Source organism: Lysobacter cavernae (genome assembly GCF_042648505.1).
Lineage (GTDB): Bacteria > Pseudomonadota > Gammaproteobacteria > Xanthomonadales > Xanthomonadaceae > Lysobacter_L > Lysobacter_L cavernae.
On record NZ_JBHRXK010000001.1, the window covers coordinates 168,459 to 224,939 of the forward strand.

A 56,481-nucleotide genomic window follows, 5' to 3' on the forward strand; every position below is an offset into this window, starting at 1 on the left:
AGCCCGGTCGTGCCCGATACCAGTGCGGCCCCACGCTCCTCGCACAAGGCAAGAATGCCGTCAAACCCCTGCGGCAGGCTGAAGTCGATCGCCACATCGAACGCCGGCACGCCGGTCAGTTCACTGGCTGCGAAATGCGCCACGCCATCGATCACGCGCTGTGCCGGCTGCGCACGCGCCACCGCGGCGGTCACGACGAGGTCGTCGCGCTCGCCGGCCAGGCGCAGCAGGGCCTGGCCCATGCGGCCGGAAGCGCCATGGATCAGCACGCGGATGGGATTGGGCAGTTCGCTCATGCGCGCAGGCTAATGGCCCGCACGCCATGCGACAAGAGGCGGTCCGGCATCGCTGCCGCGCCGTCACCGATGCGAGGACGCATACTCGGCCCGAGTCGGAACACACACTTGGCGTGGTGCGCGATGCCCCCTACCGTTTCCTGCACGTTGATCGGCGAGTCCTTCTCGCCCTGGACCCAGAAGGCACGTTGGGCGATCGAGTACTGCGGCATCGACTATCGCTACATCGAATACACGCCCACGCTCAGCGAACCGGCGTTGCGCTGGCGCATGCGGCAATGGTCGGGACGCGTCTCGGTCCCGGTGCTGCTGGACCGGCAGGTCGTGCGCGGCTCGTGGGAGATCGCGCGCTACGCGGCCGCACGGGCCAGCGACGACCGGCTCGGCGACTTCGCTGAAGCCGCAGCATGGAATGAGTTGAGCGAAGCCGCGCTGGCTCAGGCGCGAATCCGCGTCGTGCGCTGCGTCCACGACGACCCGCAAGCCCTTGACGAAGCCCTGGCTGGCATCGTGCCACGCGTGCTGCGCAAGCCACTGCGCTTCGTTGCCCGCGATGCCACCAGGTGCCTGGACCGCAAGTACGCCCATCTGGTGGTGCCCGGTGCCTTGCGCCGCGCGCTCGAAGCCACCCGCAATGGCCTGCAAGCGGCAGGCGGCGATTACCTGCTCGGACGCTTCAGCTACGCCGACATGGCGATGGCGGTGGTACTGGAAACGATTGCGCCGAATGCGCGCACCGAACCACCGCTCGGTCCGGCTACGCGGTGTTGCTGGAGCGATCCGGCGCTGGCTGCGGAATTCGCCGATCTGCTGTCCTGGCGTGCCCGCCTGGCGGCCTCGCACCCGTATTCGCAGTACGACAGCCGCACCGGCGCCTGAGCGCGTCAGGACGTCATCCGGTCCCAGAACCCCTTCACGCCATCGAGGAACGTCGACGCGCGCGGCGAATGACGGCGCGCGCCGTCGCCGACGAAGGTGGCCTCGAACTTCTCCAGCAGCTCGCGCTGCTCGGTAGTGAGGTTGATCGGGGTCTCGACCACGGCGCGGCAGTACAGGTCGCCGGGCTTGCGACTGCGCACCGACTTGACGCCCTTGTCGCGCAGGCGGAACAGCTTGCCGGTCTGGGTCTCGGCCGGGATGCGCAGCTCGACCTCGCCGCCCAGCGTCGGCACGCGGATGGTGTCGCCGAGCGCGGCCTGGGAGATGCGGATCGGCACCTCGCAGTGCAGGTCGTCACCGTCGCGCTGGAAGATCTCGTGCTCGCGCACGCGCACTTCCACGTACAGGTCACCGGGCGGCGAACCGGCCGGGCCGGCCTCGCCTTCGCCGGCCAGGCGGATGCGGTCGCCGTTGTCGACGCCGGCCGGAATCTTGACCTGCAAGGTCTTGGTGCGCTCGATGCGGCCCTGGCCGTGGCAGTCGCCACAGGGGTTGGCGACGGTCTTGCCGCGTCCGCCGCAATGCGGGCAGGCCTGCTGCATCGAGAAGATGCCGCGCTGGAAGCGCACCTGGCCACGGCCCTGGCAGGTCTCGCAGGTGTCGAGCTTGCCGTCGGCCGAGCCGCTGCCGTGGCAGGTGTCGCACTCGTCGAGCGTGGGGATCTCGATCTGCCGCTCGACGCCGCCAACGGCTTCCTCCAGCGACAGCTCCATCACGTAGCCGACATCGGCGCCGCGGCGCGGGCCGCGCTGGGCGCCGCCACCGAAGATGTTGCCGAAGATGTCGCCGAAGATGTCGCCCATGTCGGCGTAGCCCGGGCCGGGACCAGCGCCGCCCATGCCGTGCTCGAACGCGGCATGGCCGTGCTGGTCGTAGGCGCGACGGCGGTTGCCGTCGGAGAGGACCTCGTAGGCCTCCTTGCACTCCTTGAACGCGGCTTCGGCAGCGTGGTCGCCGGGGTTGCGGTCCGGGTGGTGCTTCATCGCGCAGCGACGGTAGGCCTTCTTCAGGTCCTCGTCGGAGGCGTCACGGGCCACGCCCAGGACTTCGTAGTAATCGCGTTTGCTCATGGGGCGGTGATTCGTGATTCGTGATTCGTTATTGGTGATTCGATAGAGCAAAGGTCTGCCAGTGATCCAGAGGAAAAAGCGGGGCCGAAGCCCCGCCTCTTCCAATCACGAATCACCAACCGCCAATCACGGCTTCTGATCGTCCTTGACTTCGGTGAACTCGGCGTCCACCACGTCGTCCGACTTCGGCGCGGCGCCGCCGGCGGCCGCGTCCGGGCCGGGTTGCTGGGCCTGAGCGGCAGCAAACAGCGCCTGCGCAGCCTCTTCCAGCGCCTTCGACTTGGCCTCGATCTGGGCCTTGTCATCGCCCTTCATCGCGGCCTCGAGTTCGGCGATCGCACCTTCGGCGCGACCAATCGCCTCACCCGGCAGCTTCTCGCCGTGTTCCTTGATGGTGCTGCGGGCCATGTGGATCAGGCCGTCGGCCTGGTTGCGGGCCTGCACCAGCTCGTGGAACTTCTGGTCCTCCTCGCGGTGGGCCTCGGCGTCGGCGACCATCTTGGCGATCTCGTCCTCGGACAGGCCCGAGCCGGCCTTGATCTCGACCTTCTGCTCCTTGCCGGTCTTCTTGTCCTTGGCGGTCACGTGGACGATGCCGTTGGCGTCGATGTCGAACGACACCTCCACCTGTGGCATGCCGCGCGGCGCCGGCTCGATGCCGGACAGGTCGAAGCGGGCCAGCGACTTGTTGTAACGAGCCTGCTCGCGCTCGCCCTGCAGCACGTGCACGGTCACCGCGGACTGGTTGTCCTCGGCAGTGGAGAATGTCTGCGAGGCCTTGGTCGGCACCGTGGTGTTCTTCTCGATGATCTTGGTCATCACGCCGCCCAGGGTCTCGATGCCCAGGCTCAGCGGGGTGACGTCGAGCAGCAGCACGTCCTTGACGTCGCCCTGCAGCACGCCGCCCTGGATGGCGGCGCCGACGGCGACGGCCTCGTCCGGGTTGACGTCCTTGCGCGGCTCCTTGCCGAAGAAATCGGCCACGGCCTGGCCGACCTTGGGCATGCGGGTCTGGCCGCCGACCAGGATCACTTCGCTGATGTCGCTGGCACGCAGGCCGGCATCATTGAGCGCGATGCGACACGGCTCGATGGTCCTCTTGACCAGGTCCTCGACCAGCGACTCCAGCTTGGCGCGGGTCAGCTTGATGTTGAGGTGCTTCGGGCCCGAGGCGTCGGCGGTCACGTACGGCAGGTTGACCTCGGTCTGCTGCGCGCTGGACAGCTCGATCTTGGCGCGTTCGGCCGCGTCCTTCAGGCGCTGCAGGGCCAGCGGATCCTTGCGCAGGTCGATGCCCTGGTCCTTGAGGAACTCCTCGACCAGATAATCGATGACGCGCTTGTCGAAGTCTTCGCCGCCGAGGAAGGTGTCGCCGTTGGTGGCCAGCACCTCGACCTGCATCTCGCCGTCGACCGAGGCGATCTCGATGATCGACACGTCGAAGGTGCCGCCGCCGAGGTCGTAGACCGCGATCTTGCGGTCGCCGCCCTTCTTGTCCATGCCGTAGGCCAGCGCGGCCGCGGTCGGCTCGTTGATGATGCGCTTGACCTCAAGCCCGGCGATCTTGCCGGCGTCCTTGGTGGCCTGGCGCTGGCTGTCGTTGAAGTAGGCCGGGACGGTGATGACGGCTTCGGTGACCGGCTCGCCCAGGTAGGCTTCGGCGGTCTTCTTCATCTTCGCCAGGACTTCAGCGGACACCTGCTGCGGCGCCATGTTCTTGCCGTCGGCGGTCTGCACCCAGGCATCGCCGTTCTCGTGGGCCACGATGCCGTACGGGACCAGGTCGAGGTCCTTCTTCACTTCGGCGTCGGTGAACTTGCGGCCGATCAGGCGCTTCACCGCGTAGAAGGTGTTCTTTGGGTTGGTGACGGCCTGGCGCTTGGCCGAGGCGCCGACCAGGACTTCGCCGTCCTTGGTGAACGCGACGATCGACGGCGTGGTGCGGTCGCCTTCGGCGTTCTCGATGACCTTGGCCTTGCCGCCTTCCATGATCGCCACGCACGAGTTGGTCGTGCCCAGGTCGATACCGATGATTTTGCCCATGGTTGTTGCTCCCTCTCGAATGCTTTGAATTTGGGGCGGCCGTGCCGCCGATGAGCGCTATTTGGGGGGCTCTGCGCCCCGGTTCAAGGCGTCAGTCGTGCTTGGCGACCACGACCAGCGCCGGGCGCAGCAGGCGTTCGTTCAGCAGCCAGCCCTTCTGGTAGACCTGCACGACCTGCCCCGGCGCGTGCTGTGCGCTGTCGACCATGCTCATGGCCTGGTGGTGCTCCGGGTTGAACGACTGGCCGGCCGGGTCGACCTCCACCAGGCCGTTGTCGTTGGCCACCTTGAGCAGCTGCTTCAGGGTCAGCTCCATGCCTTCGCGCAGGTGCTGGGCGGTGTCGCTGGGCACGGCCAGGCCGGCCTCGAGGCTGTCGATCACCGGCAGCAGGTCGCCGAGCAGGCGCTCGTTGGCGAACTTGCGCGCCATCTCGATATCGCGGGCCATGCGCTTTCGCTGGTTCTCAAGGTCGGCACGCTCGCGCAATGCGTCCTCGCGCAACTGGGCCAGTTCGGCCTGGGCCGTGGCGAGCTGGGCGGCCAGGGCGCCGTTGGCATCGTTTTCGGTGGCCACGTCGGGCGTGCCGTTAGGATCGTTCTGGGTCATGCGTGCTCCATCCCTGCGCCAGCGGCGCCAAGCCTGTGGAAATCTGCGCAACCAATGCGCAACAGGGCAGCAATGGGGCCGCCCCGCGGGGTTTCAAGACAAAGGGCTGACGGCGCGACGGCTCAGCTCTCGGGGTGGATCGCCGCGCCGAGCGCGTCGGCCGCGGCCTGGACCACCGGGATCACCCGCTCGTAGGCCATCCGGGTCGGCCCGATCACGCCGAGCACGCCCAGCACCTGGCTGCCGGCCGCGCCGCCGGCCACGTAGGGCGCCGTCACCAGCGACAGGCCCTCCAGCGGCGCCAGCCCGGTTTCCTCGCCGATGAAGATGCGCACCCCGGGCGCCCGCACGGTGCGTTCGAGCAGCTGCAGGATCTCGCGCTTGCGGGCGAAGGCGTCGAACAGCTCGCGCAGGCGGTCGAGGTCGGCCAGCTCCTGCACGCCCATCAGCCGGGTTTGCCCGGCCAGCACCATGTCGTCGTGCTCGGGCACCAGCACCTGCTCGGCCAGCTCGACCGACTGCGACAGCAGCAGTTGCATCTCGGCTTGCGCCGAGCGCAGTTCACGCAACAGGGTCGCGCGGATGTCGGCGACCGTGCGGCCGGCAAAGTGGGCGTTGAGGTAATTGGCCACCCGCTCCAGTTCACCGCCATCGAACGGGCGACGGGTCTGGATGATCCGGTTCTGCACCTCGTTATCGGCGAACACCACGATCGCCAGCACGCGCGCGCCGTCCAGCGGGACGAAGTCGATGCGGCGGAACGCGAACTGCTCGCGCCGCGGCACGCTGACCACGCCGACGAAGTGGGTCATCGCCGACAGCAGCTCCGAAGCACTGCCGAGCAGCGCCTGGGTGCCCGACCCGGCCGGCAGCTCGCTGCGCAGCCGGACCACGTCGCTGTCCGGCAACGGCCGCACCTGCAGCAACGAGTCGACGAACAGGCGGTAGCCCTGCGCCGTGGGGACCCGCCCAGCCGAACTGTGTGGCGCACTGAGCAGGCCGGCGTCCTCCAGGTCGGCGAGGATGTTGCGGATCGTCGCCGCACTCACGTCCAGACCGGCGTGCCGCGCCAGCGTCTGCGAGCCGACCGGCTCGCCGCTGTGGATGTAGCGGCCGATCAGCGTGCGCAGCAACTGGCGCGCGCGCGGGTCAAGGCTGGGGTCGGCGGGTTTGCGGCTCATCGGCCCGGTATAAGCCCCTGCCCCCGGCGCACGCAAGCGGCACCCGGCGACCGTCGTACCCGAGCGTCCCAGCCGGTGAGACGGTGGACGACTATCAAGCGGCCTCCTTCACAAGGCACAATCGCGCCCCGATGCTCGCGCACCTTTCCCTCAAGCACTTTGCCGTGGTCAGCGCGGCCGAACTCAGCTTCGGCCCAGGCCTGACCGTGATCTCGGGCGAAACCGGCGCCGGCAAGTCGCTGCTGGTCGACGCGCTCGGCCTGATCTGCGGCCTGCGCGCCGACAGCGGCGTGGTCCGCCACGGCGCCGACCGCGCCGAACTGGTCGCCGACTTCGTTCTCGACGATGTGCCGTCCGCACGCGACTGGCTGCGCGAGAACGAGCTGGACGAGGACGAGTCCTGCCAGGTGCGACGGGTGATCCGCGCCGACGGCGGCTCCAAGGCCTGGGTCAACGGCCGCCCGGTGACCCTGAGCCAGCTGGGCGAACTGACCGCACAACTGGTCGAAATCCACGGCCAGCACGAGCACCAGGCCCTGCTGTCCAGGCCGAGCCAGCTCGCCCTGCTCGACGCCTTCGGCCGCACCGAGACCGAGCGCGGCGCAGTCGGAACGGCTACGGCGCACTGGAGCGCGCTGCTGCGCGAACGCGACGAGCTGTCGGCGCAGGGAGACGTCTCCGACCGGATCGCCTGGCTGGAGCACCAGCACGCCGAACTCGACCGCGAAACCCTGGAGCCCGAGGCGATCGCCAAGCTGCAGGGCGACCACCGCCGCCAGGCCCATGCCGCCGGCCTGATCGCCGCCTGCGAGAGCGCTTTCGCCCGCCTCGGCGGTGACGAAGGCCCATCGCTGTCGCGCAGCCTGCAACAGGTGCGCGGCGAGCTGCAGCGCGTCGCCGAGCACGAATCGCGCCTCGATGAGGTCGATGCCATGCTCGACAACGCCGCCATCCAGGTCGACGAGGCCCTGGCCCTGCTCGACCGCGTGCGCAGCGATCTCGACCTCGACCCGGCCGCCTTCGAGACCATCGAACGCCAGCTGGGCCGCCTGCACGAGCTCGCGCGCAAGCACCGCGTGCCGCCCGAGCAGCTCGCCGCGCAGCGCGATGCGATTGCCGAGGAACTCGACACCCTGCGCGGTGCCGGCGAGCGCCTGTCTGGGCTCGATGCCGAGATCGCCGTCGCCCACGCGGCCTGGCGCCAGGCCGCCGATGCGCTGGGACTGGCCCGCCGTGAAGCCGGCGTACGCCTGGCCGCGAGCACGACGGCGCTGATCGCCGAACTGGGCATGGGCGGCGGCCGCTTCGACATCGCGTTCGAGCCGATCGAAGCCGATCGCCCCGACCCACAGGGCGGTGAGCGCGTCGAGTTCCTGGTCGCCGCCAACCCCGGTCAACCGGCGCGGGCGCTGCGCAAGGTCGCCTCAGGCGGTGAGCTGTCGCGCATCTCGCTGGCGATCGAAGTCGCTGCGCTCGGCCTGGACGCGGTGCCGACGATGGTGTTCGACGAGGTCGACTCCGGCATCGGCGGCGCCGTCGCCGAGATCGTCGGACAGAAGTTGCGCGCCCTCGGCGCCAGCCGCCAGGTGCTGTGCGTGACCCATCTGCCACAGGTCGCCGCACAGGGCCATGCCCACTACCGCGTCAGCAAGGCCGCCAGCGAGGGCGTCACCCAGAGCGCCGTGCAGTCACTGAATGCCAAGCAGCGCGAGGAGGAACTGGCGCGGATGCTGGGTGGCGTCGAACTGACCCGCGAGGCGCGCGCGGCCGCGAAACGGTTGCTGGCCGACGTGGGGTGAGGTCGTGATTGGTGATTGGTGATTGGTGATTGGTGATTGGTGATTGGTGATTGGTGATTGGTGATTGGTGAAAAGCATAAAGCCGCTACTTGCGGGCTTTTGCGTGAGGGGGCCCAGCTTTTTCGAATCACCAATCACCAATCACGGCCTCACCGCTTCTTGCGCACGTACAGCACCAGCGCGTGTTCGTCGATCTCGTAGCCGTGCTTGGCCGCGATCTTGCGCTGCAGCTCCTCGATTTCCGGGCTCTCGAACTCGATGATCTTGCCGGTCTCGATGTCGACCATGTGGTCGTGGTGGTGGCCGCGGTCGAGCTCGTACACCGATTGGCCGGCCTCGAAGTTGTGCTTGAGCACCAGGCCGGCGGACTCGAACTGGGTCAGCACCCGGTACACCGTGGCCAGGCCGATGTCCTCGCCATGCTCGAGCAACTTGCGATAGATGTCCTCGGCGGTCATGTGCCGCGGCTTGGCCTGCTCGAGCAGTTCCAGGATCCGCAGGCGCGGGTGGGTGACCTTGAGTCCGGCGTTGCGCAAGTCTTGCGATTCCATACGGGTTCCCTCAAGCAGGCGCGGTCTCGCGGCGTCCCTCGCTGCCGAACGGCGGATGAACATGGCGTCGGTGTCGCCGTCCGCGTCCGCGCTTCGTGGATGCGGGCTTCAGTGTATCATCGGTGCGTTATCCGCCTGTCGCAGACACCGATGCCCAAGCACACGATGCACAAGCTCCTGCTGGTCCTTTCGATCGCCCTGGTCACCAGCGGCTGCGGCATCCTGTACAAGCAACCGATCTACCAGGGCAACCTGCTCGAGAAGGCCAACGTCGATCAGCTGCAGACCGGCATGAGCAAGCAGCAGGTGAACTTGTTGCTGGGTTCGCCGTCGGTCGAGGACCCGTTCCACCACAACCGTTGGGACTACACCTCGACCCAGCGCACCAACCGCCGCGGCAACACCGAAATCAAGAACCTGACGCTGTGGTTCGAGAACGACAGCCTCGCCAAGTGGGAAGGCGATTACTTCCCCGAGCAGGACGAGGCCATCGCCAAGTCCGCGCCGAAGCAGTTCGGTCGCAACCTGGCCAAGGACAAGAGCAAGCGCCGCGGGCGGTAAACCCGGGCATCGCTTCGTCCAGACTACAGTCGGGGTTTCGTCTTCAGATCCGCGCGACGCCGCCGCGCCTCTTTCGGATCGGCCTGTAACGGCCGCAGCAGCTCGACCCGGTCGCCGTCGTGCAACGGCGCCTGCAGCGTCGCGCGCACGCCGAACACCGCGTAGGCCACTGCCTCGGCATCGTGCTCGAAACCGGCCGCGTTGAGCGCATCGGCCACGCAGGTGCCCTCCGCCAGCTCCAGTTCCACGGCCTCGAAACGCCGCGGCCAGGCGCGGACGACCTCGATCTTCACGCCTCTTCCCCGCTGTCGGCGACGCGGACGAAGTCGTCAACCATGCGGTCGGCCAGGCTCTGGAAGCCGATCGCCAGTGCCGGCCCGAGCAGCTTCACCGCCGGCTCGAAGCTGAGCGTCAGCGTGACCTTGCAGGCGGACTCGTCGAGGGCGTGGAACTCCCAGCGCCCACTGAGGCTGCGGAACGGACCATCGATCAGCTTGAGTTCGATGTGGTGCGGCGGCGACAGAGTGTTCTCGGTGGTGAACCAGGTGCGCAGGGCGCCCAGGCCAAGATCGAGCCGCGCCACCATGCGACCGGGGTCGGATTCAAGCACCTGCACGCCATCGCACCAGTCAAATCGGCGCGGATAGGCGGCCACATCATTGACCAGCGCGAACATGCGCGCGGTGGAATGCTCGACGAGGGCGGAACGGCGGATGGTCTGCATGTCGGTATCACCTGTCGGCCCCGCTTTCGAGGACAATAGGCCAGATGGCTAAGAATTCTGTGATCAGAGCGGCAAGCAAGGCCGGCAAGGATAAAGGAAAGGGCGGCGGTGGCGGCACCATCGCGCTGAACAAGCGCGCGCGCCACGACTACCACCTGGAGGAGCGCTTCGAAGCCGGCCTGGAGCTGCAGGGCTGGGAGCTGAAGTCGATCCGCGCCGGCCGCGCCAACATCGCCGACGCCTACGCGGTGGTGCTGCACAGCGAGCTGTTCCTGATCGGCTCGCAGTTCACCCCACTGATTTCGGCCTCGACCCACGTCGTCGCCAACGACCGTCGCACGCGCAAGCTGCTGCTGCACCGCCGCGAGATCGACAACCTGATCGGCCTCATCCAACGTGATGGCTACACCGTGGTGCCCACCGCGCTGTACTGGAAGGGCAACAAGGTCAAGGCCGAGCTGGCGCTGGCCAAGGGCAAGCAGAACCACGACAAGCGCCAGTCCGACAAGGACCGCGACTGGGCGCGCGAGAAGCAGCGCGTGATGCGCCATCGCAACAAGGATGCGTAGTTTCCAGGCTGCGCCCGGAAACCCCAGGATTTGCTGCGCAAACCCCGGGCCCCACGCTGCGCTTCCATCCCCCATTCGCGCCTAAAGCGCGAATCGCCCTCAACCTGGGGGCTGGATAAACCGGGACCGAAATATGCAGGTGCACTGCAGGATGGCCCTCAGTCGCCAAGCTTCTCGCGCGGCAGCGTGAACCAGAACGTCGCGCCCTCGCCTTCCGTGCCCTCGGCGCGGATGACGCCACCATGGCGCTCGACAATGCGCTTGACCGAGGCCAGGCCGATGCCGTGACCGGCAAACTCGTCGTTGTTGTGCAGGCGCTGGAACGGGCGGAACAGCTTGTCGACATACTGCTGGGCAAAGCCGGCGCCGTTGTCGCGGACGAAATACTCCGGGCCCTGCTCCCTGGCTACCGCGCCGAACTCGATGCACGCGTCAGCGCGATCGCGGGTGAACTTCCAGGCATTGCCGAGCAGGTTGCCCAGCAGGTTGCGCAACAACGCCGCGTCGCCGATCACGTACAACTCCGGCTCGATACGCACTTCGGTCGAACGCCTGCCGTTGCCGATGCTCAGTTCGTCGATGATCTCGCTGGCGATGCGGCTGAGATCCACTCGCTCGAGCTTGAGCTCGCTGCGGGTCAGGCGCGACATCTTCAGCAGTGCATCGATCAGTTCGCCCATGCGCGCCGCGGCCTTGCGCACACGCGCCAGGTAGCTCCGCCCGGCCTCGTCCAGACCGGCGCTGTGACGCTCGATCAGGATGCGGCTGAAACCATCGATCGCCCGCAGCGGCGCGCGCAGGTCGTGCGACACGCTGTAGGCGAACGCCTCCAGTTCCTGGTTGGCTTGACTCAACTCGCGCGTGCGCAGGGCCACGCGGGCTTCCAGCGTGCGGTTGAGCGCATGCACCCGCGCTTCGGCCCGCAGGCGCTCGGTGACGTCCTCGACCTGCACCAGGCCGCTCACGTCCTGGCCAACGTGGCCCGGTACCGGCGAATAAGTCAGCTGCGCCTGGCGTGGCTCGCCACCCTCACGGTGCAGGCGGCGGGTAGCCCGATGCACACCGAGCGCATCGGTCGTGCCGGTGGCGCGGGCAATCATCTCCGGCTCATCGCTCTCGAACAGGGCGTCGAAGCGCGTGCCCACCAGATCCGCCGCAGGAATGCCCACGATCGTCGCCAACGACGGATTGGCCTCGACGATGCACCCCTCGCTGTCGAGCAGCGCCTTGCCGATCGCCGAGTACTGCATCGCGCTGCGGAAGCGCTGCTCGCTGCGCCGGTAGTCCTCGGTCATCCGCACTGCGATCTTGTAGGCCTGGGCCTCGGTGCGCGCCAGCATCCACGCGATCGCGTACAACAGCAGCGACGAGAACAGGCCCAGCGCCAGCATGTTCTGCAGACTCTGCAGGCGCGGCGCCGCACCGGCCAAAGGCGGCGACTGGAAATCGACCCGCCAGCGGCGGCCGTACTGCATGAATTCCGTACTCTGACGGAACGCGGGCGACTGCTCCAGCCTCTCGCCTGGCGTGATGTACAGCAGTTGCTCGTGCGCACCGCTGACGTCATAGATCTGGAAACGCATGCCCTGGTGCGCAGCACCGAGCGTATTGCGGACAAAGCCCTCCATCCGCAATGGCACATAGACCCAGCCGCGCATCGACTCGCGCCGCGCCGCGGCCGTGCGCGGGTGGTCTCCGCCCCGGTACACCGGCAGGTAAAGCAGCAGGCCCGTGGTTTTGAGCGGCGCATCCTGGATCAGGTGCACCGGTCCGGACAAGGTCGCCCGACCGGATTCGAGCGCCGCGGTCATGGTCGCCCTACGGACCGGTTCGGAATACATGTCATAACCGATCGCGGCGACGTTGGCGGCCGTCTTCGGCTCAAGGTAGAGGACAGGCCCGTACTCCGGACGCGCACCATGCGGACGCACCTCCAGCAGGCCATAGCCGGAATCGCGCCATTCTGTCTGCAGGTCGTCGAGCATCGCGCTCGACACCTGTCCGCCATAACCGAGCCCCACCATTCCGGGGAAGCGGTTGCCCAGGTCCATGCCTTCGACATAGGCCTTCCACTGCGTCGGCGTCGGTCGCGCCACCGAGGCGAACAGCGACACGCCGCCACGCGCCACCAGCTCGTAATTGACCATGCCCTGGCGCAGCAGATCGGACACTTCATTGGTATTGCCGACAAAGCTGGCCTGGGCGGCACGCAACTCGCGATCACGCGCGACGCGCCAGGTCGCGAACACCAGCACCAGCGAGCCGACCAGCACGATCAGCGCCAGCAGGTAACCACGCCGTGGCGCCAGGTCGGCCAGATCCGGGTTGGGAGCGTCGGGGGCGGCGTCGACGGGCATGACCGGCAGGATACTAGGCGGCCGCGAGCGCGTCGCCGGGTGAACAAAGACCCTTACTTTGGACCGTGCGACTTGAGTCGGCGCCGTGTGCCCCTATACTGATCACGTCAGCGTGAGCTGTCCCCGGGGGTGCACTGGCTTCGACGGGGGTCGCGAAATCGCCTGGCGCATGCCGAGGGGGTAGCTTTCCTCGTAAATCCAGCTGCAAAACTCATAGTTGCCAACGACGACAACTACGCTCTGGCCGCTTAAGGCCTAGCCCCGAAACTGCTTATGTCCGTGTTCGCAGCGTAGGGTCATCATCACGGAATCGCTTGGGGCCGTTGTCTGTCAGCTCCCGGTTAACCCAAAACAGGCTGGTCCCCGGATGCGCTTTGCGCGCCGTGCTGTCCGGGGGCGAGATCTAACGGAGCGCTAAGCATGTAGTGCCGGGGATGGAGTGCCTTCGGACGGGGGTTCAATTCCCCCCACCTCCACCATTTACTAGTCCAGCGACGTCCAAAATAGGCCGAAATCCTCAATAAAATCAAGGGTTTCGGCCTTTTTTGTGTCCTATCACGTCCGATGACAACCCTTGCAATCCCGCGGTAATTGGCGGTAACAATGACGGTAACGGTGCACCCCACCCAGCCTGTTACCGCCATGCCTCTGAGTGACACCGCGATCCGCAAGGCCAAGCCTGCCGACAAACCGCAAAAGCTGCGCGACGGTGGTGGCCTCTATCTGCTGCTGCGCCCGGACAGCGCGCGCTGGTGGCGATGGGATTACCGCCGACCGATCACAGGCAAACGCAACACGTTGAGCTTGGGCACCTATCCCGATGTTGGACTGGCGGACGCGCGCGAACGCCATGCCGAGGTACGCAAGCTGTTGGCTGCAGGTGTCGATCCCGGCGAGCACCGCAAGGCCAGCAAAGCGGCCGGCGAGGAGCGAGCCGCGAACAGCTTTGAAGTAGTCGCCCGCGAATGGCTGGATAAGCGAGATTGGGTAGACGGTTACAAGGTCAAAGTCACGGCTTGGCTAGACAATGATGTGTTTCCGTGGATCGGTGCGCGCCCAGTGTCGGAACTCATCGCTCCTGAGTTTCTCAAGGTGGCCCGCCGCATAGAGGAACGCGGAGCCATCGAGTCGGCGTATCGAATCCTGCAAAACTGCGGGCAGGTCATGCGCTACGCCATCGCTACGGGACGCGCGGAGCGCAACCCTGTAGCCGACCTGAAAGGTGCACTCTCCCCTGCCCCCGAAAGACACCATGCGGCTATCACCGACACGGCAGCGATTGGCGGGCTGCTTCGCGCCTGCGATGGCTACACCGGCAGCTTCGTGACCCGTTGCGCCCTGCGATTGGCACCCTTGGTCTTCGTCCGTCCCGGCGAGTTGCGGCATGCCGAATGGTCGGAGATCGACTTGGATCGCGCCGAGTGGACCATCCCAGCGCACAAGATGAAGATGCGCGAACCGCATCTTGTCCCTCTGTCGGACCAGGCGCTAACTATCCTGCGTGAATTGCACGCACTGACGGGGCGCCGCCGCTATGTGTTCCCCGGTGGTCGCTCGCCAAAGCGGCCTATGAGTAACAACGCCGTGACCGCCGCCTTGCGCCGGATGGGCTACGCCAAGGACGAAATGAGCTGGCACGGCTTCCGCGCGATGGCGCGCACGGTGCTGGACGAAACGCTGGGGTTCCGCCCCGACTTCATCGAGCACCAGCTAGCGCACGCCGTGCGTGATCCGAATGGCCGCGCCTACAACCGCGCGACCCACCTCGCCGAGCGCCGCAAGATGATGCAAGCGTGGGCGGCCTATCTTGATCAACTGCGCGAGAACACCGAGAAAGTGGTTTCGCTCAAGCGGAAGGCCGGATGAGTGCGGTTGGTCACGTCCGTCTGGCCGATTGCCGGCTTCATTAAAGCGGCGGAACCGGGTGCTAGTAACACCCGGCCCGCCTTCCACAACCGCCTGACAAGGAGGCGATCATGGCAATCGAAAGTGTAGACCTGTACAGCAACATTATTCCCATCCACGCCATTTCTAGAGGATGCAGGCCAGAGAATTGCAGTACTGATCAGCAAGCCATTGCGGAAATCGACCGAGCTCAACCGATTCGACTAGGAAACGTCTGGGTGATGGCTGCCACAATTGCCAGCGATCTGTTAGCCGCTCAAGGGATGGCATTAGGCGGCCCGCATGTTGTGACCATCGATACTGGTGGGACAATCGAAGCGATTGGCCCTGATCATCCGGAATATGGAGCGAGGTTGTCAGCGCCAGGTTTTGTGGGCGCCGTCAGCGCGGCGACGACGATAGAACGGCTCGCAGGGAGAATGCGCCAAGCGGCATTGGCGAGCTGATAGCAAACAGCCGCACCCAGCCCGACTAGTAATCCGGCAAACCCTGCCGGTACGGGTGCGGCCCTTCCTCAGGGCACAGGGGGCGGCATGGAGAGCAGTGAAAGAAGGCGACGCGGGGCAATCTTACGGGCTGATCCCGAACTCAAGACCTTGCAAAAGTTGATCGGCGATATAGCGGCACACGCCAGCGACGAAATGCGCAGCACAGCACTGGCAGAGTTGCAGCGGGCCATCACCAGCTTCCGTCAGGGGTACCCGCATGCGGAAGTGAAACTAGAAGACCGGATGTTCGACAGCATTAGTGGAAAGGAGATAAAGGGGGGTCTATGCGGGCGTGGTGGTATCGCCATGAAGCGGGAAGCTTTGGCGGAGTTGAGCGAATCATTGCGGAGGAGCGTCGAGGTGTTGACGCACTTGCCGCCTGATGCACTATCGGCGCTGTGCGCGAAGTGTGGACCGATCGGGAGGCTGGCCCGCTGGGCAAATGCGGCGTTCGACGAGTACGAGAAGGCAAAGATGCAGCCTGATCACGAAGATGACCACTCGCGAGCGTACCTCGCTTATGAAGTTGCGCGTGTACTGCGGGACACGTTGCGGATGAGGCCCACGATGGGCAGCGATCGCAGATATGCGCAATCCCCGCGTGGTGGAGCAGCTTATGCCCGGCTGCTTCGCGGAGCACTGGAAGCAGCGGGAGCGAATGCCCCCGAAGATCTAATCCCTATCATGAAACAGGGAAAGGGGCTGCTCGAAGATCTGGAGGAGTGAAGACAGATGAGCGGATTTACCGGCTCGGTTCTCGAGTGGTGAATCTGTCCATTCGCGGGCGCACCGTGTCATAGCTTGCTTATCCCAAGCCGCCCATTCCGGGCCGGTAGAGGAGAAGGCAATGCAAGCGAGCAGTTCCGCCGCGCTACCCGAGACGGGGTTCCTGCGGCTCCCCGAAGTTCTGCGATTGATCCCGGTCTCCCGCTCCACCTGGTGGGCAGGAGTGCGCTCTGGCCGCTACCCGCAGCCCACACGCTCGCTGGGCTCGCGCATTACGGCATGGCGCGTCGAGGACATCAGGGCCTTGATCGAAGGCGCTGCCGGCGCAAAGGCGGCAGCATGAGCGACCTCGAGCCGATTCAAACCAAGCCGCGGCCGCCTCGCACGCTGCCCACAACCGCCAGCGGAACGTCCGGCGCGCATACCGCCGGCCGTGCCTTGAGCGCTGCACTGCAGACGACACCATTGATGGCTCCAACGCTTGCCGAAGCCACAGGCATCGCACCGGCCTACCGTCGCGCGCGAGGTTCCGTAACGGAAGGTGTGGCGAACTTTGCGCGCGGCCTGACCGGTAAGGATCCGCTTCCGATGCCAGCAACGGCACTCGCGGCGGCGCCTACTGCGCAAAAGTCCACCACGATCTCGCCAACGCCGGCGGCGCCCACCATCGTTGCGCCCAAGCTCGCCGGGGGCGCGGCGGCCAGCGCTTCTGGCACTCCCCCGAATGCGCCTGTTCTGCGCACGTTGACTGGCCACCCGGGCTCTGTGGCGGTCGGCCGGGGTGAGTTCGGCGAGAACGTCTACGACAACAGCAGCATCCAGAAGATGCAGGAGCGCAGCGGGCAAATACCGTCCGCTCCTGTGGGCCCGACGACCAGCGTCGCTACCGTGCCGACGACAGTACCGTCGCCGGTCGCAGTGCATCGTGGGCTAACCGACCGAGTGCACGGCGCTGTCATCGGTATTCTGGGCGAGGCGGAGCGGCGTGCAGAGATTCGCCGCGGTGAGATCCAAAGCGACATCGCGCGCCTAGGTCGCGGCAGCCCGACTATGCGCCGCGCACTCATGGACCAGCTTGCCCAGGAATCCGGCTTTGCGAACGAGGCCATTCGCGACGATGCGCGCGTGAGTGCAGAAATGGCGCTGCAGGGCCAACGGCTCAACGCGCAGACGGCCGAGGCAGTAGTGCAGCGGCAGCTCACCGCGGACCAAGCTAATCAGGACGCGCGATCGAGGAGCCAGGAGCAAACTTCGAAAGGACGGCAGGTTACACGCACCTTGACGGCACGAGACGGCTCCACCCACCTGCTCCGCAACGACGGCACCGTGATGCCAGTGCAAACCGTTGATGGCCAGCCGTTCCGAGAGCAGTTGCCGCCTGATGGACAGGTCACGCCCGCGCTCCGATTCAACGCCTTGAATCAGCAATTGCAGGCGATCAGCGAAAACGTGCTGCTGAAACCCGAGGAGCGCGAGGCAATGGCCGAGCCGATCCGGGAACAGGTGGCGGCCCTGATTGTGCAGGCGCCGCAAGGCAGACCTTCGCTGACCCAGTTCCTCGCGGCCGCACGACAAAAGGGCTCTCGAATGACGGCCCAGGATCTGACCGACTACTACAACAAGACCTATGGCGCCACGCGCTGATAGGAGGACATGTGAACGCTGAAAGCGAAGCGGCCCCGGTCTGCGAGGACCGGGGCCGGGAAAAGGATCGTGCGCTGGCGACGCACAATGATCATGACATCGGTCGTCCGCACGAAGCGGCGAATCTTCGACAGCCCCTTCAGAGTAGGACGACAATCGAAGATGGCGAATTGCTTGCGCCCCTTGTTCCCGCGGAAGTCGACCTGCGCGGGTTCAACTTTATGCCGTTGGATGTTCGGCGGCTGCTCACCTCCAGGACCTGGATCGAGGCCGCGGACAACCCACGCATCGCCCACGCCTCTATGTGCCTATGGGCTGAGTCTTGGCACCAGGTTCCCGCCGCGTCGCTCCCCGATAGTGACAAGGTGCTGGCACGCCTGACGATGGTCGATCTCAAGACCTGGAAGAAGATCAGGTCGCAGGTGTTGGCCGGCTGGATGAAGTGCAACGATGGTCTGCTGTACCACCCTGTGGTGGCTGAGAAGGCACGTGATGCATGGGAGCATAAGGTAAGGCAGCGCGCGCGCACTAAGGCGGCGACGGAAGCACGTCGGAACACGCGGCCAGAACGTTACGTTGAACGTGACGATGTTTGTCACGAGAAGCGCAACAGGCATCGTGACGTTCACCAAGAGACAGGACAGGGACAAGACAGAGACAAGACTAAAAATGCAATTGCTCCAGATGGTCTGCCGCTCGCTGAAAGAGCCCTAATGGCGAGCGCGCAACTGCCCACTGATGTCGATCCCGCTGCATGGGAACTGTTCGATCAACATCACTGCCAGCAAGGTAAGTGGACTACCGCCCGCCGGATGCTCGCATTGGGCCAGCTCCGCACCATCGCCAACAACGGCCACAACCCTAACGAAGTTCTCATCTGGGCCACGGCACGCGGTCTCGCTGACCTCGCCGACGCCGCCCGCCGAATGGTCGCTGATGCGGCCAAGGAGACCCCGAATGCAATCAGCAGCTTCCGTCGCAGCCTCAGTTCTGCCGAGCGTGTCGAGAAAAACGTCCTCGAAGCCCGACACCGTGACGCCAGGTTCATCCTCGACGAAGCCACCCGCCTCCCTCGCTGACTATATCTGGCTGCACATGACCGGGCTCTACGGCAACACCTGGACTAGCAACTACGGCGACCAGCCGCGCAGCCTTGTTGGCGCGGAATGGGCCCGTACGCTCGCCGGGCTGAACCGTGCTCAGATCGATGCAGGCTTTGATGCTTGTCGCACCGAAGGTGCCGAGTTCCCCCCGAGTGCGCCGCGCTTCCGCTCGGTGTGCCTGGGCATCCCTAGCTTCGCGGTAGTCAATGTCGAGTTGCTGACCCGCAGCAATGCGGAGCGTAGCCCCTTCTCGCGTCTGGTCTGGCAGCACATCGACGGCCATGCTCATCGGCATGCCAGCGCGAGCGACGCCAAGCGGACGCGTAAGGAGGCCTACGACGTAACTTGTGAGCTAGTTATGCGTGGTGAGCTGCTACCGGTGACGGTGGCTGGGGAGATCGAGCATGTCCAGCCTGTGGTGAATGTGGCCCGTCCTGAAGTAGCCCGACGCTACATTGCGGAGATCCAGACCTTACTCGCGGGTGCGGCTGGCGCTGGGCGCCGGCACACTCCCCCAGCGGTCATCGTAGGAGGTGACGCGTGAGCCTCCAATTGCCAAGCTCAGAGGAAAAGAAGCGTGCGCTGGAGACCTTCTGCGAGAAGGCTGGTGGCGTCGAAGGCTTGCGACGCCTAGCACAAAAGGAGCTGTCAAAAAAGGGCTGTATCGCGGCACAGAGGCGCGCTCAAGCAATGGCCCGGAGATTGGGCAGGCCCCAGTGCAACGCCAAGACCGAGGTGGGAATGCGTTGTACCCGCATCGCTGCCCCAAATCGTAGCCAGTGCGGCCAGCATCGCGGGGACGCGCCTCGCTTCAAGAAGAGTGATCGCCAGCGTTGCCGCACGCTAGGTCTCGGCTAGGTCGGGTTCCTGATGCGCGCGCGTAAGACTTAGGTGAGTTTATGAAACTGAAGCAGCTAACCGATTGCTTGTCGCTACCTCCCAGATCGGTGGTCACGCCGCGCGCTTCGAAGCCCGGAAGGGTCATCTGCAATGCTCGCCTGGCCAACGGCGGCACGTGCAGTCGCAAGAGCGAGCTGGGTCGCCGCCGTTGTCGGTATCACGGAGGCTGTTCGACGGGACCGCGCACTCGAGATGGCAAAGCACGCGTCACGTTGAACCTACCAAGATGCCGTTCAGTGGCATAGTCATGAAGTCCATGGACATATACCCGGGTGGAGTACGTTCGCCGCCCGGCTCCGGGCCAATGATGCAAGGTGGACCTATGGCTTCAGGGAAGCTCGGCGACCTTAAGACGCCCGCCGCGCGAAGGCCAGCCGAATTCACCCACGCTCTTACAGGCCCACGCACCTCCGGGTGCGCTGGGCATCACTCAAAGCTCTCTTCCTGATCGCGGTCCATGTCTCCAGCGCTGTCAATCCAGCGATTGAGGTCCGGCAGTCCTTGGTTAACCCAGTCGGCAACCTCCCCAGACATCTCCTTGGCCAACCGCACCAGTTCGGCCCGCCGGCTTTCGAGCATCGCCTTGAGCGAGCCACTCCACTGATTCGAATGCACCTGGTGATCGAAGCGGCCCAGGAACGCGGTCTTGTCGGGTGCAAGGCGCAGCAGATCTGCGAACAGCGGATCGAGCTGCGCGCTTTCCTCGAAATCACCGCGACTGAACAGCGACATCGCCGGGCCGAGAAGCGCATATCGCGCCTCCGGATCGACAGACGCCCACGCCTGAATCGCGGTCGCGCCAATCGACTTGTATGGCAGGCCCTTGCGACCGCCGATGTCCCATCGCCACATGACGTCGTCTTCGGGCGACGCGAGCACGAAAGTGTCCAGAACGACATGCGGCTGGGCCTCGCACAGAGAGTTGATGACCTCACGAGTTTCGTAGAAGTGGATATCGCCCGCTTCCAGGCCCGATCGGAGTGCGCTGGCGACCGCGATGGAAGTGGCCGTGCCGCTGCCCGAGCAACAGATCTTGATAACCTTGGCCAGGCCGTGCGCGCGGTGGCCGGAGGCTTGCGCCGGGTTCAGTTTGGCGAGCATCTGCCGCCCCACCTTGAGGAGCGGCTCGGGCGCTGTGGCAGCAGTGGCTTTGTTGACGAAGAAGTACATGTGCAGGATGTCGAGCGCAACCACATCCCCACCAGGAAGGCCGGCCACGTCGGTCAGCAGCCGCGCCAGCGGCTCGGGTGGCGAATGCTCGACGACCCCGTTGGCGAGGTTTACGAATCCCTGCGCCTCGACCGGTTTGGCAGTGATGGCTCGCCGCAGCCGTTCGATGCCTACATCGTCGATGCCCACGCGCGCCTGCAAGTAAGGCAAGGCTTGCACCATACTGCTGCGGTGCATGGTGTCCTCCAGGATGCGCTGTGCGAACGCAGGATCGAGATCGTGGCTGCGCCTGAGGAAGCCCCCGAGCACCGTCGTATTGCGGCGCGCGACGTCGGCCTTCTCGAATCCGACAGCAGAAGCGCCCAGGTCTCATTTAGATCGGTCGCGCCTTCGGCGAGACCCATTCCGCACTCGAAGGCACGCTGCTGGTCGCCTGCGACCATCAGTTCGGCCATGAACTCCTCGCGCACAGCGGGATCGTGCGCCAGCTCGCGGCCGACTTCCTGCGCCATGAGGGCTGCCTTTTCCCACGGGCGCATCCCCTCGTGGTCGTCAGTCTCCCCGTCGCTGATGTCCCAGCCGTCCGCACCCAGGCTCAGCACACCCGCACGAGCGCGGTGCAGTAGGTCGGTTGGCTTGAGGCGGTCGATCAACGCCTCGAGCCGCTCCCGGAATTCTGGCGGCATTTGCTCTCCATCGAAGCGCAGGGCCGCGCGCAGGGCGATCCAGCCTTCGATCCACGGCCTCTTTTGCAAGAGCGCACCCGCCACATCCTCCAGCGCATCATGGCAGGCCTGATAGCGCCAGAGTCCCCGCACGTTACCTGAAAGGATGCGGCGTGCTTCGTCAAACCGAACGGCCGCCATCGCGCAGAGGCGGATCGCCTGCACGTACCAGTCCCAGACGTCTCGATTGAGCTTGGGCTCCCAGCCCCAACTCCGCGACCGCGCGCCGAAGTCGAAACTTGTGATGGAAGAGAAATAGGAGGTTTTTAACAGCGCTTTGAGAGCCAGCAGTCCACACGTCTGGAATGCAGGGGTGCTCGAGTCGAGCAGTGCCTCGACCAGATCACGACGCATCTTGGGCGGCGCCTGGGTACCTGACAGATGCAGGTGGAACATCTCGGCAAACGCCTCGCGCGCCGAATTACTCTTGTTGCCTTCCGGCTCGGCCGCGATAAAGCGCACGAGCAGCGCTGCGGCGGCGGCGAAATGCTCCGAGTCGTAGCCCAGGGCCCTGATCAGTCGGATCCATTCCCAGCGGTGGCTCGAGTCCTTCGCGGTGATCTCGGGATGGGCGTCCACCTCGGCGCCGATTCGATTCAGGACATCCGCCGGGGCCAGGGGCGCGAGGTTGGTGACGATCTGCAGACCATCCCCGCTCAGATTGAACAGGTCACCCAGTGCCCCGCCCGGCACGAGCCATCGCGCGGCTGCAGCCCGAGCCTCGCGACTGTCATGCAAGTTGCCGAGCCGGCGCGCGATCGAAATGCACAGCCGCGGGCTCGCCGACCTCATGAGGTTGTCGAGCGCGTCGGGATGGATCCGTACGAGCGCGTTGGTAGCCAGCCCATTGGCGATGGCCTGTGGCAGGATCGCGCGCCAGCGACCTCGGGCCTGGGCGACGTCGCGGCGTCGAAGCTCGGCGATAGCTTCATAGAGCTGCCTTGCCTCGATTCCGCGAATTGCCGCGAGCTGGGCTAGCTCCCCTTCCGAGCTGATGTCCTCACCGTTCACTGAATACGCCAGCGCCAGGTCTTCTGCCGCCATCAGCAGTGACTTGTCCTCGAGGTTGCGCTGGCGAAAGATGCGCTCGAACAGATCGTGGCTCTTGACCTGACCCAGCGTCTCGCCGCGCTTGAGCGTCTCGGCGAGCGCGCGGGCGACGCGGAAGTTGCCGTGGCTGAACTCGGCGATCGTTCGCCGGTCGACCTGTGAGATGTAATCGAAGGTTTGCTCGAGCCACTTCTCCAGCAGGTCGCTGGAGGCGGCCTGAAGCCTAAAGACATCGGTGTGCTCGGGCTCGTCTTCCCGGACGTCGTACTCCACCGTCAGCGGGCTAATGGACGCCCCAGACTCCGAACACAGCTTCGCAAGCTCCGAGTGTGTCTCGGGGTTGCAGTTGTCGACGATCAGGATCGCTGGCTCCCCGCGACCGATCAGCTCGCGCGCCATGTCACGGGCAGAGGGACGGGTCTCGGTCGAATAGTCGGTATAGGCAGCTAGGCCCGGATCGAGCGGATCCCCGCCCACGTCTTTTTCGAACAGCGCTTGCACCAGCCGCGTTTTGCCCAGCCCCGACAAGCCGATGAGCCGGACGCAACGGCCCGGGCGCCGCAGCTCTGACCTCAAACGCTCGACGCCGTCCAAAACCTGCAGCGCTTCGCCGGGCTTGCGGCTCTCATCCACCAAACACGTGGAGGCGTCGGTGAGAAATGGCCCCTTGGCCTGTGCGCCTCCCCAGCGGTCGACCGAGCTCCAACCATCGAGCGGCCTGTTGGCGCATGCGCGCACCCATGCCGCGATCCCGGGATATTCATTCACCCAGGCCGCGAGGCGATCGCGGTCATAGAAATCGGTATGCAGATCGTCCGACGTCGCCAGATCGCTGAGCTGGTCACGCATGGCTTGGCGGCGCTCGCGCAGTGGCTTGTCGGCGACGGAGCCTTGGGCGCTGACGATTATGTAGGCACCCTGTTGCGCCGCCAGCTCGACGATCGCCGGGCGCAGCGCGCCCTTGGGTCGCATCTCCTCCCGGATCGCGCTGGCTGCCATGTCGGGCTTCTTGACCTGGAAACCCGTGCGCTGGCGCGGCACGAAGTCGGCCCGAGGCAGAGCGGCCGGACACTCCACGCGCACGTCGAGGCCACCGTCGGCAGCATCCTGATGGCCGCCGGCCGTGACTGAGGAGAGCGGCAGGCCCAGCTTACGCAGCTCGCTAGTGGCCAACCGGACGACCAGGGAACGCAGATCTGTGTCAGACAGGCGCTCGATATCCGAACCGACGACTTCAAACATCAGGGGACCTCAAGCCTCGATAACATCCATGTTAGCTAGGGGCGACAGGGCCGGACTCAAGTCCCGTGCACTGCCGAGCGGCGTCCGGACCTGCCTCGTCGCGGCCCCGAGCCTGCTGCGGTAGGTCCGCAAGGGTCACACTCAGCGATGCCGCGACCCGACGCAGTGGCCGTCCAGTGAGCAGCTCGGACAGGTCAGCGACTAGCTGATCCGGCTGGGACGGCGCTGCCCGAGTGGCGTCACCTTATGCATGCAGCAGCGGCGACGATTGGCCGAGCGGTCGCACCCGAATGTGGCCTGCGTGGCCTTGGCCAACAAGACTGCACGCATGCTGCTCAAGCATGAAGCCCAGCGCTGGAGCCGGCCGCGCAAACGCGTCAGCGGCTAAGCAAGAGCCCCGCACTGGGCGGGGCTCTTGCTTTCATTCTGCAATCGAAGGATCACTATTCGTCGGCTTTCTTTTTGTCGGGTTTGGGGCCCATCCTGCCGCCAAGATATGCGTTCGCCCCACCATGGCCGTCGTCACCGACAAGACCTACTACCGCGAACTCGGCCGCCGCATAGCCGAACGCCGCAAGGCGCTCGGCATCACCCAGGTACAACTCGCCGAACAACTCGGCATCGCCCAGCAGACGATGGCGCCCTACGAGGGCGGCACGCTCCGCGTCGCGGTGGCGCTGCTACCGCCCCTCGCGCGATCGCTCGACCTCTCGTTCGAAGAACTGGTCGACAGCGAAGACAAGCCGACGTTGGGCCGCGGCAAGCGCGGACCGGCGCCGAAGATTAAGCAGCAACTTGAACAGATCGAAGCGCTGCCAAAAGCCAAGCAGCGCGCCATCGCGCAGGTGCTCGATTCGATGCTCGGTCAGGATGGTGCTGATGGCCCGTGATCGCCAGTTCGAGATTCGTGACGGCGTGCTGTTCGATCGCCACAACGTGCTGGACACAGCCAAGCACTGCTGGGTGCGCAACCTCTATCTGCAGGCAAAGCTGACGGCGATGAGGCCGCTGCCGAACTGCTGATCACCGAAGTGCTGGAGCATATTCAGCGTGACGACTACAAGCCTGGCCAACTGTTCCCGGTCTTCAACGCCTGGGCCGTGGTGGATGCGTTTGCGCCCGGCAGCACCGGCATGCTCGGGGGTCAGGACATCCGCCATGCCAGCCTGCGTGCGAATTTCTTCGTGCGGCTCGGCCGTCAGCCCGAGCTACGCGAGGTCAACGAAGACGCTAGCGGCTGAAACAAGAAGCCCCGCCGGTGAGGACGGGGCTTCGGTCGTATCAGTCGATGCGGTTGTCATCGCATCCTACTGGACCTGTTCCTTGTGTGTTCCGCAGGAGGTTTCCTTCAGACCTAAGGAAGTACGAGGGATGAGCGCTATATCCGTGACCATGTAAACACTGTCAGATAGCAGCTCCCTCACTTCATAGCTACATTCCCGTGTTTCCGGTCCTAGCTGTACGGTCACAATCGTAAAGGACTGGTCGTAGATGCTTTCTTGTAGATCAGGAGAACATCGCTGCCTATGGGAAACCGAGCGCGCTTCAAATACCCAGGCCACTCGCTCCTCTGACTGAACCTCCGGCTTTCCAAAGGCAGTCAGAAGCGCAGACAGCCCTCCTTCTTTAAACTTTTCTTCAACAGCGGCTTGTTTGGGAGGTTCTTGGCCTATCGCCTCCCAAGTCCCATGAGAAATCCGCTCTACGCAACCACTTTTGGCACAACCTGCAACGCTTAGAAGCAGAGCCAAGAGAGCGAAAGAACTTAGCGGCTTCATAAGCACCTCAGTGATATGCGGTTGAGCAGTTAAAACAACGAAGCTGTATGTTTCTTGCTTGCCCCTCTGTCTTCGTGGAGAAGGGATCACCACTGACAAGATGCATGGCTTCGTGAGCTAAAACTGCGGCCATGGAGCAGCAGCGGCCCGAAAAAATTCCGCCACCTATGGTGATTGTGTTCGGACCTAGATTCGGTTCGGTTGCACCGCAATTGGTCTCTGTGTAGTCCAAAGCAATGTCAGCGCTTATCAGCTTATTTATGACCTTTGAGCGATCAATTTCGCTGACGGCATAAGGGTCGCTGCCCTCGCACTCCCCGCCCAAATTGCATTGCTGCATCTTGGCGATGGCTTCTGCGCGGGCCAGCTCTTTGTGGTTGTCGAAGCTGTACCCCGGCCCAGGCCGTGCCGAGTTGCCATGACTGTCGATCAGAGCGAGCGGGTTTTGCCTCACGTAACCGTATGTTGAAGGCCCGTCGACCAATCCTGACGGATCGCTCTCAACATACCGCCCACTTCCCGGCTCGTAGTCCCGGAAGTAGTTGTAATTCAGCCCGCTAGCGGCATCGTACCGTTGGCCCGGATACCGCATATCCAACAAAAACGCCGCGCTGTCCCCGTCCGGATCCTGGCTCGGCGCGCTGTTGCCGAATGCCTCACTGGTGATATCCCACGTCCACACCGCGACATCGCGCTGCGGTTCGATCACCGCACGCGGGGTGCCTAGGTGGTCGGCTTCGATGTAGCGGAGCTGGCCGTTAGCAATCAGGCCGATCGGCAAGCTATCTAGCCACACCACCTGCTGCGTCGGTGCACCGGTGCTGCCGTAGTCGCCGATCCACTGCCCTGACTCGTCGTACATCGTGTAGGTGTTGCCAGTGTCCAGGTGCTTGCGCACCTGTTCGCCGCGACCGTTGTAGGCGTACTGCATCGCCACGACGTTGTCGCGCTGCACCTCGCTCATGCGGCCGGCGGCGTTGTTGGCGAACTCGCGGGCGGTACCGCCAATGGAGGTGGTGTTGCCCATCGCGTCGTAGGTGCGCGCGGTGGCACCAACGGCGGTCAGGCGGTGGCTGTCGGCCGGATAGGTGTAAGCCTCGGTGCCGCCGGCGCTGGTGAAGCTGATGCGGTTGCCAGTGGCATCGTAGGCGTACTGCTCGATGGCTGCGCCGGCGGGGCCGTCGCGGAAGGCAGTCAGGCGGTTGAGGGCGTCGTAGTCGAAGCTGACGCGCGGCGGTTGCTCCAGCCCGCTGGTGTGCAGGCTGGCGACGTTGCCCACGGCGTCCCAGCCGAAGCCCAGATTCAGGCCGCCGGCACCGGTGCCCGTGCTCAGGATGGTCTTGGGCCGGTAGTCGAGATCGAGCGTGCGGCTGAGCGTGCGGCCGTTGCCGAACATCCAGCCAGCCACCGGGCCGAACGGATGGTAGCTGGCGCCGGTCAGCAGGACCTGGCGGCTGCCGCCGCTGGGCGTCACGCCGACCTCCGTGGCGCGACCGAGGCCGTCGCGCACGTAGTCGACCTGCGCACCATCGGGGTACTCGATGCCCGCCAGTTGGCCCGCCTTGGTGTAGGCGTAGCGCAGCGTGAAGCTCTGACCGTTAGTCGTCTGCACCTTACGGGTGAGATTGCCGAAGCGGTCGTAGCAGTAGCGGGTGGCGCCGCTGCCGTCGGTCATGCGCGTCAAGCGGCTCGCCGCGAACGTCTCGCCAGCGGTGCAATCGGGCTGCACGGCGTCGTAGGTGTAGCCGACGTTGAGCGCGGTGTCGCTGTAGCCGATGGCTGTGAGGCGGTTGAGCGCGTCATAGCTGTACGTCGTCGCCTCGCCGCGTGCGTCGAGTGCGCTGATGCGGTTGCCGGCGGCGTCGTAACCGTAGGTTGCGACCCCGGTGTCGGGGCTTTCCAGCCGCGTGAGGTCGCCGAAGGCATTGTAGTGGTACTTCGTGCTCAGGCCTTTGGGGTCGACGACTTCGGTCAGGTGATCCTGGGCGTCGTACTTGAACTGCGTGGTCGCGGCGATGCCGGCCACGTCCTGTATGGTCTTGCTGAGGCGGTTGAGCGGGTCGTAGTCGTTGTCGGTGACCCGGCCCAGCACATCGGTCACCGTGTCGGTGTTGCCGTTGGCGTCGTAGGCGAAGCCGGTGGGGTGGTTACTGGCGTCCTTAGCGGCCTGCAACTGGCCCAGTTGGTTGTAGACGCGCGACAGCGTGCGCTTGAGGCTGTCGTCGCTGCCTTTCACCTCTTCCCTGGTGCGGTTGCCGGCGCTGTCCAGCGTGTAATGGATGCGGTTGCCGTCGGCATCGACGATGTCGGTGAGCCGGTGCGCCGCGTCGTACACGTAGGAGGTGAAGCTGCCGTCCGGCAGCGTGGTGCTGCTGACCAGCCCGGTCGGGTAGTAGGCGATGCGGGTGATCTGGCCGTCGGCCTCACTAGCGCCATCGGCACCACGCACCTTGCGCGCCGTCATCCAGCCGCGCGGGTGGTATTCGAAATCAGTGACGACGCCGTTGGCGTCTTTCACCGACAGCACGCGGCCGGCGCCGTCGTAGCGCAGCGTCTCGGTCACCTGGCCAAGCGCGTTGGTAACCTTCCACAGGTCACCTTTGCGCCATGCGCAAGTGGTTGGCGAGACGGCGCAGTCGGCGTGGTCGGTAGCGTAGTACTGGTACTCGGTGACATCCGCTACATCTGTTCGCCGATCGTCTACGGACGTCTGAAGGCCGATCACAGGACACGCCCCACTATCCACGTCCGCTTGCTCGCAGTAACTGAAGGTCGTAGCCCTGATTTCGCCCGTCGCCATATCCTTGCTCGATAGGGAAATCAGTTGTCCGCGCGAGTTGCGAAGCCAGGTGCGCATGGCCACGGCCGCACCAGAGGAATCGTAGGTAGTCTCCTGGGATGGCTGCCCTGTACTCGCGTCGCGCGTGGTGTCGATCGTTCTCGTCTGAGCGGTCACAACCCCAGCAGTTGTGAGCGCATCCTTTCGCACCACGCGCAGAAGCGTCGGGTAGCTGGTATCCGTGCGATTACCGCGCCCATCCGTCGTGCTCCCCACCCATGCCGATGACGCGGAGGCGTAAGAGATCAGCGTGGGCACGGACTGGCCGTCCGCCATCTCCACCCTCGATGAGGGTTTACGGAAGATGCCGCTGCGTGGCGAAATCTCCAAGACCAGTTGCTTGCCCTCAGCGAAGGACAGCGTCGCGGATTCGGCACCCGTTCCAGTGGTGTCGTACTCAATCATCAAGCGGTCTACTCCACCCGCATGGGATGTCGATATCGCCCGCCCTTTATGGTCGAACTGGAACGTTGCGAAGCGGTTTACCACCCCAGTCGCCGACTTCTCGCTGATACCCGTCAACGCATGTGGAAATCCGCCTGCAGGAGGAGTAGCAGGGCAACCATTCGCCCCAACTGGGCAGATGTTCTCTGACTCGTTGTAGTGATAGTTGCGGGAGGTCCCATCGGGGTATTCAACGACCGTCGGCTCGCCGTTCAGCCCATAGCCATAAGTAATGACGCTTCCATCCGGCAGTTCCACGGCGAGCAGGCGGCGCCCACGGCAGGTCGCGAGATCGGCCGAATCCACGCAAGGGTCGAAGGAGACGGCACCCGAACCGACGACAGTGTTCATCACCCCGTAGTAGAACTTGAGAGAGCGCCCCATTGAGTCTGTCACGCGCTCCAGTACCCCGGCCGGGTTCCCCTGCAACGAGGTGTCCATTCCTTGCGATGCCGCAAATGACATCGTGAGGCGGCTGCTAGCATCGCCCAAGCGCTCTATGGCGGTGAGCTGACCCTGCGTATTGAACGATTTCAGCAGCCCATCGCCTGTCCTCAGTTCCCATCCGGTCGTCCCCACCTTACGTAGCACGGACCCGTATTCGTTGACGGAATAGTAGCCGCCCACCTCGGCACCCGCGTCAAACCGCTCCACATTGCCATCGTCCGCCACATGCAGGATATGGGAACTGTTAGGCGCATACACGCGCTCCGAGTACTGGTGGTTCCAGCTCGGCCCCATCATCAGATTTGAAAGCTTCAAGCGGATCGAGTTGTAGTAGCGTGAGAATTCCAGCAGGCCCTGCTTGAAGTCTTCTTCCCGCTGAATCTTGGCACCCGTCGCTGGTACGCATGGATTGTTGTACGGACACTCCCGCGTTGGAACGAGCCGTGTTTCGACGATGCCGGATTCGTTGCTGGCGCACACCGAATCCATGCTCCCGACCTGCGGCGCCGGGATATACCCGCCTTGCGCATTAAGCTTTATTGTTACCGGCACCAGGCCAGCTTCACACTCGAAAACCTGCTCGCGCCAGGCTACCGCCTTCTCGCGGTAGTTGCCGGTGCAAACACCTTGCGAATTGCGGGCGCCGAAGTTGCGCACGAAAGTCTTGTTGTAGACGCTCCGCGGGTCGAACCCAGCGAACACGCCGTCGTACCCACCGTAGCCGTTGCCGAACTCATAAGCACCGACGTTGCTTGCCGTAGGCCCCGAACCATCCGGGTATGTGCTCATGCGACCGGCGGACAACGGAGGAGACGGCCAACCCGATTCGCTCGTGAACGTGACATTGCACGCGCTTCCAGGTGCGCCGGTATCTCGCGAGAGCACCTCTTTGAGGATACTGAGGTCCCCGTTGTTGATTGGGCACCCTTGGCACTGACCCGGCCCACAGTCGCCGTACCCGCCACGGCACGTTGGTACGCCGTTGTCGCAATGGCACACCCAGTCGCTGTTCCCGCCAAAACTGGTGAACTCGTACAGCTTGGCGTACTCCTGACCCGTGAGCTTTCCAGGCCTCGATCGCACCCGATAGATGTATGACTTGGGACTGTTGTTGGTCCAGTTTGTCCCGCTGACCTCCACCTGCTCAAGAAACTTTCGGCCACGCGACGATGCAGCGTTGTCCTGGCGCATCCAACTCTCCGCTTCCTCTAGAGAGCCAAAACATGCCTTGATACCGGATACACCGTGGTTGGAGCAGAATTCCCATGCTTGGCCCGACTGCGCAGCAGCGTGCGACATGGCGAGCATCCACAACCCAATAACGAGAACCAGACGCAGCATGAGCAATCTCCCTATTGCATGAGCGAGTTCGATGAAGCGGACGGCGATCCTCTTCGCGCGGGACGAACCAGCAGCCTATCGCGCGATAGTTGGCATGGACAGACGGCGATCATGCCTATGCCCAAGCATTGGAAGAGTTGGGCAGGCCACACAGTCCCAGCAGGATATGTGCTGCACTTCCAAGTGCCTTACCCCTTCCGTAAGCGGAACCCCTGCGCCGCAGACGAAGTGTCCAATGCACCGCCCCCTTGAACTGAGACGCCAAGCACATAATGCCAATAGTCCAAAATGACACTGGCTTGGGCACGGCGTGTTGCCGTTTCACGAACACAGCAGACCCAAGAGCATTGCGCACCCGCGTGCGGTCCCCGATACAAGCGAAGGTGTCGCAGATCGCCCGTGACCTTGGGATCCGCGCCTACCAGATCCACCGTTGGCGACGCGAGTTGGAGGCATGCCTGGGCCTGTCGTCCTCCCAGTGCGCGTGCACAGGACAACGCCCGGCTGCTGGACAATATCGGTCAGCGTCATGACGACAGTGATGGCGTGATGGCGCGCCGTGCATGCACGAGGAGCTGAGTTATGAGTGCGAGAGGGCCAACCTGAATCGCGTGGTGCGCCTGATGGCCGTCACCTGCCTGTTCGGCGTGCCGCAGAAGCGGCGCTGGCGACACAAACCCAGCGGCGTGCGGCCGACGCACGTCCATAACCACGGCGAGGGTTGGTTGTACCTGTGCGCGGTACTGGACCTGTTCTCCCACAAGGTGGTGGGCTGGTCGATGGCGCCGGTGCAGGACCGTCACTTGGTGCTCAAAGCAGTGATGATGGCCGGTTGGCAGCGGCCGGATCGCGGCCCTGTGGTCCTGCACTCCGATCGCGGCACGCAGTTCACCAGTGCCGACTACCAGCAGTTCCTGAAGGACCACCACATCATCAGCAGCATAAGCACGGTCGACCACTGTGGCGACAACGCGGCCATGAAGGGCTTCTTCGGCTGCTCAAGCGCGAACGCGTGCAACGTCGCCGCTACCTGAGGTTGGCCGAAGCCAGGGCCGACGTGTTCGACTATATCGAACGCTTCCACAACCCGCGCATGCAGCGCCGGCCGGACGCCTAGGACCAGGCTTTTAGACTCTGGAAACGGGGTAGAACCCGGGAGTCCGCCCGGAAGCATCGGTAATCGGGCGGACCGACTCTCGGTCGAGCTCTCCCTAGAATCCAAAGCCCCGGCTTTGGTTAGGAGAGATGAGATGACCTACTACACAGGTTTGGATGCCTCGCTACGCTCGGTGTCGATCTGCATCATCGACGAACAAGGGCGTTATCCAGCACGAAGCAAAGGTCGCCGCTGACGTCGACCCGATCGTGCGCTGCCTTCACGACTTCAACCTTGACCTCAACGTCGTGACGTTCGAGGCCGGTGCGCTCACGCAATACCTGACATATGGCTTGCAGGCGGCCGGGTTCGACACGGTCTGCCTTGAAGCGCGCCAGGTCGCCGCGGCGCTGTCCGCGATGCGGAACAAGACAGATCGCAATGATGCGCGTGGCATCGCCCAGATCCTGCGCACTGGCTGGTACAGCCGGGTGCACGTGAAGAGCCTGGAAAGTCATCATCTTCGAATCCTGCTTTCGAGCCGTCGGATGGTCCTGGCCAAATGCGTGGATCTGGAGAACGAGTTGCGCGGCTTGCCCAAGGTCTTCGGCATCCGGCTTTCCAGCCACGTACCCCATGGCGCCTACGATGAGACGGTGCGGCCGTTGATCGAAGCCCAGCCGGCCTTTGTGCGAGCGCTGTTGCCGCTGCTTGAAGCCCGGCATGTGTTGTACCGGACCTTTTTGAAACTCGACAACGAGGTGGCGCGGTGCGCGCCGATCCGATCTGCCAGCGTCTGATGACGGTACCGGGCGTTGGTGCGATCGCGGCACTGACCTTCCGAGCGGCCGTGGACGACCCAACCCGATTCAAGTCATCGCGAACGGTCGCAGCGCATTTCGGATTGACGCCACGGCACTTTCAGTCGGGCGAGACCGACAACGTGGGCCATATTTCCAAGGCTGGCGACCCCGGCGTGCGCAGCGCCCTGTACGTGGCAGCACACGCGCTGGTGACGCGCAGCAACCAATGGTGCTCACTCAAGGCCTGGAGTGTCCGGCTCGCCAAGACGCGCGGCCGACGCCGGGCAGTGATAGCGGTGGCCCGAAAGTTGGTCGTCATCCTGCATCGCATGTGGATCGACGGCACCGAGTTCCGCTGGGGCTCTGAGGAGGCGGTGGCATGAGCTAGGCAAGTCACATCCCGGAACCCAGCCGGAGGCATCCCTGCGTGGACGATGGTCTGGATGAAGCCGCAAATGTCTGCTGCGCCCTCAAGCGCGCCCCAAAGCGAGGCTCTCCATTCCGTCCGACCAATGCCTGCAGCGTGCCGAGCTTCACCGAGCCGACTGCGAAAAGAAGCGTGACCCACGCGGCGACGATTCCGACCAACGGAGAAGCAAGACCTTGACACTACCGCCCGATTAAAGAAGCGGACATTAGCACCAGCAGACCATTCAGGGTCAACCGACACAGGTGTCCAGTTAGAGGCGTTCCGAACGTAGGGTAGTGTGCTACGTTTATCTATGTGCACCCTGTTTGGGGGTCAAAGCGCCGGCTTTGGGAGCCGGTGAGCGTGACGCCTAAGCAGGGTTTCGCTTTCCCGGCTTCCTTGCGTCGCCGGAGGTCGGGGCAGGTTTCCTGCCATGGCCTCCTTCTTGCTCTCGGCTGATTGTATGAGCGTTTCGTATAGCGCTAAGTCAGGGTGGGGGTTTCTCGGCCGACCTCTCCGCCTTGGTGAAGGTACTGGGGATGAGATGGCTTGTTTGACCACTCGTCTGGCAGTGGCTTGTTTTCTCCCTTCTTCTCGAACGTAGGCAATTAGATCTTCGCGCAGAAGGATTATGCGCTTTTGATTAAGGCGCAAAGCCGGCACGACGCCCGACTCAATCAGCTTCAGGATCGAGTCCACGCCGGTTCGTAGAAGCAATGCCGCTTCCCTAGCGCTGAGGATGTCGTTCTTCGGTTCTTGGAAGTATTTCATCGACTGCCTCATAAGCTCGGAGCGACTCCTGTACATCTGGGAGGTGCATTGGCAGCAGCGCTACCAAGAGACCCTCGTTGGGTACGGGGCCGTGGAGAGAGTGCAGCGCTGGTGGAGCATATCCCCGTGCCGGACGCAGAGTCACCGAGTTGGATCGGGATGGCAGCCCCGTTTGGATCTGCCGGTGCCGCTCCTCCGGCCCCACGGTAGCGGCTGCCTCGCCGCCCGCATCGCGCACGCGAGAGGGAGGCCAGTAGCGAACCAATTGACCCAAGCGAGCTGGGCTTGGCGGTAACTTTGGCGGTAACTCGTCATTGTGGATTGCGACGAACCGCGCAAAATTGGTATCACAGCGCATAATTCAATAGCCCCCACCTCCACCATTTGTCGGAAAGAGCCCGCCCTGCGCGGGCTCTTTCTTTTCTGGAATCAGGTAGCCAAGGCTCTGGCGAGGGCTCTGGCCGACGCAAGGTCGGACGAGGGGTTGGTGCAGGAATAGAATGCGACCATGCCGCTGCGCCAGCTGACCCGCATTGCGCTTCACCTGCTTCTAGCGGTCTCGCTGGCGTCGCCTGTTGCCGCTGCGCCCGCCCGAGGGATCAAGGACTCGCTGCAGGCTGCCACGGCGACTATGACCGATGCCCCCTGCGACGAGATGAGCAAAGCGTCGGCTGACTCTGGGTCACCGTGCGACTGCTGCGTGCCGCAACAGTGCGATTTCTCCGCGTGCCTTGGTGTCACCTGCCTGCCCGAGCTTGCGCGCGTGGTCGCGCACGTACCGGCAGCCAGGGCATTCGCGGCGTGGCGACATGCGTTCGTCCTCTCCAGGCTGATCGACACCCCGCTCAGGCCACCGATCGTCTGATTTCTCCGTAGCCACTCCGGGCGCATTGCGCCCTTACGCCGCTGCGCGCGGCGATCACGGAGAAGATCGATGAAACTCATATCACGCTGGACAGCGCTCGCGCTGTTCGGGCTGCTGCCTGTAATGGCGATGGCCAAGCCCATCGCGTTCGCCAAGGGCACCACGCTCATGGCCGAGTACGGCGCCGGCACCATGAACGAAGTGCAGGTGTTCTACGCCCCCAAATACTGGTGGTCCGCCGGTGGTGGCTGGCTGGAGTTGGCCAGCGAGGACGGCAACAAGCTGCGGCACATCGCCTATGCCCGCGGCAACCTGCTCGCCAAACGCTGGAACCTGCCAGCCGCCCAGGCCAATGTCTTTGTCTGGGGCGGCCTCGGGCGGGCCACCGGCAACGATTTCGATGGCAGCACCCTGGCCCGGAATGTCGGTTTCCAGACCGACTACGAGACCCGTCGCGTCTACGCCGCATTCCGCTCCGACTTGCAGGAAAGCGATCGCTTCTCGCACCGCATCGACACCCTGCAACTGGGGTGGGCGCCGTACGCACACGACTACGACACCTTGGCCACCTGGTTCGTCGTGCAGGGACGCCGCTACACCGGCGATCTGTTCGATGGCACCGAGATCACCTTGCTGGTCCGCTTCTTCAAGGGCGGCACCTGGATCGAGATCGGTGCCACGCGCGACGGCAAGGTCCAAGCCATGGCCATGTTCAACTTCTGACCGAGGTTACTTCCATGAACCGATACAACGTATTGCTGACCGCCCTGCTGATAGGCGTATCGGGCTTCGCTTCGGCCAAGACCATCGAAATGAGCGTCAACGGCCTGGTCTGCGCTTTTTGCGCGCAGGGCATCGAAAAGACCCTGAAGGCCTTCGCCGCCACCGAAGCCGTGTTTGTCAGCCTGGAAAACCGAATCGTCGCGGTGAAGCTCAAAGACGGCAGCGACATCGGCGACGACGTGCTGCGCAAGGCGATCAAGGACGCGGGCTATACCGTGGTGTCCATCCGCCGCACGGAGCACTCGCTCGATCAGATCCGTCAGCAGGTGAAGCATGAGAACTGATGCCGCCGGCGTGCAGGCCCCGTTGCAGCGCAATCTCGGAGTCGCCTTCATCGCGCTGCTGGCCAGCGGAGGCACGCTGGTGTGTTGCGTGTTGCCGGCGGTGATGGTGATGCTGGGCGCGGGCGCGGCACTGGCGGGACTGGTGATCGCAGTTCCGCAACTGGTATGGCTGTCCGAGCACAAGGCGCTGGTGTTCGGGGGCGCGGGTGCGCTGCTGATCCTCTCAGGCATCCTGCTGTGGCGGGCACGGTGGCTGCCGTGCCCCTCGGACCCGGCTCTGGGGCGTGCCTGCACGCGTCTGCGTCGGGCCAGCATCGCCCTCTGGTCGGCGGCCTTGGCCTGCACGGCTCTGGGGGCTGCATTTGCCTTCCTACTGCCGGCATGGGCATGACCTACCGGAGCCTGGTTTTTGTCGTGCACCGCCTCTTTCATGAGAGGTAACACATGCGAGAACTGCAACTTGAAAGCGTCTTGACCTGTCCGCACTGCAGCCATTCGAGCAGCGAGCTCATGCCCCGCAACGCATGCACGTTCTTCCATGCATGCAAGGAGTGCGGCGCCATCCTGAGCCCCAGGCCGGGCGACTGCTGTGTGTTCTGCTCCTACGGCAGCGTGTCCTGCCCATCGATGCAGGAGCAGCGCTCATGCTGCTCGGCACCAGACCGTCCCGAAGGCAGTGGTGTGTCCGCTTGAAGACTGTTCTGTACTGGGCCACGAAAAAAACGGGCCGCATATGCGGCCCGTTCTCGATAACGCGCCAGATCAGGCTTACGACTGGATCGGCACCAGGGTGATCTCGACGCGGCGGTTCTCGGCGCGGCCGGCATCCGTATCGTTGCTGGCGACCGGGCGCGATTCGCCGGCACCCACCACGATGAAACGCTCGCGGTTGAGGCCGCGGCTGCCCAGGTAACTGGCCACCGAATTGGCGCGCTGCTCGGACAGCTTCTGGTTGTAGGCATCGCTGCCGACGCTGTCGGTATGGCCGGCCACCTCGACGATGGTCTGGTTGTACTCCTGCAGCGTCTTGGCAACGTTGTCGAGCACCGGGTAGAACTCGGGCTTCAGATTCGACTTGTCGAAGTCGAAGGTGATGCCGCTGGGCATGTTGAGGGTGATGTTGTCGCCCTGGCGCACCACGTCGACGCCGGTGCCGGCCATCTGCTCGCGCAAGGCGCGTTCCTGGCGATCCTGGTAGTTGCCGATCGCAGCACCGGACAGCGCGCCGACGCCCGCACCGACCAGAGCGCGCTGGCGGCGTTCGGTGGCGTCATCGCCGCTGAGCAGGCCGGCGGCGACGCCGGCGAGTGCGCCGATGATCGCGCCCTTGCCGGTCTTGCTCATGCCCTGCTGCTCTCCCTGCGGCGGCGGAGTCTGCGAGGGATACGGTTGCTGCGGCTGGCCACCGTAATAACCGCCGCCACTGGTGGCGCAACCGGCAAGCATGGCCGCCATTGCTGCGGCGGCGAGCACAAACTTGATCTTGGTGTTCATGGCGAGATCCTTCTGATCTGGGCGGTGTAACAGACGGGCACAAGCTAATCACGCCAACGTCAGTGATGAGTGACGAGGCCTGATCCCTATTCAGTTTACGGCAGGAATCAACGCCTCGGCATCGAAAGCATTCAACGTGATGTCCCAATCCCCCATCAATGCCAGATACAGCAGCTTGTCGAACTCGGCACCAAAGCGCGAAATCACCGCGTCGGGATCGGGGATCAACTTGCCGTCGGCAATCAAGCCGAAATGCACGCGGCCGTTGTAGCTGAGGATGGAAATGCCGACGCCGATGGAACCGGTTTGCGGCACCCAGAACATCATCTCGCGCAGAGTGCAGCCGGCCAGGTACAGCGGCTGCTGCGGCCCCGGCACATTGGTCGCCACTGCGGTCGCTTTGCGGCTGAAGAGCTCCAAGGCCAACCCCTGCACAGCCGAGGGCACCATGCCAAGCGCGGCGAGAAGTCCAAACGCAACAATGGCTTGCCGTGAATTCTTGAGGCCATTCATGCATTCGGCAACGCGCTCCAGCCGGCGAATCGGGTTGCCCTCGCCGACCGGCAGCTCCAGGAATACCAGGCCGAAGTGATTGCCCAATTGCTTGGCGTGTTCGAGCGGGCGCAAGTTGACCGGCACCGTTGCCCGCAAGGTCACGCCGGCGATGTCGTCGCCGCGTTCGATCATGTAGTTGCGCAGCGCACCGGCCGCAGTCGCCATCAGCACATCGTTGACGGTGCAGTCGCAGGCACGGCCGACCGCCTTGACCTCTTCCAGATCGAGCGGCTCGGCCCAGGCCACCCGCTTGCTGACACCGAGCCGACCGCGCAGCAGCGACGGCGGGTCGTCGGACAGTGCCAATGCATGCAGCAGTTCGCGTGCGATCTCGCCGCCCTCCTTCGCCAGCACACCGGCCAGACCCGGGTCGCGGTACACCTCCATGCCTTTCTCGACGACCTTGCTGCCGAGTTTCATGTAGCGGTCGACGGCACCGACCCGGCGCGCGACGTCGGCATGATCCTTCTTCAGCCAAGCCTGCGGCAGCTCGCTGCCGCTGCGCGGTTCGGGCGTGGTGTCGGTCAGCGACAGCAGCACCTGCACCAGCGCGATGCCGTCGGCGTAGCTGTGATGGATGCGCGCGACCAGGGCCGAGCCACCGTCGTAACGTTCGACCAGATGAAACTGCCACAACGGCCGGCTGTGGCTGAGCGGGGTCGAGGCGAGCTGGCTGACGAAGCGCTCCAGGGCACGCTTGCCGCCCCGGCCGGGCAACGCCGCATGCTGCACATGCCAATCGAGGTCGAAATTCTCGTCGGTTTGCCACGAGGCACCGGCCGGTGTGTCGACCGCCTTCTGGCGGAAACGCCGGTAGGCGAGGAAGCGCTGCTTGACCACCTGCCGCAACCGCGCCAGCGACATCGGCTCGGCGAACATCAGCACGCCGGTGATCATCATCGGGTTGGTCGGACGCTCCATGCGCAACCAGGCCGTGTCCACGCGGGACATCGGCTCACGGCGCACGCGTTTACGCGCTGCCCCCATACGCGATCCTGCTGTGGCCATGCGCCCTCCCAAGCATCTGGGGCGAGTGAATCATGTGCGTTGGAACAACGTCAACGTCGCGGCGCATGCCCCGCCGTAGACGCAAGGTGTGGCAGAACCTGGACTTGCATGGCAGCGTATCGACGAGCGAAGCGTAACGGCCACGTTCGCATCGGGTGTGCAGTCACTACGAAGGCGAACCGCCGCGGTACTCACGCGGGATGCGGTCGTTGAGGCCCACCAGGATCTCGTAGGGGATCATGCCGGCCAGTTGCGCCAGTTGCTCGGCGGTGATGGCGTGGTCGCCCTGCGCGCCGATCAGCACCACCTCGTCCTCGTTCCAGACGCTGTCCTGACCGATGTCGACCATGAACTGGTCCATGCACACGCGCCCCACGATCGGATAGCGATTCCCGCGGATCAGCACATCCCCGCGCGAGGACAGCGCCCGCGGGTAGCCGTCGCCGTAACCGATGGGAACCGTCACCACGCGCGTGTCGCGCTCCGGCGCCCAGGTCGCACCATAGCTGACCGGGTTGCCCGCCTTGACGACCTTGAAGTACACCACCTGCGAGCCCAGCGACATCGCCGGCCGGACGTCGACGGTGCGTCGCGAGGCCGCATCGGGCAGCACGCCGTACATCAAGATGCCCGGCCGGACCATGTCCAGCCAGGTATCCGGGAAGTGCAGCACGCCGCCGGAGTTGGCCAAGTGACGCAACGGCATCGGCGCTCCCAGGCGTTCGATGTGCGCGCAGGCACCGAGGAAGCGCTCCAACTGCTGCATCGTCATCGGCGAATCCGGATCGTCCGCACACGCCAGATGCGAATAGATACCCTTGAGCACGCACCATCGCGATGCCACCGCCGCTTCGATGAACGCACGCGCGGAATAGCTGTGCACGCCGACGCGTTCCATGCCGGTGTCGATCTTGAGATGGATCACCGCTTTGCGCCCCAGCGCCTGCGCCGCGGCTTCCACCTGGCGAAGCTTGTCGAGTGAGGAAACGGTGATCTCCAGGTCGTGGGCGATGAACTGCGCCACCTGGCGACCGAAGATGCCGCCCAGCACCAATACCGGCACGGTGACGCCGGCCTGACGCAGCGCGACCCCCTCCTCGACGAAGGCCACGCCCAACTGCTCGATGCCCTGCGCCTGCAAGTGCAGCGCTACGGGCACCAGGCCGTGGCCGTAGGCATTGGCCTTGACGATGGCCATCACCGGGACACCCACGTGCGCGCGAATGCTGCGCAGATTGAATGCCAGATGGTCGAGATGGACGGTAATGCGAGTCGGACGCTCGCTGACGGCAGGGGGCATGCCTGGAGTCTGGTGCACTTCGTTCTCGGATGCGGCGCGATCTCGTGCCGCCCATTCTACCCATGCCGCGTACCGGAGCCTTCGATCGGACGCGATGCCTTCCCTCCACCCGCATCACAGCATCGTCGGCTCCAACTCGCCGAACGAAGGCTCCGCTATCGCAATGACCGGCCGCTTCAAGGGCTCAAAACGCCCGAATTGCGGCGCACGTGCATCAATCGCAGCGACGTTCGATCACGGTCTCGGTCTTGTTCTGCTGGTTTTCCTGGATCTTGCGGCCCGCGAAGGCGCCGCCGACCGCGCCGGCCGCCGTGGCGACCTTCTTGCCGCTGCCGCCGCCCACCTGGTTGCCGAGCAGGCCGCCGGCCAGCGCACCGAGCGCCGTGCCGGTAACCTTGTGCTCGTCCTTGACCTCCTTGGGGCGCTGCACCTCGACGTCGTAGCAACGCGGCTGCTTGTTCGGCGGTTGCTTGGCGGACACGCTCGATACTGCCCCCAGGCCCGCCAGGGCGATGGCGAATACCGATGTCAGGACGACGCGCATGGGGAAAACTCCGAGGTAGGCATGACGATCACGCTGCACTTCACCGCGTTACGGTCGCGTCAATCGTCATGACCCGGCGGCGGGGACACCTGGAGGTAGTCGAAACCGGCATTGCGGATGTAATCGCTGAAAAACTCGCCATGCGAGCGCGCCGTCATCAGCCCGGCGTACAGGCGCGCAGGTACGTCGAAATAGCGGTAAACGGTGCCACCGTCGAACTCCAGCTCCAGCACACCCGTATCAGGGTCGTAGCCGATGCTGCGCAGCACTTCCGAGTCGACCGGTTCGCGCTTCATGGCGCGAGTTTGCCCCGGCCTGCGTCGAGTCCGCGCCAAGGCCGGTCGAGGCGGTCCTCACCAGCCGCCGCATACCAGCCGATTACTCGAAGCTGCCCACCGAGTCGTGGGACAGGTTGTCGAACCGCGTGTACTCGCCGAAGAACTTGAGCTTGAGCGAACCGGTCGGGCCGCTACGCTGCTTGCCGATGATGACCTCGGCCAGGCCCTTGTCGGGCGAGTTTTCCTTGTTGTAGTAGTCGTCGCGGTAAATGAACATGATCATGTCGGCATCCTGCTCGATCGCGCCGGACTCGCGCAGGTCGGCCATCACCGGGCGCTTGTCGGCGCGCGTTTCCAGCGAGCGGTTGAGCTGCGACAGCGCGATGATCGGCACCTGCAGCTCCTTGGCCAGGCCCTTGAGCGAGCGCGAGATCTCGGAGATCTCGGTGGCACGGTTCTCGTTGTTGCCAGGCACCGACATCAGCTGCAGATAGTCGATCACGATCAGGCCCAGGCCATGCTCGCGCTTGAGCCGGCGCGCCTTGGCAGCGAGCTTGACCGGCGACAGGCCCGGCTCGTCGTCGATGAAGATCTTGGCTTCGCGCAGCTGGCGGATCGCACTGGTGACGCGGCTCCAGTCCTCGTCCTCGAGCTGGCCGGTGCGCAGGCGCTGCGCGTTGACGCGGCCGACCGACGAGATCAGGCGCAGCGCGAGCTGGCTGGCCGACATTTCCATCGAGAACACCGCGACCGGCAGCTTGCTGCGGAACGCGGCGTACTCGGCCATGTTCAGCGCCAGCGTGGTCTTGCCCATGGCTGGACGCGCGGCCAGGATGATCAGGTCGGTCTTCTGCAGGCCGGCGGTGAGTTCGTCGAGCTCGGTGTAGCCGGTCGGCAGGCCGGTGACGCTGCCGCCGCTGGCGAAGCGCGTCTGCAGGACATCGAAGGCCTCCGACAGGGCCTTGTTGACCGGAGTGAAGTCGGTCTTGCCGGAATTGTTGGCCTGCGCGATCGCCAGCACCTGACGCTCGGCCTCCTCGAGTATCTCGCTGCTCTCGCGGCCGTCGGGCTGGAAGCCGTCGTTGACGATACCGGTGCCGACGTCGATCAGCTGCCGCAGGATCGCCTTGTCGCGCACGATCTCGGCGTAGGCGGCGATGTTGGCCGCCGACGGCGTGGTGCTGGCCAGCTCGATCAGGTAGGCGCCGCCGGCCACCTGCTCGGCCAGGCCCATCGACTCGAACCACTCGCCCAGCGTCACCGCGTCGAACGGCCGGTTCTTCTCGGCCAGCTCGCAGATGGCGCGGAAGATCAGCTGGTGGTCGCGGCGGTAGAAATCGTGCTCGCTGAGCTGGTCGGCGATGCGGTCATAGGCCTCGGAGGTCAGCATCAAGCCGCCGAGCACGGCCTGCTCGGCTTCCACCGACTGCGGCGGTATGCGCAGGTGGTCGATGCGCTGCTCGGCGCGGGTCTCGAAACGTTTTTCGCCACGGAAACCGGCGCGCGTGCTCAACGATGCAGTCTCCGCTGTAAGGCCGAGCAAACGGCCGGATGGCTGGAACGGGTTGGGCATCGTAGTCATCGCCGCGCTCGGGGGCCACGGATAAGTCTGTGGATATCGCGTGGATACCTCTATTGCACGCCGGCATCTCACGGGCTGAGACAGGGAGATGCCGGTGGGTCATCCGTTCGTCGGAGATCTGACAACAGCCGATGGCTGCGCAGCCACTGCGATGTCCGGGAACAACAGGCCGTTGCCATCAAACCTTGAGGTCGCCTGCAAAAACGAAGGGCGCCTTGCGGCGCCCTTCGGGTGACTCGATTGCGTTGACTCGCCGGGATCAGGCGGTCTCGCCAACCACGATGACCTTGACGGTCGATTCGATGTCGGCGTGCAGACGCACGACCACTTCGTGCTCGCCGGTGCGGCGCAGCGGGCCTTCGCCCAGCACGACTTCCGACTTGTCGACCTTGTGGCCGATCTTGGTCAGCGCCTCGGCGATGTCGCGCGGGCTGACCGAGCCGTACAGCTTGCCTTCGGTCGAGGCATTGGCGGTGATGGTCACCTCGACGCCCTCGAGCGCCGCCTTGCGGCCTTCGGCGCCTTCCAGCTGGGCCTTGGCCTTGGCTTCGTACTCGGCGCGCTTGGCTTCGAAATCGGCCAGGTTGGTGGCGGTGGCCGGCACGGCCTTGCCCTGCGGCACCAGGTAGTTGCGGCCGTAGCCCGGCTTGACGTTGACCTTGTCGCCGAGCTTGCCGAGGTTGGTGACATTCTGCAGGAGAATCAGTTGCATGGTGTTGCTCCGTATTCGTTAGTGGCGTTGCCGCAGGTTATGCCGGCGATGCGCCGCAACTGGGGCTGTCCGAATGACAGGTAGATGTGCAGCGACGCTTGTCCTGGAGAAACCCGCGCGGGAATGCGCGGGTTTCTCACAGCGGACTCACATCACGCGTTGTGGTTGTCGGTGTACGGGATCAGCGCGAGGAAGCGAGCGCGCTTGACGCACGTCGCCAGCTGGCGCTGGTACTTCGACTTGGTGCCGGTCACGCGGCTCGGCACGATCTTGCCGGTCTCGGTGAGGTACTGGCGCAGGGTGTTGAGATCCTTGTAGTCGATCTCTTTCACGCCTTCGGCGGTGAACTTGCAGAACTTGCGGCGACGGAAGAACTTGGACATGGGTGTGCGCTCCTAAGAAAGCGTGATCAGGCGGCTTCGACGTTGTCGTCGGCGACGTCGGCAGTGCCGACCGCGGTTTCTTCCTCGTCACGACGGCGACGCTCGCCACGCTCCGGCTTGTCACCCTTCTCGTCCTTGAACTTCATGATCAGGGACTGCTCGGTGTCGGCCGCATCGCGCTTCATGACCAGGTGACGCAGCACGGCGTCGTTGAAGCGGAAACCGTCGACCAGCTCGTTGAGCACGCTCTGGTTGCACTCGATGTTGAGCAGGACGTAGTGGGCCTTGACCAGGTTCTCAATCGGGTAAGCCAGCTGACGGCGGCCCCAGTCTTCGAGACGGTGGATCTTGCCTTCGCCGCCTTCGATCAAGCTCTTGTAGCGCTCGACCATGGCCGGCACCTGCTCGCTCTGGTCCGGGTGGACCAGGAACACGACTTCGTAATGACGCATTGGTTGTTCCTTGTGGGTGTCGACGGGCTTTCGCCCGCCAGATCAGCCCCCCGCCACCCGTCGTCGAGACGCTGGCGCGGTAGGGCAAGGCCCGGCACGACCGGACGGCCGCGCTGGAGCCGGAAATTATGGCAGCATCAAGGGCTTAGGCGCAAATGGACGCCCTTGCCCTGCCCGATGGCCGGTTCAGCCCTGGGCCGGCTTGCGTTGCTGGGCTGCGATCCAGGCGTCGATGCGTGCCTCCAGTGCCTGCAAGGGCACCGAGCCGGTCGCCAGCACCGCGTCGTTGAATTCGCGCAGGTCGAAACGTGCCCCCAGCGCCTTCTCCGCTTTCTCACGCAACTCCGAGATCTTCAGCTGGCCGATCTTGTAGGCCAGCGCCTGACCGGGCCAGCCGATGTAGCGGTCGATCTCGTTGACCACGTCCTGGCGGGTCTTGGGCGAGTTGTCCATGAAGAACGCGATCGCCCTGTCGCGGCTCCAGCCCTTGCTGTGCATACCGGTGTCGACCACCAGTCGCACCGCCCGCCACATGTCGTAGGCCAGCTGGCCCATGCGGTCGTAGGGGTCGTCGTACAGGCCCATGTCGTAGCCCAGGCGCTCCGCATACAACCCCCAGCCTTCGCCATAGGCGACGAAGTAGCCGATGCGGCGGAACATCGGCACGTCCGGCAGTTCCATGCCGCGCGCGAACTGGAAGTGGTGGCCCGGCACCGCCTCGTGCAGGCTCAGCGCCATCATTTCCCACTTCGGTCGCACGTCCGGCTTGTACAGGTTGACGTAGTAGTAGCCGGCGCGGGTGCCGTCGACGGCGCCGGGCTGGTAGTAGGCGGTGGTGGTGTCCGGGGCGATGTTGTCCGGGATCGGGCGCACGCCGTAGGGCAGACGCGGGATGGTCTTGAACACCTTGACCAACTCCGGATCGATCCGCTTGGAGATGGCCTGGTAGGCAGTGAACAGCTCCTGCGGCGTCTTGTAGAAGAACTTCGGGTCGGTACGCAGGTACTGGAAAAACTCCGCCAGCGAACCCTTGAAGCCGACTTCGGCCTTGATCTTCTCCATCTCGGCACGGATCCGCGCGACTTCCTTCAGCCCGATCTGGTGGATCCGGTCGGCGCTCAGGTCGGTGGTGGTGAAGTAGCCGGCGAGGAAGTCGTAATAGGCCTGGCCGTCGGGCAGCTCGACCGCGGCGATGGATTCGCGGGTCTTGGGCAGGTAGTCGTTGGCGAAAAACGTAGCGAAGGCGCGGTAGGCCGGCACGATCTGCTCGGCGATGACCTGCTTCGCCTCGGCCTGCAACCCCGCACGCTCGCCTTCCGGCACGCTGTCGGGGAACCGGGCGAAGGGCTTGTAGAACGGGCTTTGGGTCGGATCGTCGACGATCTGCGCCTGAATCTGGCCGGTCACCCGCTCCATCAGCACCCGCGGTGGCGTGTTGCCAGCGGCTGCGCCCTCGCGCATCAACGCCTGGCTCTGCTCGATCACCGGCGGCAGGGCGCGCATGCGCGCCAGCCAGTCGCGGTAATCCTTCACGCTGGCAAACGGCAGCACCTCGGCGATTCCCTCGGCGGTCTGGATGCCGCCGCGCTGGCTGACCGGGCGCAGGTACTCGCGGTACTTCTGCCGCCCGACCGACCTTTCCAGGTCCCAGGCGAATACGTCGTAGTGCAGTTGATCGCTGTCCGACAGCGCCTTGCGGTCGATCGCACGCAGGCGTTCGAGTGTCTTGCGGTCGCCGTCCATGCGCGACTGGATCGCGGCCAGGCTCATGTCGGTCCAGCGGTCGTTGTAGCGCTTGTCACCGCGGTAGCTGGCTTCTTCCGGGTTTTCGCGCATGCCGCGCTCCCACTCGTCGTCGAACAGCACGTACAGCGCCTGGGTGGTGGCATTGCGCGCCGGCACGGTCTGCACGGCCGTCTGGGCGTGGGTGGGCGCCAGCGGCGCGACGAAACAGGCGGCGATCGCCGCAGCGAGCAACACGGGACGGAGCATGGCGGATTCCCCTCGGAGCATGGCCCGAGTCTAGCCCCACCGTTGCGCCGGGGGCTTATGACGAAAGTTGGCTGACCAGGCCGCGCGTCGCAGTTCGCGCGCGTTGCCGGATGCGGTCAAGGCACGGCCGCGTCCAGCCGGAGGCGCGGGCCGTCAGGCCGCGTCGGCCTCGGTGGTGAAACTCTCGCCGCAACCGCATTCGGCGCTGGCGTTGGGATTGCGGAACACGAACTGCTCGCCGAGGCGCTGCTTGACCAGGTCGATTTCGGTGCCGTCGACCAGCGGCAGGCTGACCGCATCGACGAAGATGCGCACCCCGTCCTGCTCGAACACGGTGTCGCCCTCACGCTGGTCGCGGGCCAGATCGGCCATGTGCTGCCAGCCCGAGCAGCCGGTGCGGGTCACGCCAAAACGCAGGCCAAGCGCATCCGGCGTGTCGACCAGGTAGCGCTGGACACGGGCGAGCGCAGCGGGGGCAAGGGTGACGGCCATGGTGACTCCAGTAATTGCGGCACATCTGATAGCGGCACATTATAAGCGTCAGGACGGGTGCCATCCTGGCGAAACCTGACAGGCTCCGCATGTCCTGTCCCGGCCTTCCGTGACCGGGTGTTTGCGTGGGCGCGGGGCAATGCCTCGCAAGTGCCTGCACTCACCCGGTAAACTCCGGCCTCTCCCATATCGGCCCGATGCGGCAAGGATTCAAGGCATGACGGTGGTCAGTGTCGATCATGCGCTTGCAGGCAAGTTGCCTGCCGGCGGCGAAGTCACGGTCCGCGGCTGGGTGCGCACCCGGCGCGACTCCAAGGCCGGGCTCAGCTTCGTCAATGTCAGCGACGGCTCCTGCTTCGCGCCGATCCAGGTGATCGCGCCCAATACGCTGGCCAACTACGAGTCCGAGGTGAAGCACCTCACCGCCGGCTGCGCGGTCATCGCCACCGGCACGCTGGTGGCCTCGCAGGGCCAGGGCCAGTCGTTCGAGATCCAGGCAAGCGCAATCGAGGTGGTCGGCTGGGTCGAAGACCCCGAGACCTACCCGATCCAGCCCAAGGCGCACTCGTTGGAGTTCCTGCGCGAGGTCGCGCACCTGCGCCCGCGCACCAACCTGTTCGGCGCCGTGACGCGCATCCGCGACTGCCTGGCTAAGGCCGCACACCGTTACTTCCACGAGAACGGCTTCTACTGGATCAGCACGCCGATCGTGACCACATCCGACGCCGAAGGCGCCGGGCAGATGTTCCGCGTATCCACCCTGGACCTGGCCAACCTGCCGCGCGACGGCAAGGGCGAGGTCGATTTCGGCCGCGACTTCTTCGGCAAGGAAACCTTCCTGACCGTGTCCGGCCAGCTCAACGTCGAGGCCTATGCGCTGGCGTTGAGCAAGGTCTACACCTTCGGCCCGACCTTCCGCGCCGAGAACAGCAACACCACCCGCCACCTGGCCGAGTTCTGGATGATCGAACCGGAGATCGCCTTCGCCGACCTGGCCGAGGACGCGCGCGTGGCCGAGGAGTTCCTCAAGTACATGTTCCGCGCCGTCCTCGATGAGCGCGCCGACGACCTGGCCTTCATCGCCGAACGCGTGCAGCCCGATGCGATCACGCGGCTGGAGTCGTTCGTCAACGCGCCGTTCGAGCGCATCGAGTACACCGACGCGATCAAGCTGCTGCAGAACGCCAAGAAGAAGTTCGAGTTCCCGGTCGAATGGGGCCTGGACCTGCAGACCGAGCACGAGCGCTGGCTGACCGAAGAGCACGTCGGCCGCCCGGTGGTGGTGACCAACTACCCCGAGCACATCAAGGCGTTCTACATGCGCCTCAACGACGACGGCAAGACGGTCGCGGCGATGGACGTGCTGGCGCCGGGCATCGGCGAGATCATCGGCGGCAGCCAGCGCGAGGAGCGTCTGGACATGCTCGACGCGCGCATGGCGCAGTTCGGCCTCGACCCGGCGCACTACGGCTGGTACCGCGACTTCCGCCGCTACGGCACGGTGCCGCACGCCGGCTTCGGCCTCGGCTTCGAGCGGCTGGTGGTGTACGTGTGTGGCCTGAGCAACATCCGCGACGCCATCCCCTACCCGCGTGCGCCGGGCCAGGCCGAGTTCTGACAAGCCGTGATTCGTGATTGGGGATTCGTGACTCGTAAAACCGATCACCCAATCACGAATCACAAATCATCCATCACGGCATCCCCATGATCCTGTTTTTCGCATTGCTGTTTGTCGCCGTGGCCATCGCCGGCTTCTGCGCGTTCGTGATCTTCTGGCCGCTGTCGCTGGTGCATATCCGCGATCGCCACCCCGCGCTGCAAGACCGGCTTGGTGAGGGCGCCTTCGCACGACCATCGGCCTGGGGCTGGCTGCTGCGCCGCGGCTACCTGAGCGTCGACGACCGCAATCTCAACGGCTTGGCCAACCCGGCGCGGATTTCCCTGCTCACGATCATTGCCGGGCTGGTCTGCGCCGGCCTGCTCTGGCTGCTGTCGACGGTGACTGGATGACAAACGACTATCAATGGTGGCTGGCGACGATCGGCCGCACGGTGATCTGGGCACGCCTGCACGTGCTCGAGGCCGGTACCGCCGAAGTGCTGGACAGCGATGGTAACACCCTGGCCTACGACAGCGAGGACAGCGCCCGTGCGGCGCTGATGGACGCCGAGTTCGTCTCGCTCGACGGCCTCGACGACGAGGACGCGCTCGCCCGTGGTTTCGCGCCTGGCGAGTTGACCCCTCCGCGTGGCGACGATGCCGACACGCTGCGCGGGCAGATGATCCAGAAGCTGCCGCCGCGGCACTGAACGGCCACGCCATGTACCTGCCGCGCTCGTTCGCCGAATCCGATCTGGGCGCGCTCGACCGGCTCGCGGCCCACGACAATTTCATCACCCTGATCACCGTGCGCGGTGACACGCCGACGGTGAGCCATTTGCCGGTGCTGTACCGCCGCGAGGGCGACAGCGTCGAACTGATCGGGCATTGGGCACGGCCGAATCCACAATCGCGCCACACCGGCCCCGCGCTGGCGATTTTCCACGGCCCGCATGCCTATGTCTCCCCGGCCTGGTACCTCGACAAGGAGGAGGCCGCACGCGTGCCGACCTGGAATTACGCGGTCGCGCACCTGCACGGCAGCCTGCAGATCTTCGACGACGAGGCCGCGCTGTCGGCGGTGGTTGATGGCCTCAGCGGCCAGCACGAGGCCACGGTCGGCAGCGACTGGCGCTTCGAGCCGGAGCGCGACGACCACCGCAGCCAACTGCGCGGTATCGTCGGCTTCCGCTTGCGTGCCGAACGCATCGAGCTGAAGTTCAAGCTCAGCCAGAACCACCCGCTTGCCAATCGCCATTCCGTCATCGAGCAGCTCGCGCAGCAACCGCGCGACGACAGCCGCGATACGGCGGTGCTGATGCGCGAGCGCATCACCGAATCGCAAGGAAACTGACATGGACCTTGACCTCACCGGCAAACACGCCCTCGTCTGCGGCGCCAGCCAGGGCATCGGCCTGGCCACCGCGCAGGCCCTGGCTGAACTCGGCGCCGACGTCACCCTGCTCGCCCGTCGCGAGGAGCGCCTGCGCGAACTGGCCACGCAGCTGCCAAGGCCGCAATCCGGCCAGGCCCACGGCTGGATCGCCGTCGACAGCAACGACACCGATACGCTGCGCAGCAAGGCTGATGCCCTGGTCGCCGCCAAACCGGTCCATATCCTGGTCAACAACAGCGGCGGCCCGCCGCCGGGCACCGTGCACGGCGCCGACATCGCCGCGTTCGAGGCCGCTTACCGCCAGCACCTGATCGCCAACCACGTGCTCGCCGAAGCGGTGATTCCAGGCATGGAGCGCGACGGCTACGGCCGCATCGTCAACGTGATCTCGACCTCGGTGAAGGAGCCGCTACAAGGGCTGGGCGTGTCCAACACCACGCGCTGGGCGGTGGCGAGTTGGGCCAAGACCCTGGCCACCGAGCTGGCGGCCAAGGGCATCACCGTCAACAACGTGTTGCCCGGTTCGACACAGACGCCGCGCATCGAGCAGATCATCGACAACACCGCGAGCAAGACCGGCCGCAGCCGCGAGGAAGTGTTCGACAAGATGGTCGCTGAGATCCCGATGCGGCGCTTCGCCCGCCCAGAGGAAACCGCGGCGGCGATCGCCTTCCTGTGCTCGTCGGCGGCGTCGTACATCACCGGCGTCAACCTGCCCGTCGATGGCGGGCGGACGCGGTCGCTGTAGTTCCCCTCCCCCTGGCCGCTGCGCGGCCTGTCCCGATCCCGGCCACCGCGCACAGCGCGGTGGCGTTCGGCGATGCGCGAGCCAAAGGCTCGCAAGCCGCATCGCCTCACCCCACCAGGGGAGAGGGAGTACGCACCTCTCTTCTCCCCTGGTGGGAGAAGGTGCCCGGAGGGCGGGTGAGGGGGTGTCCTTGCTTCTTGCGCGAAAAACATACGCACAGGCACGGCCAACCGGCACTGTTAAGCTAGCCCCATGCGCCTTCGCCACTTCATTGCCGGTGAGTCCCGCGAACCAGCATCGGGTCGCTGGCGTGATGTCTTCGACCCCGCCAGCGGCAAAGCTTTTGCGGAAGTCGCCGAAGGCAATGCCGATGACGTCGAGGCCGCCGTCGTCGCGGCCAATGAGGCGTTCCCCACCTGGTCCTCGCTCCCCAACAGCGAGCGTGCCCGCTGGCTGGAACGACTGGCCGACGCGCTGGAGGCTCGGCTCGATGACTTCGCCCACGCCGAGTCACGCGACGGCGGAAAACCCATTCGGCTGGCACGTGAAGTCGAGATCCCTCGCGCGATCAGCAACCTGCGTTTCTTCGCGCATGCGGCTACCCAGTTCGCCAGCGAGTCGCACCACGGCCAGGCCGGCCTGAACTACACCCTGCGGCAACCGCTCGGTGTGGTCGCGACGATCTCGCCGTGGAACCTGCCGCTGTACCTGTTCACCTGGAAGATCGCGCCGGCATTGGCCGCGGGCAACACGGTGGTCGCCAAACCGTCCGAGGTCACGCCGCTGACGGCGACGATGCTGGGCGAGTTGGCTACACAGATCGGCTTTCCCAAGGGCGTGCTCAACATCGTCCACGGCCTTGGTCCGGACGTTGGCGAACCGCTGGTCGTGCACCCGCAGGTCAAGGCGGTGTCGTTCACCGGCAGCACCGTGGTCGGCCGTCGTATCGCTGGCCTGGCGGCGCCGCAGTTGAAGAAGCTCTCGTTGGAATTGGGCGGCAAGAACCCTACCTTGGTGTTCGCTGACAGCGAGTGGCGCGCCCACCTGGACACACTGGTGCGCTCGGCGTTCCAGAACTCCGGACAGATCTGCCTGTGCGGCTCGCGCATGCTGGTCGAGCGACGCATCTACAACGAGTTCCGCGATGCCCTGGTCGAGCGCGCGCTGGCACTGCGCGTCGGCGACCCGATCGACGCGGACAACCAGTTGGGTCCGCTGGTATCGCAGACGCACTTCGACAAAGTGATGGCAGCCCTGCAGCGCGCCCGTGATGAAGGCGGTCGCGTGCTGTGCGGCGGGCAAGCGCTGGAACGACCGGGTTGGTTCGTGGCGCCGACCGTGATCGACGGACTCGGCCCGGACTGTGCGAGCAACCGCGAGGAGATCTTTGGCCCGGTGGTCACCCTGCAGGCGTTCGACAACGACGACGAAGCGCTGGCGCTGGCCAATGCTGGCGATTATGGCCTCGCCGCTTCGCTGTGGACACGAGATCTCAACCGCGCGCACCGCCTCGCTGCGCAGCTGCGCGCCGGCATGGTCTGGATCAACACCTGGCTGCAACGCGACCTGCGCACGCCGTTCGGCGGAAGCGGCGCGTCCGGCCTCGGCCGTGAAGGCGGTTTCGAGGCCATGCGTTTCTTCACCGATGCCAAGAACGTCGGGCTGCACCTGGAATAGACAATGACAACGAACCCGCTGGCCGAACTGCTGGAGAAAAACCGCGAGTGGTCTGAGCGCATCAACCGCGAGGACCCGACGTTCTTCGAGCGCCTGTCGCTGCAACAGGCGCCCGAGTACCTGTGGATCGGCTGCTCCGACTCGCGCGTGCCAGCCAACCAGATCATCGACATGGCACCGGGCGAGGTCTTCGTCCATCGCAACATCGCCAATGTCGTAGTGCACACCGATCTCAACTGCCTGTCGGTGATCCAGTTCGCGGTCGACGTGCTCAAGGTCAAACGCATCCTCGTCGTCGGCCACTACGGCTGCGGTGGCGTGCACGCGGCCCTGCACGGCAAGCGCGTGGGGCTGGCCGACAACTGGCTGCGTCACGTGTCCGACGTCGCCGACAAGCACGACGGCTGCATCCACCACGCGCACGAGAGCGAACGTCATGACCGCCTGTGCGAACTCAACGTCATCGAGCAGGTGCAGAACGTGTGCCTGACCACCATCGTCCGTGATGCCTGGTCGCGCGGCCAGGAGCTGTCGGTGCACGGCTGGGTTTACAGCCTGCGCAACGGCCTGGTGCACGACATGGGCATCAATGTCGACGCCTACGAAAAACTGGGCGACCTCTACGCAGCGGCGATCGCAAGGGTCAACAGCTACGGCGGGGACTCACCTCGATGAGTGCACCCCGATGAGCGACGCCATCCGCACCGACAGCGCGCCCAGGCCGGTCGGCCTGTATCCGCATGCGCGACGTGTCGGTCAGCTGCTGTTCCTGTCCGGCATCGGTCCACGCGATCCGGCCAGCAACGCCATCGCCGGCAACGTCCACGACGCCGACGGGCGCCTGATCAGCTACGACATCGACGCACAATGCCGGGCCGTGTTCGCCAACGTGCGCGCCGTACTCGAAGCCAGCGGTGCACGCTGGGCCGACCTGGTCGACGTCACCGTCTACCTCACCGACATGGCCCGCGACTTCAAGGCCTACAACGCGGTCTGGGCCGAGTACTTCCCCGACATCGACACCGCACCCTGCCGGACCACGCTCGGCATCACTGCGCTGCCGACACCGATCGCGATCGAATTCAAATGCGTTGCCGCCCTGAACGGCGACGCCAAGCCGGAGTAAGCCGTCATGCTGCCCGCCCCGATCAACCTGCAAGCCTGGATCGATGAACACCGCCACCTGCTCAAACCGCCGGTCGGCAACAAGGTGATCTACGCCGGCGACTTCATCGTGATGGTGGTCGGCGGCCCCAACCAGCGCACCGACTACCACTGGGACGAAGGCGCGGAGTGGTTCTATCAGCTTGAAGGCGAGATGGTGCTGCGTATCCAGGAGCATCCTGATGGAGGGCCGGGCGCAGTACGCGACATCCCGATCAAGGCCGGCGAGATATTCCTGCTGCCACCGCGGGTGCCGCATTCGCCACAGCGCATGCCAGACTCCATCGGGCTGGTGATCGAGCGCAGGCGCCTGCCACACGAAGAAGACGGCCTGATGTGGTTCTGCGAGCAGTGCAACCACAAGATCTACGAAGAGTTCTTCGTGCTGAAGAACATCGAGACCGATTTCCCGCCGGTGTTCGGGCGTTTCTACGCCTCGCGCGAGCACCGCACCTGCAAGCACTGCGGTCATCTCAACCCGGCGCCGTCCAAGTACGTGATGCCCGATACCTGACGCGCAACCGACATGCTCAAGATCGACATCCACGCCCATTACCTGCCGCGCGACTGGCCCGACCTGGCGCGCAAGTATGGCGATGACCGCTTCCCGGTGATCCACCACACCGAGGACGGTCGCCACCGCATCTACAAGGACGGCAAGTTCTTCCGCGAGGTATGGTCCAAGACTTGGGACCCACAGGAGCGCATCGACGATTACGCCCGCTTCGACGTGCAGGTGCAGGTGATCAGCACGGTGCCGGTGATGTTCAGCTACTGGGCCAGGCCGCACCATGCACTGGAGTTGCACCAGTCGCTCAACGAACACATGGCGCAGACCTGCCGCGATCATCCGCGCCACTACGCCGGCATCGGCACGGTTCCGCTGCAGTCGCCGCGACTGGCGATCCAGGAGTTGGAACGCTGCATGGACCAGCTTGGCCTGCAGGGCGTGCAGATCGGCAGCCACGTCAACGACTGGAACCTCGACGCCCCGGAGCTGTTCGACTTCTTCCAGGCCGCCAGCGAACTGGGGGCAGCAGTCCTCGTGCACCCATGGGACATGATGGGCGCGGCGTCGATGCCGAAGTACTGGCTGCCCTGGCTGGTCGGCATGCCCGCCGAGCAATCGCGCGCCGCCTGCTGCCTGGTGTTCGGCGGCGTGCTTGAGCGCCTGCCCAAGCTCAAGATCTGCCTGGCCCATGGCGGCGGCAGTTTTCCCTACACCATCGGTCGCATCGAACACGGCTTCAACATGCGCCCGGACCTGGTCGCCACCGACAACCCACGCAACCCGCGCGACTACCTCAACCAGCTGTATTTCGACTCCTGGGTGGCCGATGAGCGCGCCCTGCGTTACCTGCTCGACACCTGCGGCGTATCGCAGGTGATGCTTGGCACCGACTACCCGTTCCCGTTGGGCGAACAGAGCCCCGGCGCCGGCATCGCCTCGCTCGATCTGTCACTTCAAGACCAGGCCCGCCTCTACCACGGCACCGCGCTCGAATGGCTGGGTTTGCCCAAGTCGCGCTTTACCTGACCGCATTCCGGATTACCACGCACCGCACATGACCAATCTTTACTCCGACGACCACGCCCGCACCCTCGACGCGGCCGACTCCTTGCGCGATCTGCGCAGTGAATTCCTGATTCCACAACACGACGGCGCCGACCAGGCCTACTTCGTCGGCAACTCGCTGGGCCTGCAGCCGCGCGGTGCGCGTGCCCATGTCGAGGAGGTGCTCGACAAGTGGGCGATGGAAGGCGTCGAAGGCCACTTCACCGGTCAGGCGCAGTGGATGCCCTACCACGAACTGGTGCGCGAGCCGCTGGCGCGGCTGGTGGGCGCGCAACCTTCGGAAGTGGTGGCGATGAACACGCTGACCACCAACCTGCACCTGATGATGGTCAGCTTCTACCGGCCCACGCGCGAGCGCCCGGCAATCCTGATCGAGGCCGGCGCCTTTCCATCCGACCGTCACGCCGTGGCATCGCAGATCGCTTTTCATGGCTTCGACCCGGCTACCGATCTGATCGAACTGGAGGCCGATGAGCCCAACGGCACGATTTCGATGGCGGCGATCGAGCGGGCGATCGCCGAACACGGCCACCGGCTTGCCTTAGTGCTGTGGCCTGGCGTGCAGTACCGCACCGGACAGGCCTTCGATCTGCCTGCGATCGTCCACCTGACCCACGCGCAGGGTGCGGTATGCGGTTTCGATCTGGCGCACGCAATCGGCAACCTCGAACTGCAGCTGCACGACAGCGGTGTCGATTTCGCCGTGTGGTGCCACTACAAGTATCTGAACAGCGGTCCCGGTGCGATCGCCGGCTGCTTCGTGCACGAACGGCACGCGCACAGCGACCGTCCGCGTTTCGCCGGCTGGTGGGGACATGAGGCCACGACCCGCTTCCGCATGGGCCCGCAGTTCGTGCCCACGCCAGGCGCGGAAGGTTGGCAGCTCAGCAATCCGCCGATCCTCGGCCTCGCCCCGTTGCGCGCCTCGCTGGAATTGTTCGATCGCGCCGGCATGGCGGCGCTGCGCGGCAAGTCGCGCCGGCTCACCGGGTACCTCGAGGCGCTGATCGGCGATCGCCTGACCGACACCCTGCAGGTCGTTACTCCGACCGAACCGGAACGCCGCGGTTGCCAGCTGTCGCTGCGCGTGACCGGTGGCCGCGGCATGACCGGTAGAAGTGCAGGTCGCGCCCTGTTCGAGTACCTGGCCGCCAACGGTGTGCTCGGCGACTGGCGCGAACCAGACGTGATCCGTATCTCCCCCGCCCCGCTCTACAACACCCATGCCGACGTGCTGCGGTTCGCGCGTGCGGTGGAGACCTGGCGCAATGCCGCATAGCCCCAACGACCGCCACATCACCATCATCGGCGCCGGTCTGGCCGGCGCCGTGCTCGCGACCCTGCTGGTAAAGCGCGGCTGGAGCGTCGACGTCTACGAGAAACGCGGCGATCCGCGCCTGAAAGGTTACGAAGGTGGCCGCTCGATCAACCTCGCCCTGGCCGAGCGTGGCCGCCACGCGCTGCGCCTGGCCGGTGCCGACGACGCAGTGATGGCCCAGGCCGTGATGATGCGCGGTCGCATGGTGCACTTTCTCGACGGCCGCACCGACCTGCAACGCTATGGCCGCGACGACAGCGAGGTGATCTGGTCGGTGCACCGTGGCGAGCTCAACGTGATCCTGCTCGACATCGCCGAACGCGCCGGCGCGCGGCTGTATTTCAACCGCGGCCTGTCCGGCGTGGCGTTCGATACGCGCCTGGCCCGCTTCACCGACCCGCGCGATGGCAGTTCTCACGAGGCCGGCTTCGCTTCGCTGGTGGGTGCCGACGGCGCCGGCTCTGCGCTGCGTACGGCGATGGCCACGCAAGGCGAGCTGGGCGAACGCACCGAGTTCCTCGGCCATTCCTACAAGGAGCTGGAGATTCCGCCCAGCGCCGACGGCAGCTTCAGCATCGAACCCAACGCGCTGCATATCTGGCCACGCGGCCGTTACATGTGCATCGCCTTGCCCAACGACGAGCGCACGTTCACGGTGACTCTGTTTTTGCCCAACGATGATCTGCCGAACGAGGGCCAGC

General features: G+C 64.9%; 55 protein-coding genes, 1 other RNA gene and 2 pseudogenes (2 of these 58 running past the window's edge). 35 read left to right on the forward strand and 23 right to left on the reverse strand.

Annotation, left to right across the window (positions count from 1 at the left end; all coding sequences use genetic code 11):
• On the reverse strand, positions 1-296 hold the 5' portion of the coding sequence (gene dapB / locus ACFOLC_RS00805; RefSeq protein WP_386756795.1) for a 4-hydroxy-tetrahydrodipicolinate reductase. Its footprint begins 427 nt before the window's first position; 296 of the gene's 723 nt are visible here — the first part of the coding sequence; its start codon is at positions 294-296; its stop codon lies beyond the left edge, outside the window.
• 123 nt (positions 297-419) lie between these two features.
• Here dapB and ACFOLC_RS00810 point away from each other — a divergent pair, with 123 nt between their 5' ends.
• Positions 420-1,175 (forward strand): glutathione S-transferase family protein, encoded by a 756-nt coding sequence (locus ACFOLC_RS00810; RefSeq protein ID WP_386756797.1) that lies wholly within the window; start codon positions 420-422, stop codon positions 1,173-1,175.
• 5 nt (positions 1,176-1,180) lie between these two features.
• Here ACFOLC_RS00810 and dnaJ read toward each other — a convergent pair whose 3' ends face one another.
• From dnaJ to hrcA, 4 genes are all read right to left on the reverse strand, one after another.
• Positions 1,181-2,305: a molecular chaperone DnaJ gene (dnaJ, locus tag ACFOLC_RS00815; RefSeq protein WP_386756798.1), complete on the reverse strand. Its 1,125-nt coding sequence runs from the start codon at positions 2,303-2,305 to the stop codon at positions 1,181-1,183.
• 126 nt (positions 2,306-2,431) lie between these two features.
• On the reverse strand, positions 2,432-4,348 hold the full coding sequence (gene dnaK, locus ACFOLC_RS00820; protein ID WP_386756799.1) for a molecular chaperone DnaK: 1,917 nt from the start codon (positions 4,346-4,348) through the stop codon (positions 2,432-2,434).
• A 91-nt stretch (positions 4,349-4,439) separates the two neighbouring features.
• A complete protein-coding gene (grpE, locus tag ACFOLC_RS00825; RefSeq protein ID WP_386756800.1) occupies positions 4,440-4,955 on the reverse strand; it encodes a nucleotide exchange factor GrpE in 516 nt (171 codons plus the stop codon).
• A 122-nt stretch (positions 4,956-5,077) separates the two neighbouring features.
• A complete protein-coding gene (gene hrcA / locus ACFOLC_RS00830) occupies positions 5,078-6,136 on the reverse strand; it encodes a heat-inducible transcriptional repressor HrcA (RefSeq protein WP_386756801.1) in 1,059 nt (352 codons plus the stop codon).
• A gap of 131 nt (positions 6,137-6,267) precedes the next feature.
• Here hrcA and recN point away from each other — a divergent pair, with 131 nt between their 5' ends.
• On the forward strand, positions 6,268-7,935 hold the full coding sequence (gene recN / locus ACFOLC_RS00835) for a DNA repair protein RecN (protein WP_386756802.1): 1,668 nt from the start codon (positions 6,268-6,270) through the stop codon (positions 7,933-7,935).
• Between the two features lie 149 nt (positions 7,936-8,084).
• On the opposite strand, the gene fur is transcribed toward recN, so the two are convergent.
• Positions 8,085-8,486, reverse strand: coding sequence for a ferric iron uptake transcriptional regulator (gene fur, locus ACFOLC_RS00840; protein WP_386756803.1), 402 nt, complete (start codon positions 8,484-8,486; stop codon positions 8,085-8,087).
• Between the two features lie 165 nt (positions 8,487-8,651).
• Between fur and ACFOLC_RS00845 the strand changes: the two genes are divergently transcribed.
• Positions 8,652-9,047 carry an outer membrane protein assembly factor BamE gene (locus ACFOLC_RS00845; protein WP_386757911.1) on the forward strand — a complete coding sequence of 132 codons (396 nt, stop codon included), beginning with the start codon at positions 8,652-8,654 and terminating at the stop codon, positions 9,045-9,047.
• Positions 9,048-9,070: 23 nt separating this feature from the next.
• Here the strand turns inward: ACFOLC_RS00845 and ACFOLC_RS00850 are convergent, their stop codons facing one another.
• Positions 9,071-9,340, reverse strand: a complete 270-nt coding sequence (locus ACFOLC_RS00850; protein ID WP_386756804.1) for an RnfH family protein — start codon at positions 9,338-9,340, stop codon at positions 9,071-9,073.
• Positions 9,337-9,771 (reverse strand): type II toxin-antitoxin system RatA family toxin, encoded by a 435-nt coding sequence (locus ACFOLC_RS00855; protein WP_386756805.1) that lies wholly within the window; start codon positions 9,769-9,771, stop codon positions 9,337-9,339. The genes ACFOLC_RS00850 and ACFOLC_RS00855 overlap by 4 nt, the downstream gene beginning before the upstream one ends.
• Before the next feature lie 44 nt (positions 9,772-9,815).
• On the opposite strand from ACFOLC_RS00855, the gene smpB reads away from it, so the two are divergent.
• Positions 9,816-10,340, forward strand: coding sequence for an SsrA-binding protein SmpB (gene smpB / locus ACFOLC_RS00860; RefSeq protein WP_386756806.1), 525 nt, complete (start codon positions 9,816-9,818; stop codon positions 10,338-10,340).
• A gap of 158 nt (positions 10,341-10,498) precedes the next feature.
• Here the strand turns inward: smpB and ACFOLC_RS00865 are convergent, their stop codons facing one another.
• Entirely contained in the window at positions 10,499-12,697 is a 2,199-nt protein-coding gene (locus ACFOLC_RS00865) for a CHASE domain-containing protein (protein WP_386756807.1), read from the reverse strand.
• Between the two features lie 125 nt (positions 12,698-12,822).
• Between ACFOLC_RS00865 and ssrA the strand changes: the two genes are divergently transcribed.
• The 9 genes from ssrA (at position 12,823) to ACFOLC_RS00910 (ending at position 19,708) form a co-directional block, all read left to right on the forward strand.
• Positions 12,823-13,176: a transfer-messenger RNA gene (gene ssrA, locus ACFOLC_RS00870) on the forward strand.
• Between the two features lie 124 nt (positions 13,177-13,300).
• Positions 13,301-14,563, forward strand: a complete 1,263-nt coding sequence (locus tag ACFOLC_RS00875; RefSeq protein WP_386756808.1) for a tyrosine-type recombinase/integrase — start codon at positions 13,301-13,303, stop codon at positions 14,561-14,563.
• Between the two features lie 110 nt (positions 14,564-14,673).
• Positions 14,674-15,048, forward strand: coding sequence for a hypothetical protein (locus tag ACFOLC_RS00880; protein ID WP_386756810.1), 375 nt, complete (start codon positions 14,674-14,676; stop codon positions 15,046-15,048).
• Between the two features lie 150 nt (positions 15,049-15,198).
• Positions 15,199-15,816: a hypothetical protein gene (locus ACFOLC_RS00885; RefSeq protein WP_386756811.1), complete on the forward strand. Its 618-nt coding sequence runs from the start codon at positions 15,199-15,201 to the stop codon at positions 15,814-15,816.
• Between the two features lie 121 nt (positions 15,817-15,937).
• Positions 15,938-16,159 carry a helix-turn-helix transcriptional regulator gene (locus tag ACFOLC_RS00890; RefSeq protein ID WP_386756812.1) on the forward strand — a complete coding sequence of 74 codons (222 nt, stop codon included), beginning with the start codon at positions 15,938-15,940 and terminating at the stop codon, positions 16,157-16,159.
• A complete protein-coding gene (locus ACFOLC_RS00895) occupies positions 16,156-17,460 on the forward strand; it encodes a hypothetical protein (RefSeq protein WP_386756813.1) in 1,305 nt (434 codons plus the stop codon). The genes ACFOLC_RS00890 and ACFOLC_RS00895 overlap by 4 nt, the downstream gene beginning before the upstream one ends.
• Positions 17,461-17,471: 11 nt before the next feature.
• A complete protein-coding gene (locus ACFOLC_RS00900; RefSeq protein WP_386756814.1) occupies positions 17,472-18,539 on the forward strand; it encodes a DUF1376 domain-containing protein in 1,068 nt (355 codons plus the stop codon).
• 16 nt (positions 18,540-18,555) lie between these two features.
• A complete protein-coding gene (locus tag ACFOLC_RS00905) occupies positions 18,556-19,107 on the forward strand; it encodes a hypothetical protein (protein WP_386756815.1) in 552 nt (183 codons plus the stop codon).
• A 355-nt stretch (positions 19,108-19,462) separates the two neighbouring features.
• Entirely contained in the window at positions 19,463-19,708 is a 246-nt protein-coding gene (locus tag ACFOLC_RS00910) for an HGGxSTG domain-containing protein (protein WP_386756816.1), read from the forward strand.
• Between the two features lie 181 nt (positions 19,709-19,889).
• Here ACFOLC_RS00910 and ACFOLC_RS00915 read toward each other — a convergent pair whose 3' ends face one another.
• Both ACFOLC_RS00915 and ACFOLC_RS00920 read right to left on the reverse strand, forming a co-directional pair.
• On the reverse strand, positions 19,890-20,870 hold the full coding sequence (locus ACFOLC_RS00915; RefSeq protein WP_386756818.1) for a hypothetical protein: 981 nt from the start codon (positions 20,868-20,870) through the stop codon (positions 19,890-19,892).
• Positions 20,804-23,650 carry a hypothetical protein gene (locus ACFOLC_RS00920; protein ID WP_386756819.1) on the reverse strand — a complete coding sequence of 949 codons (2,847 nt, stop codon included), beginning with the start codon at positions 23,648-23,650 and terminating at the stop codon, positions 20,804-20,806. The genes ACFOLC_RS00915 and ACFOLC_RS00920 overlap by 67 nt, the downstream gene beginning before the upstream one ends.
• Positions 23,651-24,162: 512 nt before the next feature.
• On the opposite strand from ACFOLC_RS00920, the gene ACFOLC_RS00925 reads away from it, so the two are divergent.
• From ACFOLC_RS00925 to ACFOLC_RS00935, 3 genes are read left to right on the forward strand one after another with little or no spacing between them, the layout of a single operon-like run.
• The gene (locus ACFOLC_RS00925; protein WP_386756821.1) at positions 24,163-24,540 is read left to right on the forward strand and encodes a helix-turn-helix domain-containing protein; all 378 of its coding nucleotides are present in this window, start codon (positions 24,163-24,165) and stop codon (positions 24,538-24,540) included.
• Positions 24,530-24,673 (forward strand): hypothetical protein, encoded by a 144-nt coding sequence (locus ACFOLC_RS00930; RefSeq protein ID WP_386756823.1) that lies wholly within the window; start codon positions 24,530-24,532, stop codon positions 24,671-24,673. Before ACFOLC_RS00925 ends, ACFOLC_RS00930 begins: the two co-directional genes overlap by 11 nt.
• 8 nt (positions 24,674-24,681) lie before the next feature.
• On the forward strand, positions 24,682-24,891 hold the full coding sequence (locus ACFOLC_RS00935) for a hypothetical protein (protein ID WP_386756824.1): 210 nt from the start codon (positions 24,682-24,684) through the stop codon (positions 24,889-24,891).
• A gap of 544 nt (positions 24,892-25,435) precedes the next feature.
• Here ACFOLC_RS00935 and ACFOLC_RS00940 read toward each other — a convergent pair.
• A complete protein-coding gene (locus ACFOLC_RS00940; RefSeq protein ID WP_386756825.1) occupies positions 25,436-30,499 on the reverse strand; it encodes an RHS repeat-associated core domain-containing protein in 5,064 nt (1,687 codons plus the stop codon).
• A gap of 716 nt (positions 30,500-31,215) precedes the next feature.
• Here ACFOLC_RS00940 and ACFOLC_RS00945 point away from each other — a divergent pair.
• The 7 genes and pseudogenes from ACFOLC_RS00945 to ACFOLC_RS00975 all read left to right on the forward strand — a co-directional run.
• Positions 31,216-31,616 (forward strand): annotated as a pseudogene (locus tag ACFOLC_RS00945) (transposase); the annotation flags it as partial.
• A 133-nt stretch (positions 31,617-31,749) separates the two neighbouring features.
• A pseudogene (locus ACFOLC_RS00950) lies at positions 31,750-32,781 on the forward strand (IS110 family transposase).
• Between the two features lie 1,305 nt (positions 32,782-34,086).
• Positions 34,087-34,443: a hypothetical protein gene (locus ACFOLC_RS00955; RefSeq protein WP_386756827.1), complete on the forward strand. Its 357-nt coding sequence runs from the start codon at positions 34,087-34,089 to the stop codon at positions 34,441-34,443.
• A 69-nt stretch (positions 34,444-34,512) separates the two neighbouring features.
• Positions 34,513-35,166, forward strand: a complete 654-nt coding sequence (locus tag ACFOLC_RS00960; protein WP_386756828.1) for a hypothetical protein — start codon at positions 34,513-34,515, stop codon at positions 35,164-35,166.
• 32 nt (positions 35,167-35,198) lie between these two features.
• Entirely contained in the window at positions 35,199-35,510 is a 312-nt protein-coding gene (locus tag ACFOLC_RS00965) for a heavy-metal-associated domain-containing protein (protein ID WP_386756829.1), read from the forward strand.
• Positions 35,500-35,901 (forward strand): hypothetical protein, encoded by a 402-nt coding sequence (locus ACFOLC_RS00970; protein WP_386756830.1) that lies wholly within the window; start codon positions 35,500-35,502, stop codon positions 35,899-35,901. The genes ACFOLC_RS00965 and ACFOLC_RS00970 overlap by 11 nt, the downstream gene beginning before the upstream one ends.
• 53 nt (positions 35,902-35,954) lie before the next feature.
• Positions 35,955-36,203: a GDCCVxC domain-containing (seleno)protein gene (locus tag ACFOLC_RS00975; RefSeq protein WP_386756832.1), complete on the forward strand. Its 249-nt coding sequence runs from the start codon at positions 35,955-35,957 to the stop codon at positions 36,201-36,203.
• A 75-nt stretch (positions 36,204-36,278) separates the two neighbouring features.
• Here the strand turns inward: ACFOLC_RS00975 and ACFOLC_RS00980 are convergent, their stop codons facing one another.
• From ACFOLC_RS00980 to ACFOLC_RS01030, 11 genes are all read right to left on the reverse strand, one after another.
• Positions 36,279-37,004, reverse strand: coding sequence for an OmpA family protein (locus ACFOLC_RS00980; protein ID WP_386756833.1), 726 nt, complete (start codon positions 37,002-37,004; stop codon positions 36,279-36,281).
• A gap of 90 nt (positions 37,005-37,094) precedes the next feature.
• Positions 37,095-38,510, reverse strand: coding sequence for a WS/DGAT/MGAT family O-acyltransferase (locus ACFOLC_RS00985; RefSeq protein WP_386756834.1), 1,416 nt, complete (start codon positions 38,508-38,510; stop codon positions 37,095-37,097).
• A 223-nt stretch (positions 38,511-38,733) separates the two neighbouring features.
• The gene (gene alr, locus ACFOLC_RS00990; RefSeq protein WP_386756835.1) at positions 38,734-39,867 is read right to left on the reverse strand and encodes an alanine racemase; all 1,134 of its coding nucleotides are present in this window, start codon (positions 39,865-39,867) and stop codon (positions 38,734-38,736) included.
• Positions 39,868-40,081: 214 nt separating this feature from the next.
• On the reverse strand, positions 40,082-40,411 hold the full coding sequence (locus tag ACFOLC_RS00995; protein WP_386756836.1) for a glycine zipper 2TM domain-containing protein: 330 nt from the start codon (positions 40,409-40,411) through the stop codon (positions 40,082-40,084).
• Positions 40,412-40,470: 59 nt separating this feature from the next.
• Positions 40,471-40,707 (reverse strand): KTSC domain-containing protein, encoded by a 237-nt coding sequence (locus ACFOLC_RS01000; protein WP_386756837.1) that lies wholly within the window; start codon positions 40,705-40,707, stop codon positions 40,471-40,473.
• 82 nt (positions 40,708-40,789) lie between these two features.
• The gene (locus tag ACFOLC_RS01005; RefSeq protein ID WP_386756838.1) at positions 40,790-42,202 is read right to left on the reverse strand and encodes a replicative DNA helicase; all 1,413 of its coding nucleotides are present in this window, start codon (positions 42,200-42,202) and stop codon (positions 40,790-40,792) included.
• Between the two features lie 328 nt (positions 42,203-42,530).
• On the reverse strand, positions 42,531-42,983 hold the full coding sequence (gene rplI, locus ACFOLC_RS01010) for a 50S ribosomal protein L9 (protein ID WP_386756840.1): 453 nt from the start codon (positions 42,981-42,983) through the stop codon (positions 42,531-42,533).
• Positions 42,984-43,135: 152 nt separating this feature from the next.
• Positions 43,136-43,366, reverse strand: a complete 231-nt coding sequence (rpsR, locus tag ACFOLC_RS01015) for a 30S ribosomal protein S18 (protein WP_386756842.1) — start codon at positions 43,364-43,366, stop codon at positions 43,136-43,138.
• Between the two features lie 26 nt (positions 43,367-43,392).
• Positions 43,393-43,818 (reverse strand): 30S ribosomal protein S6, encoded by a 426-nt coding sequence (rpsF, locus tag ACFOLC_RS01020; RefSeq protein WP_386756843.1) that lies wholly within the window; start codon positions 43,816-43,818, stop codon positions 43,393-43,395.
• Between the two features lie 186 nt (positions 43,819-44,004).
• Entirely contained in the window at positions 44,005-45,810 is a 1,806-nt protein-coding gene (locus ACFOLC_RS01025; protein WP_386756844.1) for a DUF885 domain-containing protein, read from the reverse strand.
• Between the two features lie 153 nt (positions 45,811-45,963).
• A complete protein-coding gene (locus ACFOLC_RS01030; protein WP_386756846.1) occupies positions 45,964-46,302 on the reverse strand; it encodes a HesB/IscA family protein in 339 nt (112 codons plus the stop codon).
• 217 nt (positions 46,303-46,519) lie between these two features.
• On the opposite strand from ACFOLC_RS01030, the gene asnS reads away from it, so the two are divergent.
• The 12 genes from asnS to ACFOLC_RS01090 all read left to right on the forward strand — a co-directional run.
• Positions 46,520-47,920, forward strand: a complete 1,401-nt coding sequence (asnS, locus tag ACFOLC_RS01035) for an asparagine--tRNA ligase (RefSeq protein ID WP_386756847.1) — start codon at positions 46,520-46,522, stop codon at positions 47,918-47,920.
• 86 nt (positions 47,921-48,006) lie between these two features.
• Positions 48,007-48,312, forward strand: a complete 306-nt coding sequence (locus ACFOLC_RS01040) for a hypothetical protein (protein WP_386756848.1) — start codon at positions 48,007-48,009, stop codon at positions 48,310-48,312.
• A complete protein-coding gene (locus ACFOLC_RS01045; RefSeq protein WP_386756849.1) occupies positions 48,309-48,611 on the forward strand; it encodes a hypothetical protein in 303 nt (100 codons plus the stop codon). Before ACFOLC_RS01040 ends, ACFOLC_RS01045 begins: the two co-directional genes overlap by 4 nt.
• 11 nt (positions 48,612-48,622) lie before the next feature.
• Complete coding sequence (locus tag ACFOLC_RS01050) at positions 48,623-49,255, forward strand: FMN-binding negative transcriptional regulator (protein WP_386756850.1); 633 nt, start codon at positions 48,623-48,625, stop codon at positions 49,253-49,255.
• A 1-nt stretch (position 49,256) separates the two neighbouring features.
• Positions 49,257-50,045 carry an SDR family oxidoreductase gene (locus ACFOLC_RS01055; protein ID WP_386756851.1) on the forward strand — a complete coding sequence of 263 codons (789 nt, stop codon included), beginning with the start codon at positions 49,257-49,259 and terminating at the stop codon, positions 50,043-50,045.
• A gap of 252 nt (positions 50,046-50,297) precedes the next feature.
• Positions 50,298-51,722: an aldehyde dehydrogenase gene (locus ACFOLC_RS01060; protein ID WP_386756852.1), complete on the forward strand. Its 1,425-nt coding sequence runs from the start codon at positions 50,298-50,300 to the stop codon at positions 51,720-51,722.
• A 3-nt stretch (positions 51,723-51,725) separates the two neighbouring features.
• A complete protein-coding gene (gene can / locus ACFOLC_RS01065; protein WP_386756853.1) occupies positions 51,726-52,397 on the forward strand; it encodes a carbonate dehydratase in 672 nt (223 codons plus the stop codon).
• Between the two features lie 10 nt (positions 52,398-52,407).
• The gene (locus ACFOLC_RS01070; protein ID WP_386756854.1) at positions 52,408-52,848 is read left to right on the forward strand and encodes a RidA family protein; all 441 of its coding nucleotides are present in this window, start codon (positions 52,408-52,410) and stop codon (positions 52,846-52,848) included.
• 6 nt (positions 52,849-52,854) lie between these two features.
• Entirely contained in the window at positions 52,855-53,400 is a 546-nt protein-coding gene (locus ACFOLC_RS01075; protein WP_386756855.1) for a 3-hydroxyanthranilate 3,4-dioxygenase, read from the forward strand.
• A gap of 12 nt (positions 53,401-53,412) precedes the next feature.
• Complete coding sequence (locus ACFOLC_RS01080; protein ID WP_386756856.1) at positions 53,413-54,423, forward strand: amidohydrolase family protein; 1,011 nt, start codon at positions 53,413-53,415, stop codon at positions 54,421-54,423.
• A gap of 28 nt (positions 54,424-54,451) precedes the next feature.
• A complete protein-coding gene (kynU, locus tag ACFOLC_RS01085) occupies positions 54,452-55,741 on the forward strand; it encodes a kynureninase (protein WP_386756857.1) in 1,290 nt (429 codons plus the stop codon).
• Positions 55,731-56,481, forward strand: the 5' portion of a protein-coding gene (locus ACFOLC_RS01090) for an FAD-dependent oxidoreductase (RefSeq protein WP_386756858.1). The gene runs 650 nt beyond the window's last position; the window shows 751 of its 1,401 coding nt (coding positions 1-751); its start codon is at positions 55,731-55,733; the stop codon falls past the right edge of the window. The genes kynU and ACFOLC_RS01090 overlap by 11 nt, the downstream gene beginning before the upstream one ends.

Coding starts and splice junctions, on each gene's coding strand:
- rpsR (WP_386756842.1), bottom strand. CDS start 43,366: ATGTCCAAGTTCTTCCGTCGCCGCAAGTTCTGCAAGTTCACCGCCGAA.
- ACFOLC_RS00875 (WP_386756808.1), top strand. CDS start 13,301: ATGACGGTAACGGTGCACCCCACCCAGCCTGTTACCGCCATGCCTCTG.
- fur (WP_386756803.1), bottom strand. CDS start 8,486: ATGGAATCGCAAGACTTGCGCAACGCCGGACTCAAGGTCACCCACCCG.
- ACFOLC_RS01045 (WP_386756849.1), top strand. CDS start 48,309: ATGACAAACGACTATCAATGGTGGCTGGCGACGATCGGCCGCACGGTG.
- ACFOLC_RS00865 (WP_386756807.1), bottom strand. CDS start 12,697: ATGCCCGTCGACGCCGCCCCCGACGCTCCCAACCCGGATCTGGCCGAC.
- ACFOLC_RS00855 (WP_386756805.1), bottom strand. CDS start 9,771: ATGCAGACCATCCGCCGTTCCGCCCTCGTCGAGCATTCCACCGCGCGC.
- grpE (WP_386756800.1), bottom strand. CDS start 4,955: ATGACCCAGAACGATCCTAACGGCACGCCCGACGTGGCCACCGAAAAC.
- ACFOLC_RS00845 (WP_386757911.1), top strand. CDS start 8,652: ATGCACAAGCTCCTGCTGGTCCTTTCGATCGCCCTGGTCACCAGCGGC.
- dnaJ (WP_386756798.1), bottom strand. CDS start 2,305: ATGAGCAAACGCGATTACTACGAAGTCCTGGGCGTGGCCCGTGACGCC.
- asnS (WP_386756847.1), top strand. CDS start 46,520: ATGACGGTGGTCAGTGTCGATCATGCGCTTGCAGGCAAGTTGCCTGCC.
- ACFOLC_RS00980 (WP_386756833.1), bottom strand. CDS start 37,004: ATGAACACCAAGATCAAGTTTGTGCTCGCCGCCGCAGCAATGGCGGCC.
- ACFOLC_RS01075 (WP_386756855.1), top strand. CDS start 52,855: ATGCTGCCCGCCCCGATCAACCTGCAAGCCTGGATCGATGAACACCGC.
- hrcA (WP_386756801.1), bottom strand. CDS start 6,136: ATGAGCCGCAAACCCGCCGACCCCAGCCTTGACCCGCGCGCGCGCCAG.
- ACFOLC_RS00920 (WP_386756819.1), bottom strand. CDS start 23,650: ATGTTTGAAGTCGTCGGTTCGGATATCGAGCGCCTGTCTGACACAGAT.
- can (WP_386756853.1), top strand. CDS start 51,726: ATGACAACGAACCCGCTGGCCGAACTGCTGGAGAAAAACCGCGAGTGG.
- ACFOLC_RS00995 (WP_386756836.1), bottom strand. CDS start 40,411: ATGCGCGTCGTCCTGACATCGGTATTCGCCATCGCCCTGGCGGGCCTG.
- ACFOLC_RS01025 (WP_386756844.1), bottom strand. CDS start 45,810: ATGCTCCGTCCCGTGTTGCTCGCTGCGGCGATCGCCGCCTGTTTCGTC.
- ACFOLC_RS00940 (WP_386756825.1), bottom strand. CDS start 30,499: ATGCTGCGTCTGGTTCTCGTTATTGGGTTGTGGATGCTCGCCATGTCG.
- dnaK (WP_386756799.1), bottom strand. CDS start 4,348: ATGGGCAAAATCATCGGTATCGACCTGGGCACGACCAACTCGTGCGTG.
- ACFOLC_RS00985 (WP_386756834.1), bottom strand. CDS start 38,510: ATGTCCCGCGTGGACACGGCCTGGTTGCGCATGGAGCGTCCGACCAAC.
- ACFOLC_RS00955 (WP_386756827.1), top strand. CDS start 34,087: ATGCCGCTGCGCCAGCTGACCCGCATTGCGCTTCACCTGCTTCTAGCG.
- ACFOLC_RS01080 (WP_386756856.1), top strand. CDS start 53,413: ATGCTCAAGATCGACATCCACGCCCATTACCTGCCGCGCGACTGGCCC.
- ACFOLC_RS01030 (WP_386756846.1), bottom strand. CDS start 46,302: ATGGCCGTCACCCTTGCCCCCGCTGCGCTCGCCCGTGTCCAGCGCTAC.
- kynU (WP_386756857.1), top strand. CDS start 54,452: ATGACCAATCTTTACTCCGACGACCACGCCCGCACCCTCGACGCGGCC.
- ACFOLC_RS00810 (WP_386756797.1), top strand. CDS start 420: ATGCCCCCTACCGTTTCCTGCACGTTGATCGGCGAGTCCTTCTCGCCC.
- ACFOLC_RS01050 (WP_386756850.1), top strand. CDS start 48,623: ATGTACCTGCCGCGCTCGTTCGCCGAATCCGATCTGGGCGCGCTCGAC.
- ACFOLC_RS00960 (WP_386756828.1), top strand. CDS start 34,513: ATGAAACTCATATCACGCTGGACAGCGCTCGCGCTGTTCGGGCTGCTG.
- ACFOLC_RS01060 (WP_386756852.1), top strand. CDS start 50,298: ATGCGCCTTCGCCACTTCATTGCCGGTGAGTCCCGCGAACCAGCATCG.
- ACFOLC_RS00925 (WP_386756821.1), top strand. CDS start 24,163: ATGGCCGTCGTCACCGACAAGACCTACTACCGCGAACTCGGCCGCCGC.
- ACFOLC_RS00895 (WP_386756813.1), top strand. CDS start 16,156: ATGAGCGACCTCGAGCCGATTCAAACCAAGCCGCGGCCGCCTCGCACG.
- ACFOLC_RS00880 (WP_386756810.1), top strand. CDS start 14,674: ATGGCAATCGAAAGTGTAGACCTGTACAGCAACATTATTCCCATCCAC.
- rplI (WP_386756840.1), bottom strand. CDS start 42,983: ATGCAACTGATTCTCCTGCAGAATGTCACCAACCTCGGCAAGCTCGGC.
- smpB (WP_386756806.1), top strand. CDS start 9,816: ATGGCTAAGAATTCTGTGATCAGAGCGGCAAGCAAGGCCGGCAAGGAT.
- alr (WP_386756835.1), bottom strand. CDS start 39,867: ATGCCCCCTGCCGTCAGCGAGCGTCCGACTCGCATTACCGTCCATCTC.
- rpsF (WP_386756843.1), bottom strand. CDS start 43,818: ATGCGTCATTACGAAGTCGTGTTCCTGGTCCACCCGGACCAGAGCGAG.
- recN (WP_386756802.1), top strand. CDS start 6,268: ATGCTCGCGCACCTTTCCCTCAAGCACTTTGCCGTGGTCAGCGCGGCC.
- ACFOLC_RS00975 (WP_386756832.1), top strand. CDS start 35,955: ATGCGAGAACTGCAACTTGAAAGCGTCTTGACCTGTCCGCACTGCAGC.
- ACFOLC_RS01000 (WP_386756837.1), bottom strand. CDS start 40,707: ATGAAGCGCGAACCGGTCGACTCGGAAGTGCTGCGCAGCATCGGCTAC.
- ACFOLC_RS00910 (WP_386756816.1), top strand. CDS start 19,463: ATGAAACTGAAGCAGCTAACCGATTGCTTGTCGCTACCTCCCAGATCG.
- ACFOLC_RS01070 (WP_386756854.1), top strand. CDS start 52,408: ATGAGCGACGCCATCCGCACCGACAGCGCGCCCAGGCCGGTCGGCCTG.
- ACFOLC_RS00970 (WP_386756830.1), top strand. CDS start 35,500: ATGAGAACTGATGCCGCCGGCGTGCAGGCCCCGTTGCAGCGCAATCTC.
- ACFOLC_RS01055 (WP_386756851.1), top strand. CDS start 49,257: ATGGACCTTGACCTCACCGGCAAACACGCCCTCGTCTGCGGCGCCAGC.
- ACFOLC_RS01040 (WP_386756848.1), top strand. CDS start 48,007: ATGATCCTGTTTTTCGCATTGCTGTTTGTCGCCGTGGCCATCGCCGGC.
- ACFOLC_RS00915 (WP_386756818.1), bottom strand. CDS start 20,870: ATGCACCGCAGCAGTATGGTGCAAGCCTTGCCTTACTTGCAGGCGCGC.
- ACFOLC_RS00905 (WP_386756815.1), top strand. CDS start 18,556: ATGACCGGGCTCTACGGCAACACCTGGACTAGCAACTACGGCGACCAG.
- ACFOLC_RS00930 (WP_386756823.1), top strand. CDS start 24,530: ATGGCCCGTGATCGCCAGTTCGAGATTCGTGACGGCGTGCTGTTCGAT.
- ACFOLC_RS00890 (WP_386756812.1), top strand. CDS start 15,938: ATGCAAGCGAGCAGTTCCGCCGCGCTACCCGAGACGGGGTTCCTGCGG.